The sequence below is a fragment of the Shewanella sp. SM71 genome (genome assembly GCF_025653905.1).
Taxonomy (GTDB): domain Bacteria; phylum Pseudomonadota; class Gammaproteobacteria; order Enterobacterales; family Shewanellaceae; genus Shewanella; species Shewanella oncorhynchi.
Map to the genome: position 1 here is coordinate 1 of NZ_JAKKRW010000032.1, position 57,671 is coordinate 57,671.

Genomic DNA, 57,671 nt, shown 5'->3' on the forward strand with positions numbered 1-57,671 from the left:
GGGAAATCTGTTATTCCAAGGCGCCGCTATAAGAATACACCTCAAGAAAGAGTCGATTGGTGCTTATATCGGTATCGACATTTAGTGGAGAATGCTTTTGGAAGAATTAAGCACTATCGAGCAATATCAACAAGATATGACAAGCTAGCAAGAAATTACGCCAGTATGGTGTCACTGGCGTTTATGTTAATGTGGCTGCCGATGTATTGCTGAACAACATTTGTACAGCAAAGATCAACAGACCCTAGTAACAGTGACATTATGAGCAGGCCTTCTGTTACCAACCTTCAACAGAAGGTCAAATTTTCACGCAAACAAACAGCGCATTACCTGATGCTAAATCCCACGGGACAATTTTTTCATAATCGTGTTCGAAAACATGCACTTCAAAATAGGGCGCTAACAATTCCTGCAGCTCAGTGAAGCTGGTAGCGACCATAGCATGTTGGTCTTGCCATTGCTCAATACTGTGGACTTCTTGCAAACCTGCGGCGTGTAACCCAGCTTCCAGCGAGCCTAAGCCTTTCATATCAGAGACAGGTAAAGGCGAGACCTCAGCAAACGGCTGACTGCTTTTGGCAATACTCAACTTTAATGACTGTTTCTCACCTTGCCCACTGTAATGCCAGCCGGATTCGAAGGCGAAATGACTACCATCAAACTCGGCAAAATGCTTAACCGAACTTGTGTTATCGATTCTGTGCTTATCGACAGTATTAAAACAAAACAGCCCACCGTCATTAAGTGCGCTATGCACACTGGCGATACAGCTTTTAAGGCGTTCGATGCAAGCACTGTAATGGATGGAATATAAAAAACAGGTAATCAAATCGACGCGCTCTTCTAAATAAAAAGCCGTCATATCTTGGAGGTTAAACTGAGCTTCAGGACAACGACGCATGGCCATGTCTAGCATAGGCTGATTAATATCAAGGCCACTGCACTGATAACCAAGGTCGATAAAATGCCGCACATGTGGACCAGTGCCACAGGCTAAATCAAGATGTTGCTTACCATTATTGCCGAGGAACTGATGCAGACGATGGATACTCGCGCTCTGTTGCTGGTAGTTGATATCGGAACACATTAAATCGTAATAACCGGATAAATCGGTATAGAGCGCGTTGGAAGACATAGTAGCGAATAGGTAACAAGGGCAATTTTAGGTGGCGCATGATATATCAGTTAGCCGATATCAGAAACAAAGAATTATCCATCGAGTCTCAGCACGTGTTATCACTCTAATCGTGCAACGATATCAATCCACCTAACCATTTACTTTTGGGAGTGAAAGCTTAGCTCTTCATAGGAACTCAAATATTCGAGTTGTGGTTTGGCAAAATAATACCCCTGAAAATACTCAATCCCTATTCCAGCGAGATAATTAAGTTCGGCTTCAGTCTCAATGCCTTCGGCCAAAACTCTTGTATTAAGCTCTAAACAAATACGCAGTATTTCATCCACAGCTAACTGCTTTTCTCTATCGAGATCGATATCACGGATCAAGGTCATATCAAGTTTTAATACTTGAGGGCGCAGGGCTTCGAGCCAGCTTAAATCAGCAAAACCACTGCCAAAATCATCGATTGCCGTGATAAAACCACGCTTAACATAGCTCTCGAAGATACGGACTAATTTTGCCCGATCAACAATTTGCTCGCCCTCAGTCACTTCGAACATGATTTTGTGAATATCAAACCCATACATGTCGGCGGCTTCAATCGTCGCGCGGATACAGGTCTCAGGGTTATATACGGCATTAGGTAAAAAGTTGATACTGAGCATCTTATCGAGTCCCAGCTTTGAAGCGGTTTCTATCGCTTTAACACGGCAAGCCTGATCAAAATAGTATTTATTATTTTCATTAATCCGCTCAAACACCCACGCAGCCCCTTCACCATCAGGGCCTCGAACAAGGGCTTCATAACCGCTAATCTCACGACTAGGCCAATGGATAATAGGTTGAAATGCCATTCGAATTTCAAATCCTAATGACTTACCACTTAAGCAATCCATGCAAGTTTGTTGCTTTATTCGAGCGTGAAAATCCATAAACGGCCTCCTGAACATTAACCTTACTAGTGTGAGGATAAATACTTAAATTTGCCAGTTTTTACTGTTCATCATCCTAATAAAATCCATCACATATAGAGTGAAGAATGCTATTTCCAAAAATATAAAACGATTGTAAACGGCATAAAAAAATGGATGAATCCCAATAGGAGCTTCATCCATCACCATATGCCTCTGACTGATTTACTTCAGTTTATAAATCACTTCAACTCTATCTTCTATGCTCACTTGACCATATTGATAGCTCTCGGCGGCGCCCATGGCATCGGCTTTGGCGCTCATGCGTAACATGACAGGTTGCACAGGGCGTTGATCGTAATAACGGATCTGCCAGATCTTACCTAGGTTTTCACCAAAGCCTTTAGCCAAAGATTCGGCTTTTTGTTTGGCATCCACAATCGCGGCTTGACGTGCTTTGGCGACGTATTCAGCTTCTTTGCTCGACTTAAGGGCGATGTTATTGACCCGATTCATGCCCTCTTCTAAGGCTGAATCTAAAATAGCATTCAAGCGGCTTAAGTCTGTTACAGTCACGGTAATTTGGCGACTGGCAGTATAACCCGTCAGCTCTGGCGCTTTATCCTGCACATAGACGTATTGCGGTTGAAGATTTAAATTCGCGCTCTGGATCTGATCTTTAGTCACACCCGCTGCGGTGAGACGGGCGATAAACTTAGCCACGGCGGCATCGGAATTATCTTTGGCGGCTTTAGCGGTTTTTTCGGTCACGGCCACTTCCACATTCACATCCGCCATATCAGGCTCGACTTGGATTTGACTCACACCCATGGTTTCAATATGCGGGAAATCGACCTCAGCGGCGAGTACCGCTGGCGCCATAAACGCGCTAGAAAAAAGACCACCCGCCACCAATACCGCTAAAAGAGAATTTTTCATAACTTACTCCAAAATAATGTGCTTATACCTAAACCACTTCAAATAGAACGCATATTCAAAACGAGACGGCTAAAACGACTGTGTCGCTTATTTAACGCTTAGGCTATCAGTAAAAAGTGCCAATACTTGTGCCAATATGTAACAGCATCAAGAAATTGTCTCTTGCCCCTATAAACGCGACCAATTTTAAAAAGGGTTAATTTTTCTGAAAAAATGTTTAGCGCTTTTTATCCAGATGAGTTCGACCATAGATCTTTGGCCTATCTTCCTATATCCACACCCCAAATAGGCCTTAGGGTTAACTGGCATATTCAGCGCCCCAGTTGTACACTTTTCAGCCAAAGCTACTGTACCTTTTAATCACTTCAGGTATAATCCGCCAACTTTTTTAAGGCGGCTTATACCTCAGCGAGAAACCATGACAGTTGAAACTTTTAAACCCAAGCAAACGACCACGCTTGATATCCCAGTCAAAACACTAGAAGCAGCAAGCACTAATGCTGTTACCACTGGGAATCGCATCGGTTTCGTGTCTTTGGGCTGCCCAAAAAACCTCGTGGATTCAGAGCGTATTCTGACTCAGTTACGCATCGACGGCTACGAAGTCACGAACAGCTACGACAATGCCGACTTAGTTATCGTCAATACCTGCGGCTTTATCGATGCTGCGGTGGAAGAATCTCTGGATGCTGTGCGTGAAGCCTTAGAAGAAAACGGCAAAGTGATCGTCACTGGCTGCCTTGGCGCCAAAGAAAACCAAATCCGCGAAGTGCACCCAGATGTGTTAGAAATCACTGGCCCACACAGCTACGAAGCCGTGTTGAAGCATGTTCACAAGTACGTGCCTAAGCCAGAGCACAACCCTTTCACCTCATTAATCCCACAAACTGGGGTTAAGTTAACGCCTAAGCATTACGCTTATTTAAAGATTTCAGAAGGTTGCGACAACCGTTGTACTTTCTGCATTATTCCTTCGCTACGTGGCGATCTCGACAGCCGTCCAGCGGGCAGCATCTTAGATGAAGCTAAGCGTTTAGTGGAATCAGGCGTACAAGAAATTTTAGTTGTGAGCCAAGACACCTCGGCCTACGGCAAAGACAAAGGCGGTCGTACCGATTTTTGGAACGGTATGCCAGTCAAACAAGACATTACTAGCCTAGCACGCCAACTAGGTAAAATGGGCGCTTGGGTGCGTCTACATTACATCTACCCATACCCATGGGTTGATGATTTGATCCCGCTGATGGCCGAAGGTTTAATTCTGCCGTATTTGGATATTCCAATGCAGCATGCAAGCCCGCGTATCCTGAAGATGATGAAGCGTCCAGGCCGTGTTGACCGTCAGTTAGAAGCGATTCAACGCTGGCGTGAAATCTGCCCAGATCTGGTGATCCGCTCAACCTTTATCGTCGGCTTCCCAGGTGAAACCGAAGAGGATTTCCAAATCCTGCTTGATTTCTTGAAAGAAGCTCGTCTTGATCGCGTAGGTTGCTTTAAATATTCTGAAGTCGATGGTGCTGTCGCCAACACCATAGCCGAGCTTATCAGCGAAGAGGTTAAAGAAGACAGATACCACAGATTTATGGAACTCCAAGCCGAAATCAGCGCCGAGCGTTTAGCCCGTTTCGTTGGCCGTACCTTAGACATTCTGATTGACGATGTAGACGAAGAAGGCGCCATTGGCCGCAGCTTCGCCGATGCACCTGAAATCGACGGCATGGTGTTTATCAATGGTGAAACTGAACTTGAGCCAGGTATGTTGGTTCGTGCCCGCATCACCCATTCAGATGAACACGATCTGTGGGCTGAAGTGGTAGATGCTGACACCCAAGACTAAGCTGTTCTGATATAGAACAGGCTATGACTCAAAAAGCGAACCTCTGGTTCGCTTTTTGTTTTTATCATTCGATGCACCGTAAACATTAACACTGCGAATGCTTCAGCATCCTTACTCCACTGTTTCTTCACACTGTCTTGGCCCACGATATTGATTCATTGCCAGCCTCAATTTCGCTGATTTATCAGCAGCTAGGATGAGACATTTTGAATTAAGCATTAAGCATCGGGTCCCAACATCTTATTGGCATCGACCCACAGCTCGAATTCTTCTGCCGTGACAAACTCAAGTTCTAATGCCGCTTGGCGCAGTGTCTTATGCTCGGTATGGGCTTTTTTAGCTATCTTAGCGGCCTTTTCATAACCGATATGTTGATTTAGCGCTGTCACTAACATGAGTGAGTTCTCCACATGCAGCGCGATTTGTGGCTCATTCGCCACTATGCCGACTACGCAATGGTCATTAAACGACTGGCAAGCATCCCCCAATAAGCGCCCCGATTGCAGCACATTGGCGATAATCATAGGCTTAAATACATTGAGCTCAAACTGACCATTGCTACCGCCTATCCCAACGGCGACATCATTACCCATGATTTGCGCACACACCATAGTCATAGCCTCAACCTGAGTCGGGTTCACTTTGCCCGGCATGATCGACGAACCCGGTTCATTTTCAGGCAGTAATAACTCACCAATGCCGCAGCGCGGGCCAGAACCTAACATCCTAATATCATTTGCGATCTTCATTAAACTGACCGCCGCCACTTTATAGGCCGCCGACAGGGCGACTAATTCATCGTGGGCAGCAAGGGCAGCAAACTTATTCGGCGCCGTCACAAAGGGCAAACCCGTGAGTTTTGCGATATTGTCCGCCACCTTAACGGCGTAATCCTTGTGTGTATTCAGCCCTGTGCCGACGGCGGTCGCACCTAAAGCTAACTCGGCCACCCGCTTGAGACTGTGCTCAATGCCTTCGATGGCATGATTTAACTGCGCGGCGTAACCCGAAAACTCTTGGCCTAACGTTAACGGTGTTGCATCCATAAAATGCGTGCGACCGATTTTAACGATTTGCGCAAATTCCTCGGCCTTATCCTGCAAGCTCTGCTGCAATAACGTCATACAGGGCAAAACGAGCTCAACCGCTTGGCGATAAGCTGCAATGTGCATGGCGGTGGGAAAGGTATCGTTGGAGGATTGCGAGCGGTTAACATCATCATTGGGGTGCAAGCATTTAACCGCATCGATAAGTTGCCCACCTGAGAGCACATGGCCGCGATAGGCAATCACCTCATTGACGTTCATATTGGTTTGCGTGCCCGAGCCCGTTTGCCAAATCACTAAAGGAAATTGTGCATCGAGTTCGCCTGCAATTAGCTCATCGCACACTTGGGCAATCAGTTGAGCTTTAGCTTGAGTCAAAGTGCCAAGTTGTTGATTGGTGATAACGGCGGCTTTCTTTAAATAGCCAAAAGCGTGGATCACTTCGACAGGCATAGATGCCTCAGCGCCAATACGAAAGTGCTGCCGCGAACGCTCGGTTTGTGCGCCCCAATAACAATCGGCGGGGACTTTCACCTTACCCATAGTGTCGTGTTCAACTCGATATTGCTGTGCCATGCGCATCTCCTTCGCTAAAACGCTCTAAGCGTTCACCATACTCGCTCAGGGCGAAAGTACAATTAACCTCCAACAAGGAGTATCAATAATAAGGCTGATTTAAGCGTAAAGATTGGCGTAAAGGCAGGTGGAAGAGCATGAATTGGTAGGATTAACGAGGCACTAACACAGCAGACTAACGCAGCGAACTGAAGCAGTAAAAAAGCAGATTAGCAAAAGCGCAGACCTAGAAAGTCAAAAGGGGCATCGCCCTTGTGCTGATGCCCCTTTCGGTTTTGTGCTTTACGGTCGTATGACCCTTTGCCCTTTTTCGCTTTCTCGGTGCGGGTCCTAAACAAGGGACTCGTCACTAACGCTTTTAGTGCGTTATCGGTAATGGTGCCTCGACCACTTTCGTGTTCTAAGGCCATATTTTGCGGTTTTTGCTTAGTCATTTTATGCCTCACTGCTTAATGAAAGTTAAGCCCATAGCCTAACAGCGCAAACTATAACGCAATCAAATCAGATGTACAGAGTTTGTGCACTCCAACATAAAAAATGACTTTGACTAGTAGGAAAGTATGATAGATTATTCAAACAAAAATAATATATTAGCTTAATAATCAATAAGATTTTATTAATAGGTTTAGTGAGTGGATTTTGCCATAACCTTTATTGGCACTCTGGTTACACTTTGTAATCGACAGATAAGGAGATCAATTTGACATCCGTGTTAGTCGCTCAACCTTGGCTCGGTGCACTGCTTTTACTGATAACGCTTCAAGCCCCGCTTGCCAACGCTTTTTCCAGTTCAGATTCCTGCGTGATGACTATGGGGTATCGCACCAGCGAACGCTTACCCTTTATTGGAGACGAGTCCAATAACACGGGATTTTATCACGAACTCTACCAAGCGGCGGCGGACAAGATTGGCTGCAAACTCAATGTGGTGCGCGCACCTAAATTACGTATTCTGCGGGATCTCAAACTCGGCAATATCGATTTTTATCCCGGCCTTAATTTCACCGAAGAGCGGGCTCAATACGCGCATTTTATCCCCAATGGACTTTCACAACGTGCGATTGGCATTAGCCGTGCTGGTGCCGCCGATATTCGCTCCATTGAACAGTTAGCCCATAATGAGATGACCCTCTTAATCGCTCCCGGCAGTTACGACTTTGGCGGTTTACCCGACAAAATCAAGGTACGCAAACCGCCTGAGTTAACTGTCCCTAAAGCCTTGGATTATTTGCTTTCAAACCAAGGTGACTTTTTTATTTATGATCAAACCACTTTGCATTATTACCTTAAAAATCGTGACCAAAGCCAGTTTAAACTCCACTATCACTACAGCGAATTACCGCAGGAAATGTACCTCGGTTTCTCGAAAAAAAGCCGCCACTACCGCGGTAGACACAACCCCAACTATCGCGCCGATATCCCCATCAGCCCAGATAACAGTCCCACAGTGTTAACACCAGATTCTAAAGTCTTTGAATTTGCCAAAGCACTCGCCGCCATGGATTCCCAAGGTGAAACTCAGCGCTTGTATAGCAAGTATTTTGGCTAGCTTAAATCACAAAAAGTACCACTAACGCAGAGTTCTATTGGACCTTTTATCAATTGAGGTACCAATAAAGAGCTAGGAGAATCATGCCTAACTGATTAAAAAGTGGAAAACTTGTCTTCTGCTCAAGCCATATTCTGATGTTTTAACTCGCTTTGTTACCCTCTGCGACAATATGCCGCACCTGCCACACTGAGATGCTCTTTATAATGCAGCGCAATTAATCCAAGTGAATGGAAGACAATAAGATGGCTGCAAATTCTGCGTATTTATCTCACCCGTTTAAAACTTCAGTAATTTCCTCATCCCTAGCAATCGCCATGGGCTTATCGCTAGCGCCACAGGCCATGGCTGACGACAGCGAATTAGCCAATATTGAACGCTTAGAGGTCCATGGCCAACAGACCGAAAACCGTAACGCCTTAGGTTCGGCTGAAAATCTACTGAAAGGGCAAGGAGTCGATTTCTCCGAAGCGGGCGGCGTATCGGCCCTACCTATCCTCAATGGCATGATGGGCGATCGCATCAAAGTGCTGGTTGATGGCGCAGACATTACCGCGTCCTGTGCCAACCAAATGAATCCACCGCTGTCCTATATCTCCGCCAATCAAATCACCACAGCCGAAGTCATTGCGGGCGTATCGCCAGTCAGTGCCGGTGGTGACAATATTGCGGGTGTGATCAAGGTTAGCAGCCTTAACCCTAAATTTGGTGAAAGCGAGGCTATCAAGTGGAATAGTGGCGATATTTCAACTGGATATCGCAGTGTGAGTGACACCTTATTACTCGGCACCAACGCCACAGTCGCAAGCAAAAATGTCAGTCTTAGCTATCAAGGCGCCTATGAAGATGCCAACAGCTATAAAGATGGTAATGGCGATAAAGTCATCGATACCCTGTACCGCGCACAAAACCATGCACTGACCGCCGCATGGCGCGATGAGACTCAAGAAGTTGCCATCAAATTGACCCACCAAAATATTCCATTCCAAGGTTTTGCTAACCAATATATGGATATGACGGATAACAAGAGTTACGGTGCCCTCGCCCGTTATCAACTCAAACTCGACGATGACGGTGAATTCAGTGCCCAAGTAAACTGGCACGGCGTGAAACACGAGATGGGCTTTTTCACCCCAGAAAAAACCGGCAAGATGCCAATGAACACTGAAGGTGATGACTACAGCTATCAACTGCACTGGCGTTTGCCAATGGGTGATGACAGCACCTTACTGGTCGGCCAAGAATATTATAGCTACCAGCTCGACGATGTTTGGCCTGCGGTGCCTGGCACTATGATGGCGCCCAATGACTACATCAACATCAACGATGGTGAACGCCGCCGCGCCGCCGTTTATGGCGAATGGCAGCAAGATTTAAGTCAAAGCTGGTGGTTATCGGCGGGCGTTCGCTTTGAGTATGTCACCACCAATACAGGTGAAGTCCAAGCCTATAGCAACATGCCTATGATGGGCATGCCCAATGTCGACGCCGAAGCGGCAAAAGCCTTTAATGCGATGGATAGAAAACGTGATGATAATCTGATCGACGCCACCTTACTGGCGCGCTATCAATTATCGACCAATCAACAACTTGAGTTTGGTTTAGCCCGCAAGAATCGTGCACCGAATCTGTACGAACGTTACAGCTGGGGCCGCGGCACTATGGCGACCACTATGATAGGTTGGTATGGTGATGGTAATGGTTATGCGGGTAATCCGGATCTTAAACCAGAAACCGCCCATACCCTTAGCGCAGCCTACAAATATAACGATGATAGCTGGCAAGTCTCGACCACAGCTTGGTACACAGCTGTGACTGACTATGTCGATGCCGAAGTCATTGGTAGCTTCAATCGCACTAGTTCGCCTGATGGCAAACGCAATATTCTCCAATTCACTAACTTAGATGCCAATCTCTATGGCGCACGTTTTAATGCGCTCTATCAGTTTGCCGAAACCAGCACAGGTAAATGGCAAGTGTTAGGCAAAGTGAATGTAACCCGTGGCGAGCGAGATGAAGGTGATGAACCTTTATATCAAATCAAGCCGTTGCAAACTGAGCTGGCACTGCAACATCAGTTAGGTCAATGGGAAAACAGTCTTTCATGGCAATGGGTTGCGACCAAAGATCGCGTAGATGACCGCCGCCTTGAAAATGAAACCGACAGTTACTCCTTGCTCAATTTGAACAGCAGTATGAAATGGCAGGATCTGACTGTTACCTTCGCCGTGAATAACCTGTTCGACAGCTACTATGAGCTGCCACTGGGCGGCGTGAGTGTGGCGGAATTTAAGGCCGATAATACCAATGGCTTTAACCAGATTGCCGGTGCAGGTCGCTCGTTTGAACTCAGCACAAGTTATGCATTTTAACGACTGATTTTAAAGGTACTGTTTTTAACAACATAGTTTTTAACCACATGGTTTTTAACAGCACGGCTTTTTAGGTCGAACAGATCTAATCCGAACGTTAAACAAAAAGGGCAAGCAGATTAAGTGATTAATCGCTTGCCCTTTTTTATGCTCAAACCACATTCATGCCACTAACACTAAAGCACAGGCACTAAAGCACTGAGACGACTTAAGCGCACTATGCAGCACGACTGAACGAGTGACACTATGGATTAGTTACCCGCAATCTTCATTTCAGATAACAAGATACCGCCGGTACGAATCGATGAGCGCAAATCAAAATCCTTACTCACGGCTTGCACGCCACGGAACATCTCTTTCAAGTTACCCGCGATAGTGATCTCTTCCACTGGATATTGGATCTCACCGTTTTCAACGTAGAAACCCGCCGCACCACGGGAATAATCGCCCGTTACCATGTTCACGCCTTGGCCCATGACTTCGGTCACAATCAAACCTGTGCCCATGTCTTTCACCAATTCGTCGAAGGTTTGGCCTGTGTGGCCGAGCGTCCAGTTATAAATACCGCCCGCATGGCCCGTGTTGGTTAAGCCTAACTTGCGCGCCGAGTAGCTGGTCAGCAAATAGGTTTCTAACATGCCGCGGTCAATAATGCGTCTGTCTTGGGTCGCCACGCCTTCACTGTCGTAGTTCGCGCTTGCCAATGCGCCCAGTAAATGCGGCTGCTCTTCGATATTAAACCAATCGGGGAAGATTTGGGTGTTGATCGAATCCAATAAGAAACTGGATTTACGGTATAAACTGCCACCGCTGATAGCACCGATAAAGTGGCCGATTAACCCTGTGGCGATATCTGGCGCTAATAAAATGGGTAAACGCGTCGTCGCGATCTTGCGCGCACCAAGGCGACTTACTGTCTTCTCTGCGGTCTTTAAACCTACCGTTTCAGGTGCAAGCATCTCGCTGAATTTACGGGCGATAGTGTAATCGTAATCCCGTTGCATATTGCCTTCACTATCTTCACCGATCACGCTGCAACTTAAGCTATAACGCGAGCTGCAATAACCGTTTAAGAAACCGTGGCTGTTACCATACACTTTAACCGCAGTGTGAGCATTGGCACTGGCGCCGTCGGAATTATTGATACGTGGATCGGCATCGAGCGCTGCAGTTTCGGCGCGGATCGCTAGTTGTGCTAACTCATCGGGGGAAATATCTTGTGGATAATACAGTTGAAGATCGCGGATCTGATTTGCCATCAAGGCTTTATCGGCAAGACCACTGAATGGATCCGGAGAAGTATAACGGGCGATATCGTCGGCCGCTTTCACCGCTAAGGCAATGGCCTCTGGACTTAAATCCGACGTCGATGAACTGCCCTTGCAACCATCGCGGTAAACCGTAATTCCTAAGGCACCATCTTTATTAAATTCAACGGTTTCAACTTCTTTTAAACGGGTAGAAACCGACAAACCTTGTTGTTTACTGATCGCCACTTCGGCAGCGTTCGTTCCTAATTTGTTGGCATATTCCAGCGCCACGGCCACCGCATCTTTCAGCGCGCCCAATTCACTATCGATTCTGTTCAAAGACACAAAGCTACTCTTTCGTTGTCGGCAATTGCCGTAGCATAACAAACACAAATCCCATTCACATTAATTATTCACCGCCGACTTAGGCTTGAGAGCGTATCCTATACCCAAACAACCTGAAGATGCAGGATTCAGCGGGAGTTTAACGCACTTTAGGCAAGGCGGTTATTTGCAGACCTAGCGGGCTAAGTTAAAAATAACCAACACAGCATAAAGTGCGTTAAAACCCGCCGGGACGGAGCGCCTAGGGCACTCCACTTCCGTGTTGCATCAATTCAAAAGGTGGCCGACATTCTGTCATTGCTGCGCCTTGAATTGAAGCACCCTAGGCGCTCTGAAACTCGTATATTCAGGTAGCTTGGGTATAAACACATTCACCTAGGCGATTTTTGGCTGGAGATGTTATTATTAGCCAGTAAATTACTTGAGGTTTTATCTATATGAAGATTGTTGGTGATTCAGAACATTTTAAACAGCCCTACGACATAGATGAAGATTATGTCAGCAGCAAAACAACGGACAAGCGTGATAGCGAAGCCGTGCAAAAAGTCGGTATGGAGCTTGTTTCACTGAGCAAGACTCAGCTAGATAAAATCGAGCTGGATGAGTTTTTGTACGACGCTATCCTGCAAACACGCAAAATCAAGGTCAATACTGAGGCGTATCGTCGCCACATGCAGTATATCGGCAAATTGATGCGTAATTTTGATATTGAGCCAATCAAGGCTTCACTCGCTATCGTGTTGAATAAAAACAACAACGAGACCGCTAAGTTACAAATGTTCGAAAAAATGCGTGAACGCTTACTCACCCAAGGTGATGATGAGATTCAAACTGTCGTCGAGCATTATCCGCAATTAGACAGACAAAAACTGCGTACTTTGGTGCGTCAAGCCACCAAAGAACTGGCCAAAGGCCCAGAATCAAAATCATCTAAAGAGCTGTTTAAATATCTACGCAGCGAAATCCAAGACTAATTAACTTCAGCCCCACAAGGATGTTGCTTATGCGACTTAGCAAAACGTTATCGGTATTTTCTTGGGCATTACTGGGCGCATTAGCGCTCAGTGGTTGTAATGGCGCAGCTGATGGCACCGACACTGACGGAACAACAGACAGCTACAGCTTAACGCTGGGCTATAAAACTGTAGTTAACGGCAAGTGCGCCGATGCAACCACCAATTTAAGCTTTGCCTCCGATACGAGTTTTTGTGCCGTCGCTACCTTAAAAAAGGGTTCGAGTAAACTTAGCGGCCAACTGATTAGCTTCGCTGCGACCTTAGATACTGTTGCGCCAGCAACAAAACTCACCAATGCAGATGGCGTTGCTGAAGTCATCATTTCTAACCCGACATTAACAGCAGAAGCTGGTACGGTAACGGCGAGCTATACGCCGTCTGATGCAGACGCATTAACTGCAAGCCGTAACTACGAGTTCGTTGGTTCAGACAATGGCAACACCATTGAAACCCCCAAACTCAGCGCCAGTATTTTAAACAGCTCAGCCTTAGTCACTCGCTTTAAAGTCGATGAGTCGGTGCAATTACAAGCCATATTGCTCGATAGCGAAAGCAAAGGTATCGAAGGCGCTAAAGTCACCTTTACTGCTGGTTCAGCGGCGCTCAATCCTGCCAGTGCGCTGACCAACTCTCAAGGTATTGCGCAGGTACCCTATACGCCAAGTGCAACTGAATTAGGGGCAAATGCCTTAACGGTCACTGTGGACTATCAAGGTCAATCGCTGCAAACCAGCAGTTTGTATGAAGTGCTGAGTAAAGATGCCGTCAATCAAGAAGGCACGCTGAAACTCGGCTCATTCAATGGCGCTGACTTTACCGAAGGTAAACTGGCTAGCACCTTAACCGCCGATGCCGATGGCGCATATAAAATCAGCGCAGGCGGTAGTTTTGGTGTAAGTGCAAGTTTAGTATTAGAGGCCAATGACGGCACGGTTACGCGAGTGCAAACACCCTCTTCCATCAGCTTTAGCTCAGATTGCACCACAAACAATAACGCCACACTCGATACCCCAGTTACGACTTTATCGGGTAATGCAAGCTCGACCTTCCAAGACACAAGTTGCAGTGGTAACAGTGGACGTAGCGACCAAATCATCGCCACGACAGTGGCGGGGAATCAAACGCTCACGGCGAATTTCCTATTCACACTGCAACGCCAAACGCTTGCCAGCTTAAGTTTTGAGTCAGCAGAGCCTGCACAAATTCGCATCAAAGGTGCGGGCGGCACAGGTTCAAGCGAATCCTCTTTAGTCAGCTTCAAAGTCACCAGCGCCAATGGCCAACCCGCAGCGCAACAGAATGTCAGCTTTACCTTAGATACGGTTGTCGGTGGTTTAAGTTTTGCCAATGGCACTGCGAATGCGCAAAGCCTGACTAACTCCCAAGGTATCGCCAGTGTGCGCGTATTATCCGGTACAGTACCCACGCCAGTACGCGTGGTTGCCACTGCTGTTGATACTGATACTAAAGAAGTCGTCACTAGCCAATCTGAACAGTTAACCGTGAATACTGGTCTACCTCAACAACTTGGATTTAGTTTAGCGACGAGTAATGCCAACCCTGAAGCGGGTAATATTGATGGTGAGAAAGTCACAGTGACAGCAAGACTGTCTGATAGTTTTGGCAACCCAGCGCCCAATGACACAACAGTTAACTTTACCAGTGAAGGCGGCCAAATAGAGCCAAGCTGCTTAACCCAAAATGGTGTCTGCAGTGTGACTTGGACATCAAGCGATCCAAGACCTCAAGACCATCGCATAACAGTATTAGCCTACGCTTTAGGTCACGAAACCTTTTTCGACACCAATGGTAACAACCAATTTGATTCGGCCGATGGTAGCGCCATTGCAAAAGCTTGCTTGATAAATGGCGTTCCTGTGGCTTGCAGTGGTAACGGCTTAGATGTAGAAACCTTCCACAACTCAGGCTTTAGCGATTTGCCGACAGCCTTTCGCGATGATAACGAAAACTTCGCCTATGATAGTGGTGAACGCTATTTCGATAACCTCGCTAGCGACACCTATAAAGGTGCCGATGGCAAGTTTAACGGCCCTCAATGTCAAGGCGCACTCTGCGGGACAGGACAAGCGAATAAGACTTATGTTCGTAAAGCAGTTGTGATGATAATGTCTGGCTCAAAAGCCTATTTCTCCCTATGGCAAGATGGTGTCAAAGTATATGAAGATCGCCTAGGTCAAAATATTCTCAACAATCTTGAGTCTTTAACGGCAATTCCTGCAGGGCAAACATCCGAATTTACCGTAAAGTTCTACGACAGTGCCGATCAAATTCTGCCCTCTAGCACAACGCTTAATATCGATGCGGATAAAGGGGAATTACTGTCAACGCCTTATACTGTGCCTAAAACGAATGATGCTAATGCAAGTATGGCGGACTTTTACCTCAAGAATACTGAAACCGCTAGCAGCCAAGTGGTACTAACAGTGAATACACCAAGTGGTGTTGAAACCTTGCTTAAGTTCAATGTGTTGCTGCAATAGCCAGTAATGTATCCGTAAAACAAGGACCCGCCAATGCGGGTCTTTTTTTAGCTCCAGATGCCAATGATTACCTATCATTGGGGCCGAGATAAAACACACAAAGAGACGTATCTCCCTGGCTTTCCCTCTTGCTTTCCAATGCCTCCTGTAAACACTCAGTTACCCTTGTTTGTCCTCTTGTTCTCCCACGTTCGCTTTAGCTGGACTCATCAGCCTCAAGGTAAAGAACGTCATGGCGCTGAGCACCAGCGCAATTTCGAGGCGGCCAGTGGCGACCGATATCCCGATAGCTCCCGTTAACCATAGACTTGCAGCTGTTGCAGTACCTGAAACAAAGCCTTTACCTTTCACTGCATTTTTAAGAATGGCACCGCCACCAATAAACCCTATCCCTGTGATGATACCTTCCATCACACGGGCTTCTGCATCCGTTGAACTCAGTACCTCAATACCAACCAGCATATATCCGCATGCGGCAACCGCGACCAGCGGAAAGGTTCGCAAGCCCGCCGTACGTTCACGCTTTTCGCGGTCCCAACCGATCGGCAGGGCCAGAATAAAGGCAAACAATAAGTCGCGTACATGCAGTGCGGCAACACTTAATTCAAGATCAGGTATTAGGTTCATATGCCTCTTTACAGGAATATTAAAGTATTTACAGGGAGTTAAAAGTGAATAAAAAAATCATAGTTACTCTTGCTTATCATCCTTTAGATGCGACAAAACAGGTGTTCCTCAGCCAGTTTGAAGGAGGCAAATTACAATGTCAGTGCGCTGCCGAACTGAACAAAAAATCAGCATGTCGCGATATTGTTCCGGATCGGGGAAGGTACGCTATCGAACAGACATAGCCTATCAACTGAATAAGAATCGATAAAGGTTGGCGGTTTGAGCGGTATCTCTATTGTCAACATTCCCCACCTCATCGGAGAACAATTATGACTATGACCAAAAAAACAGTTCCATCACGGGTGCAAAGCAAAGACGCTCCGTCCGTCGCTGCAACTGAGGGTATGGAATCTGTACTTAAAACGAATGACATAGTTGCAAAGCAAGCTAGCGATAGCGATATCTTGGTCGCAGCTATGCCCTACAACATTAATAAGGCATTCGACTATGGTCATGACAACGCCATGGCACCAGTACCCAGCGTGACAGTGGAATTACCCTCTATTTCATTGACGGCAAGCACGGCAACTGAAGATATCGAAACGGCTAAAACCGGTAGTGCAGTGCGGCCCGGAATTAACCCAATGGTCAATTCACTCAATCGGGTTCGTGTCGATGCAAGCGCTCAGCCTTTGACCACCAATCAAGGGGTTCGCATTAGCGATAATCAAAACAGCTTGAAAGCCGGATTACGTGGGCCATCCTTGCTTGAAGATTTCATCCTGCGGGAAAAAATCACCCATTTTGATCACGAACGTATCCCTGAACGAATCGTTCATGCACGTGGTTCAGGAGCTCACGGCTACTTCAAAGCCTATGATGCACTGGGCAAATATACTCGCGCGGCACCTTTTGCCGAGCAAGGCAAAATCACCCCTGTGTTCGTACGTTTTTCTACGGTAGCTGGCGAACGTGGCTCAAAAGACACGGCGCGTGATGTGCGCGGCTTTGCAGTAAAGTTTTATACCGACGAGGGCAACTGGGATCTAGTTGGAAATAACATGCCAGTATTCTTTATTCAAGATGCGATGAAGTTTCCCGATCTAGTGCACGCAGTTAAGCCTGAGCCACACCACGGCATGCCTCAGGCAGCATCGGCCCATGATACGTTTTGGGATTTTGTTTCACTGATGCCAGAGTCCACCCACATGCTGATGTGGGTGATGTCGGACCGCGCTATACCGCGAAGTTATCGCATGATGCAAGGCTTTGGCGTGCATACCTTTCGTTTAGTGAACGAAGAGGGGCAATCCGTATTTTGTAAATTCCACTGGAAGCCGCTGCAAGGCACGCATTCATTGCTGTGGGATGAGGCGGTGAAAATATCGGGCGCCGATCCTGATTTCCACCGACGTGATTTATGGGAGGCCATAGAGTCGGGCGAGTTTCCGGAATGGGAGCTCGGGTTACAAATTTTCAGCGAGGAGCAGGCCGATGGTTTCAGCTTCGATGTACTCGATTCAACTAAGCTGATCCCAGAGGAACTGGTGCCAGTACTGCCTGTTGGGCGTATGGTGCTTAATCGCAATCCTGATAACTTCTTTGCCGAAACCGAACAGGTTGCGTTCTGTACCGCACATGTTATTCCGGGCATAGACTTCTCTAATGACCCACTGCTTGCGGGTCGTATCCACTCCTATGTCGATACTCAAATTACCCGCTTAGGTGGCGCTAATTTCCACGAAATCCCGATCAATGCGCCACTAGCCCCAGTTCAAAATAACCAACGCGACGGCATTCATCGTCAGGCGATCCATCGTGGCCGTGTTGCCTACGAGCCAAATTCACTGGCGGGTGGCTGCCCATTTCAAGCCGGAAGCAGCGGATTTGTATCGTTTCCAGAAAGAATTAGCGAAGACAAAATCCGTGGCAAGCCGGAAAAATTTGCCGAGCACTATCTACAAGCCACTTTGTTTTTCAACAGTCAAACGGCTGTCGAAAAAGCCCATATTGTCGATGCATTTCGCTTCGAGCTCAGCAAAGTTGCAGTCCCTGCCATACGCAATCGGATGCTGTCCTCGTTGGTGAATGTCTCCCCTGAACTTGCAGTTGAAGTTGCAGCAGGCCTAGGCATGGTTGTTCCAGATGCAATGCCCAAGGCCATCGCTGAGCCGCAGTTACCTGAAGTAACAGTCTCTACCGCCTTGTCGCTGATGGCATTACCGGGCGAATGCGGTATCCGTACACGTCAGATTGCCGTGTTAATCGAGGATGGAGTTCACCATGCATCCTTGGTCAACCTTCATTCGGCCTTAGTGGAAGCGGGGGCTGTCGTTCATTTTGTAGGGCCACGAATAGGGAGTTTTGTGGGTGCCTCAGGCGAGAAAATAGAAGCGGATAAATCGATGGAGAATTCTCCGGCTGTGCTGTTTGATGCCTTGGTCCTACCCGATGGAAACGAGGCGGTTCAAGCTCTCGCAGGCTATAGCCACACAATCCCATTTATAAAAGAGTTGTACCTACACGGCAAAACAATCCTCGCTTTAGGTGACGGACGGGAACTGCTGGATTTGACCAACATTGGATTCCGCATGGAAGAAGACAGGGGGATCCTGCTAGTAGACAGCAGCAATATGGCTGAAATTGTGCCGGTTTTTATTGATGCGGTCGCAGCTCATCGCCACCCTTCTCGCGATTCAATAATCTAATAACGCTGTAAGCACATGAAGCTGGACGATTATCTATCGCACGCGACCAACCACTGCTTAAAAAATGCCACTAAAGGATGAAGCGATGAACAAGAAACCTTATATCAAAAAACAACTGCACGAGTTGCTGTATCAGGCTATCGAGACAGAGCGCGGTGGAATAAAAATCTACGAAACTGCCCTGTCATGTGCGCTAAACAAAGATTTAAAAACTGAATGGCAAACATACCTTGAGCAAACCCGTGCCCACGAACGAGTACTTATGGATGTTTTTAGTGAACTAAGACTGGATCCGGACACGAAGACTCCTGGTCGTGAAGTCGTGGCTCATATTGGAAATTCGCTGGTCAAAGCGATGCAAATAGCAAAGACACGAGGCAGCACTGCCGCAGCGCAACTGGTCGCTGGCGAGTGCGTAGTTCTGGCAGAAACGAAGGATCATCAGAACTGGGAGCTGATTGGACATCTGGCAGAACACGGTGAGGGCGAAGAAACCAATGCACTAAGGACTGCATTTGAATTGGTGGCGCAAGATGAGCACCATCATCTCTATCACACTAAGGGATTCCTACGTGAACTATGGATCGAATCACTGGGTTTACCCGCCGTCCTACCGCCGCCTGAGGAAATTAAAAAAGTGGAAACCGCCATTGGCGCCGCGCGGGCAATAAACCTACGCGATGACATGTTGAAGTCTAAAAGCTAATGGATATGTATGGCGGCATCAAATAGCGGAGTGACGCCAACAAGGAAGTCTGTGCAGTTATAACCACACTGTTTTTCAGTTCCAACAACAATGCCAACACTGTGGATAACCTTACTACCTTATTTATAAATACAAAAACATGTCAGAAGTTAACCTAGGTATGGAAACGATGAAAGATCGCCGCATACCAGCAAACAGCATTGACGCCCCACACGGACGCAGCGCCGTCTCATGGGCAGCCATCTTTGCAGGAGCGGCAGGTGCCGCAGCGCTGTCACTGTTATTAATGATCTTAGGCACTGGGCTGGGTTTCTCTGCTATATCACCGTGGAGTATGGAGGGCATCAGTGCAGCAACCTTTGGTGTTGCTGCAATCGCATGGCTGAGTTTCACTCAACTCGCCGCGTCAGGCATGGGCGGTTATCTAGCCGGACGACTACGCACCAAATGGACAGATGTACATACGGATGAAGTGTACTTTCGCGATACCGCTCACGGCTTTCTGACTTGGGCTGTCGCATCACTGCTAACCTTTGTGGTACTGACGTCGGTCGTGGGTAGCATTGGCAGTGGCGTCCGTGATAGTGCTAACGTTGTCAGCAAAGCGGCAAGTGCAGCAGGTACTATAACAGGAGCCGCAGTGGGCTCGGCAGCAACGCTAGCCGCAGGTGAAGCTGGCAATGGCAACCATTCCATTGGCTATTTTGTTGATTCACTGTTCCGTGATGACTCTAACGGCTCCCGTAAAAGAACAACACCGCAGGTAAACAAACCGGCCCAAGAAATCCCAGCAGAAAGAATGACACCTCAGGTCAATGAGCAAATGCCTGAAGTCAAAACTGAAGCTACAGCCCCCCAAGTAAACGCATTGGCAAACGAGCAAGCCCCTGGAATCTTGCCAATTCCAGTCCGTGAAGTCTCACGGATACTCGCACAGGCACTGCAAACAGGTACATTGCCGCAAGAGGATAAACGCTATATAGGTCAACTCATTACACAACGCACCGATCTGACTCAGCAGGAAGCAGAGCAGCGCGTGTCACAGGGATTTGAGAAAGTGCAAACCACGCTGAAAAATGCGGAAACTACGGCTCGCCAAGCTGCAGATGAAGCACGTAAAGCATCAGCCTATGCTGCACTTTGGATGGCGGTAGCACTATTGTTGGGCGCATTCGTCGCAAGTGTGATGGCTATTTTCGGTGGCCGTCAACGCGATGCTTAATTCGCACACTGTTTATTCAATTTAAAGGAGGTTGTTATGCGTTCAGTATTACTTTGGTTTATCGGGATCCCAATTCCGATCATTATCTTAATCGCGCTGTTCTTTTAGAACATGTGACTCCCTTTACCAGTATGCGGAGTGCTATCTGGTAAAGGGTTTTTATCGTCTAACTTAGGTGAATTGCCATGCATTGAACTCAACAGTCTTTAGGGGACCCTAAGAGGATTAACGCATTATTCACACTTATACCAAGGCAGCGACAGCAATAACCCAACTCAACTAATTTTATAGCTCTACTGCACGGCGTAACCGGAAACTACGTAAAGCCAAATACAATGCTCCCACTGCCGCCCAAATGAGCCCTAACTCTAGTGATTGTGGCTCTAAGTTCACCCAAAGCACGCCAATAGTGCCGGCGCCACACAATGGCAAGACTAAGTATTGTAAGTGGTCTCTAAAAGATTTATTACGTCGATCCCTTAGGTAAAACTGCACAATGACAGATAAATTCACGAAGGTAAAAGCGACTAAAGCACCAAAATTCACTAAGGCTAGCGCCATTTCTAAATCAAATGAGACGGCAGATAGCGCAAGCGCCCCCACCAACAAGACATTAAATGCAGGGGTTCGCCATCTAGGATGGATATAAGCAAACCCTTTACGTGGCAACATATTATCCCGCCCCATCACATATAAAATCCGTGCAACCCCAGCATGGGCAGCCATACCGGATGCCAATACAGCAACAGTGGTCGCGACTAATACGATGGACTGGAATAGATTACCACCCACATAGAGTGCAATTTCAGGCAATACCGCATCAAGCTGTTGAAAGCGGGAAATATCGGGGAAATAGAGCTGCAAAAAATAAGACACGCCAACAAAAATCACGCCACCGAGTAAAGCCGTCAACACAATCGCGCGAGGAATAACACGTTGAGCATCTTTAGTTTCTTCAGTCAGTGAACTTAACCCGTCAAAGCCGAGGAAGGAGAAACACAGAATCGTCGCCCCTGTGAATAATGGCGCCATCGCCATATTATCGGCATAAAATGGTCGCACACTCGCAACGACACCTTCGCCTTCACCGAGGGAAATGCTATAGGCCATTAGACCAATGAACACCACAATAATAGCGATCTGTGCAAACACTATCACCCCATTAAAGTTCGCGACGAGATCAATCCCCTTGAGATTAAGCAAGGTCATTATGGTCACAAGAGCGAAAATAAAGATCCAAGGTTCGACGCTGGGAAACATGGCGGTTAAATAGATTTTTGCGAGCAACATATTGATCATTGGCATAAACATATAGTCCAGCAGCGATGACCAACCCACCATAAAACCAACATTCGGGCTAAAGGTTTTTTGAGCATAAGTGTAGGCTGAACCCGCATAGGGATATTTACGTACCAAATGACCGTAACTAAACGCGGTAAATAAAATCCCCGCCAATGCGAATAGATAAGACGTAGCCACATGGCCAGAGGTGATCTCGGAAACAATACCAAAGGTATCAAAAACGGCCATCGGCGTGAGATAAGCAAGCCCCATCACCACCACTTGCCATAAGTTGAGGGTCTGCTTCAAACCCGGATTTTGTTGGCTCATCAGCACACCCCCATTGTACAGGGTTGAACACCTAAGCACGCATCTGCAATTAGTTTTTGCTTGCGGCTAACCGTCTGCACTCTCGGTTTAATGGCTAACGCAACGACTTGATTTACAACAACTACCGACAATCCGGTACACAACAGCCCCATTGGTCTTTCCTCAGTAAAATAGGTTCAACTGAACCTCATATCATTTCCGGATGTTTACCGGCCTCAATTGTTTTAAAACACATACGCCATAAATAAAAAATAACCGAGATACTGAGTATCTCGGTTATTTTTTCGGCGCGCATTCTCCCCCAAAACCAACAAGAAGACAACCCAATAAGGGCCGTTTGATGGCTATCTGCACGATGAGCGTTAAATTAACGGAATAGAATAGACAAGGATAAAGATGGCTTAAAGCAGTTTGAACACTAAGACACGCTACTAGAATATGACAGTAAGGCTGATGACATGCCGAAGGACAAGCTCAATACTGAATAATTTTTTCACTTGTTTTAAATTTGTTATTGGAAATAAGGCAGATATAGATATAATCTTCCGGCAAAAATTAAACAGGGGCAGTTTAATTTGCGAAGCAACCGCTTCATTTGTTTTATCGCATCAAAAGGAAGATGAAATGCGTAAAATTACTTTAGTCTCTCTGACCATTGGCAGCTGTTTTCTCGCCGCCTGCGCCGCAAAACCACCTATTATCGCTCAAGAAAAAACCGTTGAAATCGAGGGTGTTAACTTAGTTTTTGGTGGCAGTTTTGATACAGAACGCAAAAACATTTCACTCTCAGTGAATGGCGATTCTGTTATGAAAGGCACTTTCCCGCCTTATACTCCGACTCAAAATTTGAGCGGTAAATACAAGGATTTCAAAATTTCTAGCCAATGCTATTTCGGTTCAGTGCTCAGCAGCCAAGGTGGCGCATTTGGCGCGATTGCCGGCGTCATTCAAGCGACTAAGTCGAGCTCAGGCGATAAGTGCGATATGCTCGTCGATGGTAAAATTGTAGAAAGTCTTTACTTCTAAAGATTAATTACAGAAGTACCTAAACAGCCCCTGTAAAGTTCAAGCCCAGTAAACACTCGCGAGATACTCTGTCCCGCGAGTCCATCAAAGCTAATTAGCTTCAGCCAACAATCTCACTCTGCGCTTAATCCCCAACATCGCTAGGCCGAAAAAGACCGCAAATAAGCCCCATAGTTGCAGCCATTTTGGTATCACACTCGCCCAACTTGCGCCCATTTGATTGAGTTCTAGCATGCCCATAATCGCGGGTACCGCGGGAATAAACTGTGAGCCGAGTACTAAAGGTTCTGGGATCAACGCTATCGGCCACACAAAACCTGACACAAATAAAATAGGCATAGAGATCAGCAGTAGCACTTGGGTGGGTAAATCGCGGCGGGTGAACAAGGTGCTCATGGCAACACCTACGGCGGCGGTAGCCAGTAAAAACGGCAATAACCACAGCGCAACTAAACCAAGGCTCGCTTGAATACTCACGTTATACCAGTGATAACAATAGCCCACATAAAAGCTGGTAAAGAAGATATAAATCAACATGAAAGCAAGAATACGACCACAGACTAATTGCACCGGTGACACCTGCTGCCAATACCCTTTATGCCGCCATTGCCCAGCCCCTAAAATGCCAGTACCTATGAGTAAGGTTTGGTGCAAAATCAGCAAGAACAGTCCAGGTACTACATAGGGCGTATAACCTAGGCTCTGGTTAAAGGCTGGCACACTGTTAAGATAAAGCGAGTTTAAACTCTCTTGGGCCTGCTTAGGATTTTGTCCTTGAGCAAGCATGCCAATCAATTGCACTTGTTTACCCGCATCCATTCCAGCGCTAACTAAGCCTTCAACAACCGCGGAATAAATCAAAAAGTAACTAGCATCACCGCCATAGCTTAGCGTCACACCTTTACCGAGCAATAAATCGCGGCGGAATCCTTCAGGGATCACAAGTAAGCCGTGGGCCTTACGCGTCTCAATAAAACGCTTCGCCTCGGTAATCGAACCAACTTGGCCTATGACTTGAATTTTTGCGCTGGCATCGGCATGACGGATCAATTGACGGCTTAGGGAAGAATGATCTAAGTCCACCACGATCAGTTGTTGCTCGGTCGGCACTTGATTCAGATAGGGCAAAGGATACAAAACCGAATAAAACAGTACACCGCCAAATAAGGTCACAGCGATCGCTTTATCGCTAATAATGGCCTTAAACTCAGTGAGGATCAGTCGCCACAGACTGAGCTGACGTGGTGTGTTTGCGTGTTCGCTATTGGATAAATTCATCCTATTGCCCCTTCGCAGATATAGCTGCGTCCGAGTCATAAACCGTCACTGCAGCATTGGTGTTAACTGTGGTAGGCAGTAATTTACGCGACAGGAAATATATCAAAGGTATCAGACAGATAAAGCCCCAATAACTGGTGATTTGGCTAGCTACACTTGGCCAAGTAGCGCCATAACTCACGATACTAACATGGGACTCAATATAATGGCTCGATGGCATGATAAGTCGCCACCACTGGGCTAATTGCGGCATTTCGTGAGTCGGAAAAGTAATGCCCATAAAAGCAAACGCTGGCGCAAATAAAGCGGTACAAAAGCTGATGACCCGCGCACTGTCACGCATCACTACAAATATTAATAACACTAAGCTCCAGACTGCCAATAACATGACTAATTGCGCGAGCAATAATAGGGCTAAACTCCCCGCCATCGGCAGAGCAAGATACAAATACAGCCAAGCTAAAATAAAGCCGCCCTGCAGCATCAATATCGGCGTAAACAGCACCATTTTCGCCCACACCTTAGGCCAAAAATGTTCAGTTAAGAGATTCGACATGCCATCGGCATGAGTGGTAGGCGCTAAATGCAGCTCTCGATTTAAACTGTTTGCCATCACTAACATAGATAACAACTGCCACAGCGCAATCAGCACTGGCGGTACTAAGAAACCTATGTAATTGTTATTTCGGTTAAACAGGGCTGTTGTTTGGCTTTTGACTGGGCTTAAATTCACTGCGACTTGGGATTTCGGTGTACCATTTGCGAGCTGCTTTAAACCCGCCACTTGCTGTAATCCGTCGCCTAAACTCAGCTGAATTTGGCTTGAGAGTAACTTACCCACCAGCAAAAATTGACTGTTGTAGCGCACATCAATTGTAGGCTTATGGCCTGTAAGTAAATCCTTTTTCATATCATAGGGAAAAACCACAATAGCGTAGACTTTCGCCTGTTGCATCGCGCTTATCGCCGAGGATAAGTCGGTAAAACTTTGCGGATCGGTAACCGGGTTTGCCTTAAGCTGACGGGTCAACATGCGGCTCAATTGACTATGATCTTGGTCGACAATCGCCACGGGCAGTTGCCTTGGCAGACCTGCACTGAATAACCACCATAAGCATAAAATCCCCAGTAGTGGAATATAACTTATCAGCGCTAACTGCCAAGGGTCATGCCATAGGGCGCGCAGCTCACGGCGAACTAACGCTGTGAGCAACGCCATAAGGCTTATGCTCGATGGCAGTGATTCGCCCTTAATCTTGTCCGCCGCGTTGGCGTGAGGCGCACGTTCAGTCACGACTTTTACTCACTTCGCAGCAGCACAGACATGCCAACACGCAGATCGGTAATCGGCTGGTTTGGACGCAATTCCACTTCAAAGGTTCGCATATCAAAATCATGGCCACTTTCAGTCGAACGCCAAGTGGCAAACTCACCCATCACACTGATATGGGACACAGTAAAATCCACATCCTGCCCGAGTGCCGGAATCGTTAATTGAATTTTTTGACCTTTTTTGAAACGTTTAAGTTGGTCTTCTCGCACTTGGAACACGGCCCAAGCATCCTGCATATCAATCAAACTGACAATCGGAAAACCACTGGGTGCCAATTCACCCGCCTGTAACAGCACGTCGCTGATCTCACCCGATTTAGGTGCGCGCATTTGGCTATCTTCCATAATGGCGCTAACTTCTTTCACTGCACCTTCAGCCTTACGGGCATTACCTGCAGCAGCCACTTTGGTTTCCGTCCGCGCGCCTTCTTCTGCCATTTGATACATGGCTAAGGCAGCTTGTTCTGTGTATTTTGCCGCTTGCCATTGGGTAAAGGCTTCATCGCGTTTTTGTCTTGCCGCCACACCTTCGTTAAATAAGTTTTCGACTCGGGTATAGGTGGTTTTAGCGAGCGTTGCCGCCGCCTGCGCCTTGAGCCATTGCTCCTTGGCTGCCATCACTTCTTGGCTGCGAGCACCGTTGTTGGCTTCAAGCTGCATCGCCTTAGCGGCATCACGACCACCTTCGGCCTGCATTAACTTTGCATCTAGCTCAGGACTGCGAATCGCGAATAATAAATCCCCTTGGGCCACACTATCACCGCGGCGCACGAGCACTTGCTCGACTCTGCCTGGCACCTTGGACGAAACATTGTACTCACGGGCTTCAATCTGGCCCTGCAACAAACTCGGCTGCGGGCTATAAGCGAGCTTGAGTCCATAGGCTAAGATAAGGCCTAATGCGACCAACGCCACAAGGGCAAGTATTCTGTTAGCGCGCATTGTTTGTCTCCTGCACTTGGGTAGGGGCTGTGGTACGACCGATAAATTCATCTAGTTGACCACTAATGGCCATTAATCTGGCATAGGCTTGCACATAACGATAACGGGCAGCCAATTGCTGAGTTTTCACCGCGCTTAGTTTCAGCTCCGCATCGACTCTGTCGATAGAAGTTGAAAGCCCTTGATTAAAGGCGATGTCACGCAGGCGCAGGTTTTCAATAGCAAGTTCGAGCGAAGTATCGAGCGCCGTCACTTCTTCCTCGGCCTGTAATAATTGGCGATAGCTTTGATCCACCAGCAGGCTCAAGTCTTGTTTAGTTTGTGCCTTGGTATAACGAGCTTGTAAGAGTGCACTTTTCGCCGCTTCGACCTTACCGCTACGGCCATCGCGGCTGATCAGTGGCACATTGACCCCAACCCCAACCATCCAGTCAGGTGTGATGCTCGTCAAGAGTGTGTCTTCTTCATACAAGGTGTAGTTACCGAAGAGGAAAACCGTTGGATGGTATTTACCTTTTTCCAACGCTATTAAACCGTTCGCTTGCGTTTCTTTCGCTTCGAGCAATTTGAGCGCCGGATGTTGGCTCAGGGTAATTTGGCTGAGTTGAGCGAATGAAGGAGCCTGTGGCAGTACAAATAAGGGAGAATTTGTGCTCACCTGACTTTGCTGTAGCATACGTGCCAGCGCGATCACTGCCATTTCGTGTTGCCGACGAGCACTGCCTAAATTGACTTTAGCATTGTCTAGGGCAACCTGCGCATTGAGGCGCTCGACCTTAGCAATTTGCCCTTCTCGCTCTAGTGCTAAAGCATGATCAACATGCTTAGCTAACGAACCCACCAGATCAGTCTGAGTATTCACCAATGCCAACGTCACATCGACAGCGTAATATCTATCCACCAGCAAGGTAAATAAATCACGCGTTGCCAATTGTAATTCTTGTTGCTTCTCGGCCACCATAGCCGCGTGTATACCTTGAGCCGCAGTGATCTGTCCGCCCGTATAAATCGGCCACATTGCCTGTAAGCTGGCGCTAAAAATATCTTGTTCACTTAAGGGCAGCGGCGGAATACCCGCAATAATGCCCCCAAGCGATGGCGGGATAGAAATCACAGAATTTAATTCTTTCAGATCAAACTCAATCGGTTTATCCAAATGAATATAATTACCGCGAATGTCTAATGAGGGGAAATTTAAGCTCTCGCCCGCCTCTTCTTCACCCTTAGCGCGGTTAACTTCCTGGGATTGCGCTTGCAACTTGTCGCTCACCTTCAGCACTTGCTGCCAAGCATCAGTAAAGCTAATCGGCTGAGCATAGCCAGCCGAAGGCAATGATAATAGGCACAGCCAGACCACACGTGATAGTTTCATTAACACCTCTAGAGTAGTTACTCTAATTTCCTTTGCGAATGATAACATTCATGGTGGGTAGCGACTAGAACCCATAGACGTAAGGTTCTAGGTTTTATGCTGTTCCGCCCACGGTGAGCTTATCGAGTTTTAGGGTCGGTTGACCCACACCCACAGGCACACTTTGACCATCTTTACCACAAACGCCCACACCTTGATCTAAAGCCATATCGTTACCGACCATAGAAATCTGGCTCATAGCCTCAGGGCCATTACCGATTAAAGTAGCACCCTTAATGGCTTGAGTAACTTCACCATTTTCAATCAAATAGGCTTCGGATGCTGAGAACACAAACTTACCCGAAGTGATATCAACTTGACCACCGCCAAAGTTAGGGGCGTAAATACCCTTCTTCACTGACTTAATAATCTCACTGGGATCTGACTCACCGGCCGTCATATAAGTATTGGTCATACGTGGCATAGGCAAATGCGCGTAGGATTCGCGGCGACCGTTACCCGTTGGCGCAACACCCATTAAGCGAGCATTGAGTTTGTCTTGGATGTAACCCTTTAAAATACCGTCTTCAATCAATACGGTTCTTTGGGTTTGTACACCTTCATCGTCGATGCTGAGTGAACCACGACGATTAGGCAAGGTGCCATCGTCGACCACAGTCACTAACTTAGACGCAACTTGCTGACCAACCTTGCCGCTAAAGGCACTGCTGCCCTTACGGTTAAAGTCGCCTTCTAAACCATGTCCAACCGCTTCGTGGAGCAATACACCGGGCCAGCCATTACCTAACACCACTGGCATTTCACCCGCTGGTGCATCGATGGCGTTAAGGTTAACTTGCGCTTGACGCACGGCTTCGCGGGCAAAGGCGAAACACATAGGTAAACCTGTGTCATCGCTTGCCATTAACACGCCGTAGTCATGACGACCACCACCACCAGCGCCACCACGTTCACGTTTACCGTTTTCTTCCAAAATCACGCTACAGTTAAAACGCACCAGAGGACGGATATCGGCCGCCAGAGTGCCATCACTCGCAGCAACGAGGATTTCTTCGTGCACACCAGCAAGGCTAACCACCACTTGAATAATCCGGCTATCTAGACTGCGAATAAAAGCATCGGCTTCTTTCAGCAGGTTGATTTTTTTGACTTCTTCCATCGCCGCAATCGGATCTAAGCTGTCGTATAACGCCAATGCTTTTTGACGTTTAAAGGCTTGTACCTGAGTCTGCTCACCCGCACTAGCAATGCCACGGGCAGCCTGTACTGCAGCGCTTAAGGCGGCAGGAGTGATATCATCTGCATAGGCAAAACCCGTTTTCTCACCGCTGATGGCCCGCACACCCACACCGCGTTCAATATGGAAACTACCGTCTTTGATGATGCCGTCTTCCAGCACCCAAGATTCGTGGCGACTACCTTGAAAATAGAGATCGGAATAATCGATTTTGTGCTGATGTATGGTGTTTAGATAGGTTTGCAGGCCATCTAGCGCTAACCCATTCTTCAATAAACTTTGCTCTACTTGTGCTAAAAATGGCATCTATGCTCTCTTTGACCCCAAGGGATCTTGATATTCTGAGTGTAAATTCGGTGTACTAATTCTATGTGTTAATGCTGCGTATCGACTCAAGCGCAAATTCAGCATTTCAACTCGTCTGCTGGCTACTGGCACATTATTTCAAGCTTGGTTCAAGGAAACGATTATGCTGCATGACGGGCATTTTACTGCGAATACTGTGCAGTTCGGTTAAGTCGACCTCAGCCTGTACCCAACCAGTACCGGTTTTAAGTTCAGCCAAAATATTCCCCCAAGGACCGACTATCATGCTCTGCCCCCAGGTTTCGCGGCTACCTTCGTTATGCTGTCCCCACTGAGCTGCAGCAAGAATAACGCATTGGGTTTCAATCGCTCTTGCCTGTAACAATACCTGCCAATGGGCTTCCCCCGTCACCTTAGTGAAGGCAGAAGGGACAGTAATAATCTCAGCCCCCGCAAGGCGCATCGCCCTAAACAAGTCGGGAAAGCGTAAATCATAACAGATGGTTAAGCCAATTTTGCCAAAAGGTGTATCGATAACGCTAATGTGATCACCGGGGCAGAAGGTTTCGCTCTCGCGATATTGTTTTGTACCATCGGCAACATCCACATCAAAAAGGTGCAGTTTATCGTAATGCCCTAAAGTATCACCTTTATCATCAAACAGATAACTGCGGCTATAGACACGACCATCCTCAGCCAACGCCGGAATAGTCCCCGCGACCATAAACACCCGATACTTGGCGGCCAGTGCACTTAACGCCGATTTGAGCGGACTCTGATGAACATCGCCCGCATAGGCAAGTTGCTGACTTTCATGGCCACCAAACAGTAAGCTGCATTCGGGTAACACGACTAAATGGGGCGCATCGGCATCCCGTTTGAGTTCGTTAAGCTGCGATTCGATAAACTGCAGATTGGCGCTGACGTCGCGACTGCTCTGACATTGCAACAGGCTGATGTGCATTCTGCTCTCCCTGAATTTGCTTAATCGGTTCTACTGCTTCGCGATGCTCTGGTATGGCTGGCACTTCTGGCGTAGGTACTACTTGAGGTTGCTCCCGCTTTAAATCGGGCGCTTTAATTTGATCTGTTGCTGGCTTTAGCTCTTCTGACTTTGATTCTTCAGATCTGGCCTCTTCAGGCTTAACGTCTTGTGGCTCGAGCGCTTCTGGTTGTGTTGCTTGAAGCTGTGGCTCAGATTTAGCGTTGCTTGGTTTAACTTCAGTTGACTGAGCTTCAGTTAACTTAGTTTCAGTTGGCTTAGCTTCTGTTAATTGAGCCTCGGTCGATTTAGTTTCTACCGGCTGAGTGATATCGGCGTTATGACTCGCGGCTTCAGTCGGCACCGCTGGGCGCTCAACGCCAACCACAGGTAAAATAGATTCTGGAATTTCAATCTCTTTACTCTTACGCTCTAACTCTTCGACCACAGGCTCTGCCATAGTCCCTGTCACCCGAAAACGAATTTCTGAAATCACTTCAATCACAGGCTCAAGCACTTTTGTTAGGGCAAAGGCCCCCAGACCCAGTGTCCAAGCGCTGGTACTGAGCAATACGACAGTCGGCACACTTGAGGCCAACTGCGGCACAAAGCGGATATCGTAATTCAAACTTTCAGTGGTGAGATCCGTATAGCCACGCACCTTCATATTACCCGCGATGGCATCCATTTCAGTGTCAGTGGTTTTCACCACGCCATTATCAATCTGCAAATTGCCATTGAAAGAGTTGAAATACATGCCCTGACCGAAGACATCGGTGAAATCCAGCGACAGTTTACGCACCAGAGAATCTAAACTGAACAGGGAGAAAATCCGCGCGCCCTTGTCACTCACCTGAGATAAGTGGCCTTTGCCTAAGTTGAATTTCACCTTGCCATTTAAGGTTTCGAGGGAGAAGGCATAGGGAGCACCTTGCCAAGATAAGTCCGCATTAACCTTCAAGGGGGCTTCATTAACGCCAGGCTCTATACCCAATTGAGCAGATAGATAACTAAACTGAGTGGCATTTAACTCAACACTGAGATCAGTTTTATTCTGTCCAGCCTGTTGCTGCCAAATGCCACTGCCCTGCAAATTGACATTGGGCGTAGTTAAAGACAATGTTTGAATCTTATATCCTGCCGCTTGTGGGCTCGCCTGCAAAACGAGCTTTCCAAAGGATTTATCGAAGAAACGAAAATCTTCCACATTCACTGCAACTGGCGGCAAGTTAGTGAGCACTTGATCACTGGCAAAATCGGCATCCGTGTTCGACTTTACCTTAGGTGAAAAATAAAATTTATTCGCCACAACTTTGAGACCTTGAGTTTTCCAATTTGGATAGAAATCGATCCAACCGTCAAATTCGTTGGCAACGGTATTAAAACGCCATCCCGTCTCGTTAGGCTTAGCATTAAGCCTAAGCTCCGTCAGTTGTTGCCCTAAAAGATCGAGCCGACCGATATGAGAATCGATACTCGCCACCGCGGGAAATAAACTTTTATGGGGAATATCATCTACTAAAATGCCCGTTTTCGGTATTTTCTCTTGACCAACAAAGGCATTAATCACAGGTAACCATTCGGCTAATTTGGCCTTACCGAGATCGACTTGAATATGACCTTGTTCTGTATTTCTGGCTTCATCCTCATCGAATAAACGCCCCAATAACAAGTCAAAATAACTAAAATTTGCACCTTTATCGGCATCGAAACCACCGATAAACTCGGCATGACTGGCAAGCTTGACATCAAGCGTCGCATCATCTTGATCGCCAACAAACTCAGCGACTAAAGGTCGTGGTTCATTTTCGGGTTTAGCAAAGTATCCTGGGAGTAACAGTTGCGTCCCCAGCATATCCGAAGTCACTTTGGCTTGGATTTGATAACCTTGCTCAGTAAATAGCATAGTCATAGCACCGTCCCAACTGATTTTTCCCTGATAAAAATCGCTCAAGGGATTGTGTAATTCATCGGGGAGACGGCTGAGATCCCAACGACTTTTCAGCGAAAGATTAAGGCCAAAATCTTTACCTTTAGGCTGAGTGTCGAAAGTTAAACTGAGCGGTTGTTCGAACAAGCGCGCTTTGATGCCTTTTCCTGTCACAACTTCATTCGCAAAGTCGACTACACCAGTCACGCCATGAAGTTGAAGCCCTGGCTGAGCAATATATACAGGCGTATTATCAAAACGGATTTGACCACGAATATCTTCGGCTTCACCTTCATACAGTGGAATGCTGATGTCTAAAGTGCCAGTGACAGCACCTTGCACTTGCACGACATCTAAGGTTTTACCTACTGAGTTCGCCAAAGGTGAGGCTTGTAACACCTTAGTCGCCGCACTGCCTTGAGTAGCAAGTTCGGCTTCAATCCTTAGCAGCGTCTGTTCACCAATGGCGGGAATAAATACATGGGCACCTGTGGCATCCACATTCATCAGCTTGCCTTGGTTTAACCAAAGATCCATGCGGGTATTTTCAAACAAAGCGTTAAGGGACAGATCTGTGACCGCTGGCCAGTCGGGTTGAAACTGAAATTTGGCATCTGTTAAGGTAAATGCTGCCTGAAACACGCCGCTATTATCATCGAAGGGAAAACCACTTAACGAACCACGCCAAACAACTTGCGCATCTTGGGTCTGACCCGCTTTAAGCCCAGTATCCAAATACTCTGCCAGTGATTCACCCATCGCCTTATTGGGGAAATACTTGTCGGCATTAGCCACATTGTTGATACGAACATTGGCCGCCAGCGCCATGTGTGCAGCACCGCTAAAGTCCAAATTCAATGCCGCATCAACGCCGATATCTTCGTTTTCAAACTGCAACTGAGGCACATTTAAACTCAGATGTTCAGTATCGAATTGACCATCAATTGACGCACCATTGAATACTAATGGCGCCGAAAATTCATCACCAAAATCGAGGGTGTACACTTGTTCAGGTAGAGAGAAATACAACGTCTTATCTTGCCAGCGAAGGTTCACATCGACAGGATGAGTATTGGGAATACCGTCAACCTTCTGCCAATGCAACTGCTTCACTTCGGTACTGGCGAGCAAAGGCTGGTCGGCTTTTTGATACAGGCGGATTGGTCCAATACTAGCCTCTGGAGCTAACGCATGCCATTGACGTAATACGGCTCTATCGACTCCAGGAAATAGCGGCAGCAGCGGCAATAGACTCTGAGTATTAACTTGATTCACATAGGCAAATAATTCATCGTTTTGACGCTTCGCGGCCAGCGTTAATGCCGGCCAATGCTCACCATTGGTGACAAAATCCAGTCCTGAACTTTGTACTTCCCAACCCGTCGCCTTTGGCTGCCAAACAATATCGCCCGCTTGAATTTCAAATTTCTGCGGCTCTTGCTTTAATGTCCATTGCAGCCAGCTCGGCTCAAAATGAACCATAGCAGAACTGATGCTGCGGTCGGCAAACGTAAGCCAAGCCTTAAGATTGACAACCCCTTCTAAGGGTAACTTTTGAGTGGAATCATAGGGATTAGGTTGACGTGAAGCCCATTCACCTAAGTCTAAAGAGTTAGCCGCCAAATAAATCTGCCCAGTCAAACTGTCGGGATTTGCACCATCGCCATTGATATCTAACTGTAATCCGAGAGACTCATGCTTAGAGGCATGACTATCAAGATACAATTCTCCCGCACCGCGGTGACGTTCACCCTGATTGCGCCAGTTCAAATGACGAATATGGATCGGGCGAAACTCTTGGTGCATGCTCAGCAATTGCACTGTGGCATTGGTTAAGGAGAATCTATCGAGTTGTTTGAGTAATAGGGCATAGAGCCAATCGAGTTGCGGGGCTTTATTAATTGTGGCGGGATCGTTCTCGGTAAGTTTATCCATGTCTAAAGCGACATGGACACCCTCAAAAATAACATCTTCGATTCGCGGGGTGAGCGTGAGCAGCGATTGCCAAAAATCTAACTTCACTTGTACGTTCTTGATCATCAAGGTCACAGGCAGTTGTTCCTGTGGCGGGATCACTAAGTCATCGATGTTAATTGCAGGGCCAAATGCCTGCCAATGGGCGGATAACTCCCCCACTTGCACATCGACTTTATATTCGCTTTTTACGTAATTCACCAGTTGCTGGCGAACTTCATCAACCTGCGGTAATAAGCCACGGATCAAACTGACGGCAAGCGCAAACAAGACCAAAATAAGCGCCAGAAATTGCCAACAAAAACGGCTAAATTTTTTTGCAGTAAAAAGCGTAGCCACTACATCATCACCACATCATATTTGTGCTGTGAGTACATAGGCTCATTTTGCAAACGGATGCGCTTACCTATGTAAACCTCAAGTTCAGCAATAAGATGATTATCATCGGTATGCAGACTTTGATACACGGCAGGCGAACAGTACAACAGGAACTCATCAGCATCGTAGGCACGGTTTAAACGGATTATTTCGCGAAAGACCTCATAGGAAACCGTCTCGACTGTCTTCATGCTCCCCGTGCCATGGCAGGCCGGACATTCGCCGCAGACGACATGCTCTAAACTTTCGCGGGTACGCTTACGGGTCATTTCGACTAGACCTAACCCCGAAAAACCACTCACATTGGTTTTCACCCTATCCTTAGATAAAGCGCTGGTTAAGCTGCTAAGAACACGAGCCTTATGATCCGCCGTCATCATGTCGATAAAATCGATAATAATGATGCCGCCGAGATTACGCAGACGTAACTGCCTCGCTATCGCTTGGGTCGCTTCGAGGTTGGTATTAAAGATGGTTTCTTCAAGATTCCTGTGCCCCACAAAGGCGCCGGTATTGATATCCACAGTCGTCATGGCTTCGGTTTGATCTATGATCAAATAGCCACCAGACTTAAGCTCGACTTTACGGCCGAGTGCACGTTGAATTTCGTTCTCCACATCGTAGAGATCAAAAATAGGCGCAGGTCCTGAATAGTGCTCAATCTTATCGGCAATCTCTGGCATAAACTCCTGCGCAAAAGACTGCAACTCGGCAAAAGTGCGGCGAGAATCCACTTGAATACGGTCCAGCTCAGTACCGACAAAATCACGCACAATACGCACAGGTAAGGCTAAATCTTGATACAGGAGCGACACACCACTGCGTTTACGTCGCTCACTCACCTTTGACCAAACTCGGCGTAAAAATGCCGCATCTTGGGATAACTCATCTTCCCCTACGCCTTCGGCGGCGGTGCGGATAATAAAACCACCGTCATCATCAACATAGGGCAAAGTAATTTGTTTGAGGCGACTGCGTTCTTCTTCTAGTTCAATACGCTGGGAAACACCAACATGGCTAGAACCTGGCATAAAGACTAAATAACGGGAAGGCAGCGTGATATCGGTCGTTAGGCGTGCGCCCTTAGTGCCCAGCGGATCTTTAACCACTTGCACCATAATGTCTTGCCCTTGACGGACTAACTCGGCGATATCACGAACAACGAAATGACCTTTCTCAACATCGGCGACACACTCAGTGTGCGGTACTATGTCGGACGCATGTAAAAAAGCGGCTTTATCTAAGCCAATATCGACAAAGGCGGCTTGCATACCGGGTAACACACGGCTGATTTTACCTTTGTAAATATTACCCACTAAACCCCGTTTCATCCGGCGTTCAATATGGACTTCTTGCAGCACACCATGCTCAACTAAAGCAACGCGCGCCTCAGATGGAGTTACGTTGATCAGTAATTCTGAACCCATCTTGCGCTGTATTTTATTTGGATTTAAGCGACTGGTATTCACGACTCACCCCATTCGGGAAACTAGATTAATTAATCGAAGTTACAAACTCTCTAAGCATGAAAACCGAATAAAGGAACAAGGTCAACGTCATTGGAGTACTCGATTCAGAGCCCTAAACGCCAATAAGGTTCATTCTAACCTCAAGCCAAAATCGCAATATAAGCAACCAGCAGCAGTTAAATAAAGCCAACTTCGGCTAACAACTCACGCGTTTCAACCAGAGGTAAACCTACAACGCCAGAATAACTGCCTTCAATTGCAGCCACAAAGCAACCGCCGAGCCCTTGTATGCCATAACTGCCCGCCTTATCCATGGGCTCTTTTGAAGCCACATAAGCCTCAATGTCAGCTGTCGATAAAGCGCAAAAACGCACTTGTGTTTCGACTAAGCGCACTGAGGTTTTTAAGGTTGAGTCAGACTCGCCTGCTTTGTAGGTCAGTGCCACAGCCGTCATCACAGTATGCGTTCTGCCAGACAGTTCACTGAGCGTTTGCTTAGCATCGGCCACATCCAGCGGTTTACCTAATATTTGATTTTCAAGCACTACGATAGTATCAGAACCTAATACAGCAGGCTGTGACATATCTGCGCATAATGCCAGTCCAGCTTGGGCTTTTTCAGCAGCTAAACGTCGTACATAATCCCTTGGCGCTTCGCCCTGTTGCACAGTTTCATCAATATCAGGTGCCACTTGCGTGAAACTAAACTCAGGACGACCGAATCCAATCTGTGCCAATAATTCTTTGCGACGTGGCGAAGTTGAAGCTAAAACTAAATCCACAGTTAACGAACCTTATAATGACGTCGAACCCGACGTAAAATCCAAAATATCCAAGGCCAGATCACTAATCCTGAAATCGCAGGTAAAAATAGATCCGTTTTGAAAACAGCCTCTTGCATCACAAATTCCACCCAGTAAATCACTAAGTGATAAATACAAATCAGTAGCATGATCACTAACGACTGCTGCCATTGAGGGAAGTTTCGCAAACGCTGGCAATGCAAGATAGCGATATAAATAACCAAAGACATAGCTAAAGAGCGCACACCTAAGGTGGCTCCCAATAAAATATCTAATACTAGGCCTAAAACCCATGCGGTTAAGATGTTGTATCTGTGGGGTAATGCGATAGACCAATAGAGAACAATCATTAATAGCCAGTCTGGACGCCAAGCATCAACAGCACTTGGCAAAGGCATGATCTGGCTGATCACGCCGATAAATAATGTCACCCAAACAATAAAGCGCCCATTGGCGGCCTGAAAACTCATTAATGCACCTCAGCCACAGGAGGAGTGGTTTCCGTTGACGGTTTGGTCGCAGGCGCGGTCACAGGTTTAGAAGCCTCTGCTGGCGTGACACTTCCGCCAGCAGGAACAGCGCTATCTGCTTTTGGTACATTATCGCTCGATGAATGATCCGCAGCAGGCACGGTAGGCTGACTCGGTAAAGTCACACCTGAATCGGGGGATGGCCAAATCAACAATAAATAACGAATACGATCTAAAGCCGCTAAAGGCTGGGCGGTGACTCGAGCGTAACTTTGGCCATCTTCAGTCAACACTTCCATAACCCGCGCAACCGGATAACCTTCCGGGAAACGATTCCCTAAACCTGAGGTGACCAGCAAATCGCCGACACGAATGTCGGTACTCTTGGCCACATGGCGCAGCTCTATTTCATCTAACTCACCCGTACCATTGGCAACAAGGCGCACATCATTACGGGTGATACGCACAGGTAATCCGTGTGATACATCGGAGAGCAATAACACCCTACTGGTCATTTCACTGACTTGTACCACTTGGCCAACAACCCCTTGGGCGTCGACCACAGGCTGCCCAACAAATACACCACTGCGTGAACCATGGTTTAACACCGCATAGTGATGGAAAGGATCGCTAGCAACCTCCAATACTTCAGCCACCATTTTGCGCGAATCAAGGTAGGCTGGTGAGCCCAACAGTGCGCGCAAACGTTCATTTTCTTGGCGTAAGTGTTCGAAACGCTGTAAGCGTTCACTCATCAGCAATTGCTGCCTGAGCAGCTCTTTATTCTGCAACGCTAACATATTGCGGGTGGCAAAACTTTCAGACGACCAGTCAAGCGCAACACCGGGTACGCTCGCTAAATACTGCAATGGACTAAAAAAAGAGGATAAGGATTGCCGTACAGGATCGAGGCGATGATTAGCCACGAGCAAAGCCACCGACAAAATAATTGCCAGTGTCAGACGGAATTGGTTTGAAATACCACGAACAAAAATTGGCTTCATAGGAAAGCTAAGGCGGTGATTAACCGCCCCATACCGAAGTTAAATTAGGTTTCTTCGGAGAACAGATCGCCGCCGTGCATATCAATCATTTCGAGGGCTTTACCACCGCCACGTGCTACGCAGGTCAATGGATCGTCCGCCACCATTACAGGAATTCCGGTTTCTTGCATTAATAAACGGTCTAAATCACGCAATAAAGCGCCGCCGCCAGTTAACACCATACCGCGCTCAGAAATATCTGAAGCTAATTCTGGTGGAGATTGTTCTAACGCCACCATCACAGCACTTACGATGCCAGATAATGGCTCTTGTAAGGCTTCTAAAATTTCATTGCTGTTCAGTGTAAAGCTACGAGGTACGCCTTCTGCCAAATTACGGCCGCGGACTTCGATCTCGAGCACTTCATCGCCAGGATAAGCAGTGCCGATAGTGTGCTTGATACGCTCAGCCGTAGCTTCACCAATCAAACTCCCGTAATTACGGCGGACGTAGTTGATGATCGCATCATCAAACTTATCACCCGAAGACGAATACACTACACCATTAAGTGAAATAATCGCGACTTCAGTGGTACCACCACCGATATCCACCACCATAGAGCCGGTCGCTTCAGATACGGGTAAACCCGCACCAATCGCAGCTGCCATTGGCTCTTCAATTAAATACACTTCGCGAGCACCAGCGCCCATGGCTGATTCACGAATAGCACGGCGTTCTACTTGAGTGGCACCAACGGGCACACACACAAGCACGCGTGGACTTGGACGAAAAAAGCTATTGTTGTGCACTTGTTTAATAAAGTGCTGCAACATTTTCTCCGTCACATAAAAATCTGCAATAACACCGTCCTTCATTGGGCGGATAGCTTGGATATTGCCAGGCGTTCTGCCTAGCATTTGTTTAGCTTCTGTGCCGACCGCGGCAACAGATTTCTGACCGGAGCCACTACGCTCACCACGTATAGCAACAACAGAAGGCTCATTGAGGACGATGCCTTCGCCACGAACATAAATTAATGTGTTAGCTGTACCCAAATCGATCGATAGATCATTAGAAAAAATGCCGCGTAGCTTCTTAAACATGTAACTAGCCTGTATTCTGTGGAGTCAGAAGAAAAGAAAAATCAGCTAACTTTATCAATGCCACCCTGATTCCACAAGACCGAGGAGGTTAACAATCGCTAATGAAGTGATTTTTTTTCAAATCGCCACGTAAAAAACAGTATTTAAGCGGAAAATACTGTTTATTGACGAAAATATCAGCAACAAAAAACGAGTAAACATACAATTCAGCAACAAATATCAAACTAAGGCATTTCATTTAGAATCTGTTACAAGCGTTTTCGTCGACTTTCAATAAGTGAAATGGCAGCCCATTTCAAGGGAAAGCCTGAGTTCAATTTAATAAGAGAAATAACTCAGATTAGTTTACCTCACGCCAATAGATTATTTTGTCATGCCCTCGATAACGACCAAAATACGCACTTGCCCGCGGTTCAGTGACCGCTGTTGGCGATACGCCATTCCAATTCCAGTACCATTCTAGCCATGTCGGCACATCCAAGGGCGCCGTCACTTGGCCGCGGTATGGCAACCCACTTGTTGTAACGGCTTGCCAGAGTAACTCAAATTGGCCAGCTTGGAATGTTGCAGTCCCGCCAGAACGCACAACACTTTGTCCCGCCACTAAGTCGGGATCAAAATTGTAACCAAGAGCGGAATGATCAACCTGCGAACCCAAAGCATACACTGCCGTTGTGCAGTTATCGGCAGTATTTAAGGCCCAGCTGCTGCCATTCCAATATTCGGCTCGAGTCGGCATACGCAGTATTTCTGTCTCAGGACCATAGGTGTTATCCATCACCACACGACCATGACGAAGGGTTTGAGTGCTGATTTTCTTAGCATTACAGTTAGTGCAAGTGCCTGTAGATGCCGCATCCATGTCTGGTGAGGCCACATAGCTGTAAAGCCCATTCGGCCGAGGATCGTTATCCATCAATTGCACGCCAATATCGAGCAGCTCGAAGGGGCCATCCTGATACAGATTCGTCGCCACATTTGGGGTCACCCGACTAAAGTTAGCTTGGTAAGAAGCATCGACCGTCGCCACACCTTGATTCCAACTATCAGCCTTTATAGGTAAGGCACTTAAGCGACTCTGTAAATCGACACCATTATTGTTGTTTTCTCCCACTAATTTGGCAGTGGCGAGGGAAAATGGCGGGAAATAGTTTTTCGTTATATCCCCCGCGATATTTAAAGCACTGAGCTCCATCAACATAGGGAACAGCTGATCCATATAGCTAAAGCCGCCACAGGCAGGTATGACCGATACGTTACTGATTAAAAATCTATCGGGCACAAAACGGCCAATATTAGCTGAATATCCAATTGGAATATTTAAGCTGCTTGCCGTCCCTAAATAATTTGGGCTCGCCTGCGCTGCAATTTGGAATACTCCAACTTCGCTGATGGTCTGATTACTGATGGTATTGAAATTATTGGCCTGCGCCGAGTGGCTATAGGATGCCACGCCTAACGTCCCATCAAGTCCGCCGTTGGCAATGCTTGGCGCAACGACTTTGCTGGCAAGCTTCATCTGCGCATCACTAAAGTTAGGCGTGGATAAGTTGCCCGAACAAAAGTCCGGATCGCCATCTTTTTCCCATGCCATCGCTTGTACTGTCATGCCGAAACTTTGTCCGGCTTTACGGTAAGCATTGCAGCTCATATTCGCACTTGGGCAACTGGCACTGGCGTCCACAGGCTTAACACACAATCCCGCGGGTACGCTGACAAATTGGTCTGAACCTGCCATGACTAAGCCCTGTTCATCACCAGTACCTGTATATTTTGCATCTAATTGTAATTTACCTGCATCAGGGTAATTTACTAAAATACTTGCTTGCCCGTTGGTATCAAACAGCAGGTTCACCGCCGTAGGCAAGGCACTCGAGGTGCCAATTGCCGTATTGTTGATGGTGACGGCTTTAGGCGAGATAGGCGCGCTTGGCGTTTGGTAACTGCTCCAGAAATTCAGCGTTTTGGTCTGGCTTTGGAAGCTTGGGACACACTGCTTCGTCACATCGGATTTTTTCACCGCTTTGACTAACACTTGCTCGGGGCGATTCGCACGCTTATCGGGTACATCGAATACAAAACCACTGTCGGCAAAGGTGAGTGAACAATTGTTTTCACTCAAGCCACCATTACCAATACGGCAAAGGGTTTTGCTTAAGGGTTTGGTGGTGGGATTAGAGCCCTTCACCCCTAAAGTCACTACACCGGGAGTATTTCGCCTCAGTTGCAGTTGCGCTGTGCCACCGCTAAAACTCACTTGATTACCGCCAACCCATACGCCATCTGCCGCAGAATCAGGTAATAAGGTTGCGCTAAGAGGTGCAGTAAAGAGTTGACTACAACTCGCATTTGCACAGGCTCTAATCGTTACCGTCTCAGCATTACAGGTCAGACCTTGACCCGTATGATCAAACTCAAAATGATCGATCTGAGCACCAATAGGATTCGATTTTAACGCACAAATTTGCACGTTATCGATTTCGTGGTTGTTATTTGAGCCCCCCGTTGAGCCCGTTAAAGACAATAAAAAATCACTTGGAATGGCCGCCTGACCATTTTGTGCTGCGGCGTTAAATGCGGGAACTAAAGTCACAAAACCAGAACCTGTATTACGCTCAATTTTCACAATAGATTGATTCGCGGCTTGCGAATCAATTGTGATTTTATACCTGTGCGCAGGCGACACATTATTGCCGTCTACCGCAGGCGATAAGCAACTACCGTTCGTATTAGTAGTGCCATTACTACAAGCGCCGCGTAAATAATTATACCCTGACGTGCCGACACCCGAACCGCGAACCGCAACGGACTGGCGTCGCTGGCCGACATTAGAACTACCGCCTTCACCAGAGAAGTTACCGAACTCATCAATACCAAACCCAAGCCAACCACCCGCGAACCCATTAATACCAGGTTTATAACCGTAACCCAATGGACCGCCAAAGGCGCCAGGCTGCGGCGTTATAGAAGCATCCGATAACACTACCGCAATGCCGTCGGCACCATTGCCACCATAGGCATAGTGATCAAACTGGATCTCCACTAAGTTAGCTTTTCCAGGAAAGAGTCTTTGATAGGTAGATGCCGTAGATTGGTCAGATTTAGCTTCGGTTAAGCGTAATCGACCGCCTTGGATAGAAGGGGTAAATCCTCCACTACTTTTAGAAACAACCCAGTCATTACTCAAAGTGCTTTGGGAGAAATTATCGTTAAAGCATTGTAAAACAGGTGCAGGATTACAATTTGGAACAACATCAATCTTTGCTGCATTATCGTCAAATTTAATACTACTATTGCCACCTAAACTAATATTTCTAGCAGTAATAGCTCCTTCCAAAGAGGAACTCCCCTCTAGCACCGCATTCCCTTCAGCAACAACATAGGATTTAAGATATGCCCCTCCATTGAGAGTGAAATTTGAGTAGCTATAAATGAGAAATTTTTCTGGTTGCCCAACTGTGTTTAAGTTGTAATGCCTATAGTTATTTTTAATAAAAAATGACACGGTACCAGTTGATGGGAATACCAGAGTTACACCGTCATTAATAGATAAATTCTCAATCCAATATTGTCCAGCAGCCAGCTCAATACGGCCCGAAGTAGCTGTAAGGGACTTCATTTTATATATGCCACCATCACTCACAAAACGAATTGTCTTATCAGAACCGCCCTCCAGTAAAATACGATTATATTCACCTTCAACGATATCAATTTTTGTATTATTCCATGTTGGAGGGCCGACATCTACAGCACTTGAAGATGAACATTGAGAGAAATCAATACGATTAGAAGGTAAAGTTGCAATATAATCTCCAGCACGGCACCAACGATAGGAGTTATTAGATGTTACACACAAATCGTCAAAGCTGTTTCCTCCTTGAAAATAGTTATAAGTTGGCAAGTCACTATACCAACGACCAGCATTATTAGGGGCATTGTATAAATAAGAACTGTTGAAGGTAATTGAACCGTTTCTATCGTAATTGTTTACACCTTCTATAAATGTTTTAGTCCAATCGGCTTTCACTAAATGGGATGTGAATGCCATGATTAGGGGCAAAAGGATTAATGGGAATTTGGCTATTATTTTGTTAAATATCATTTTTGATAGCTTAGTTGCCACGGGCTTCTACCTCAACTTGTCGACTTACACGGGTATCACCACTCTCGCATACCGCTTGGCTCTTAATGTGGTACTGGGAGAAAGACCCCACAAAATACCGCGTACATTGCAAAGTCACGCTACAGGCATGAAAACCTACCACATCGGGTGGCGCCCAAGCGCTATTTGCCGAACAAACGCCCACGGCACCATTTAGCGGAAATAATTGCGCCAGCGCCGCATCGGCGCCGCTGTTTGCCGCAGCTAAGGCACGCGTCCCCCACACCTCTTGGGTGAGCCCGGTATCACCGTCTTCCACAATATTGATCAGTGCCGATGCCAACAGAAACATCACGGTAATCACGAACACGCCAATAATCAATGCACTGCCGCGTTGACGCGCAGGTAAAGCAGTTCGTTGCAACCTTGCTAGTGATGTTCTGGGTAAGATTCGCATTACCGAGTGATGACCTGTCGATTGACGATATAAATTAAGGGACATTGATCACCTGCACTTGATGTCGATATTGGAACGTCTCACCATTTACATTAAACCGCGGTTGTAAATGCACCATGGCATTATTCACTAGACTAGATGGCGTTAAGATCAACGGTAAATCTGCGCTATTACTGAGTACATTAGCGACACTCTGCGCCATTAAAACGCCAGAGCTCATATGCGCCGGTGTTGGCTGGCTGACATTAAACCCATAGACAGTATAACGTTTTAGAGTTAACTCATTGCCTGATGGCGCTTTTTCAAAACAATAACTCACGGGGGCCGAAGCAAAATAAATCCGCTGCCGCGGCGACGCCTCGGCAAAGCGAGTTGACCCCATAAAGGTAAGAGTGACTTGATTAGCCTGATTAGGTGGCTCACCTAGGGGGGTAAAAGTCTTAATCTGTGCCCGTTTTTGTCTGGCGCTGTTATAGACATCGCTATCGGTCAAAGGATAAATCCAAATATATTGGTTTTCCTTAATTTTATCGGTCGCATTGAGAATTACAGTTCCCATTAAGGCAGTTGCATTCGGTGCTATCGGCATAGATAAATAAGTGGTACTCGCCTCGATCGGCACAAACTCAACACATTGATAGGTTAACGAATCGGTATTAAGACGTACACTATTAGGCAAAGCACTACGCAGCTCACGGGTCATTCGCTCAACGGCAAAACGGCTCTGACTCAGCACTTGATCGACTGAACTCGACTCAACAAAAATCCGCGCACCAAAAATAATAAAACTACTCACCCCGACCACAAGAATCCCCAGAATCAAGATCACTGTGACCATCTCGACTAAGGTAAACCCCCGTGTGGATGCTTGCATACGCTGTGCAGTTAAAGAGCCCATTAGTAATTGCTCCTCACCAGATTGTAAGTGATCACTTCGTTGTCCGGCGAAGTCACATTAATGGTCACTAGCTTAGTATTAGGCACTGGCCCATAGGCGACAGTGACGCTTAAGCGATAGTTAGGATAAGCATTTGCATAGGTTTGGGTCGAATTGAGCATAGTGGCGTTTTGACTTAAACCGTGATAATCGTCCACATCGTTAAAATCGTTACGGCCTTCGCCTTCATTAGGCCATTTCCACTCTGATGGCCCTAAACTGGTCACATTTGAGCAAGGTAATCCTAACGGACTACCACAGGCAGGCACACCGCCATTGGCATTGGTGTTTTGATCGTAACGCTTTCCCCAGATCTCATTCATCACCGAATGAGCAAGCTCGGCACTCTTCACTCTATGCAAAGTCTTAGCCGCACGATCCGCCTGTGGAAATAACATACTGGTTAGCATCACTATCGCAATGGCAATCACCAGCATGCCAATCACTAATTCGATAAGGGTAAAACCCTTCTGTGGTTTGGCTTTTTTGGATGTTTTTACTGATGCTTTGCCCAATAGCAACCGAGGATTAATTCGCATAAATATAACCCTCGCTGGAGACATTAATCACCACAGTGTCATTAGCAATCACATTTATGCATGGTCCATTACAGGCCAACGAAGGCCTACCATTGATATCGAAATCGAGGCTGAAGTTACTGCTGTTAGTACTCACTAGCACTAATTGAGCACCTCCTTGAAAAGCCTGGCTATAAAGCGGGTTTGGCGATAACGCGGTACCAGAACAAACCGCCTCATTTCGGGTAGAGAATTGACTCACTTGATAGCCAGTCTCGGAGACAGTCACACGGAAACATCTGTCGGTATTATTGAGCGTTTTCTGCTGCACTTGGCGCAGTTCAGCGATAAATTCATTGCGTAGGCTATAGGCACTGTAGGACGACGGGGTAAACAGGCGTGGCAGTACAACCACAGCAAGAATTGAAATCAAGATGATGGTGATCACTAATTCTACTAAGGTAAATCCGGCCTGTTTTGACATAGAAAAGTTAAGCATCGCTCGGGTTAATTACTGATTTGAAGTACTAGGTTCAGTTTCTGCCAACGGTATGATTAAGGCAAATAAATGTCGGCAAATTTTGGCGGACTCATTTATTTAAAATCATGTCAGAACCGCATTTTACCTAAAAAAAAGGCCTGCTAGGCAGGCCTTTTTATGAAAACTTAAAATTTAGCAAGCACTAGCAGCTGGTAACGAAGTAAAAGATGGTAATGTTGTTAAGTCTTTAGCTTCAAAATAAGTCAACTTACACGCCGCAGGTGCTCCCTTCTGCCAGATTTCAACTGACTTAGCTTGTGTTCCTGACGCTGCCGTTGCCTTAATAACCCATTCTGCGGTGCCAGTTGTTGAAGTTGCCTTACCATCAGCACCTACGTCAAATTTAACATCAACACCTTTTTCAAGTTCATCTTTAGTTGCTTGCAAATAGCCAAAACTTGTAATTACGGTGGAGGTACCAATATTGATTGATGGTGGAGTGCTTGCGTCAAATGCCAACTTCTCAACACCTGAAAGTGCAGCTTTTGAATATACTAAGCTGTTAGCGCCTTGAATTGCCCCTTTCAATCCTTGTAAAGCTGACACTCTTGCATCGGATTGCAAATTAATAAACTTAGGTGCCGCTGTGACAGCAAGAATACCTAAGATGATGATCACTACTACTAATTCAATTAAGGTAAAACCTTGTTGTCTTTTCATTTAATACTACCTTTCTATGACTTGATGGTTAATTAAGTGAGGCAATTTATGACATAAATTACCTCACTATAAAATATGACCTACTCGCAAATGATCTCGCGGTTAAGGGGTAAATGGAGTCTGAGTAAAACTTAATACTTTGCCTGTTCCAGGGTTATACACTATCCCCTTGGCACCTGCGATTGATAAATCGGGAGCGGGAGCGGGCACTCCTGTGGTTGGGTTTAATACCAAGGACACCACTTGGTGATAAACACATAAATCTAAACCCGCGACGACTGCGCCGGTAATGGCATTCGCGCTGCCACCGGCGGCATTAATCACCCGCGCTGTATATCTTTGATTGCGTGCATCTTGGTTAAACAACACATTGCGCGGCGCACTCTGCAACACAGTGTTAAACACTTCTTGGCAACTGGCATTTGTCATAGCTGTCGCACTGGTTACTGAAGTTCCCGTTGGATAGCCAAAACGTGTATCGACATTTACTGTGTTACCATCGAGGATAGCACTGCTATTTTGACGACCATCGACTTCCCACTGTGAGCGCACAAAACTCACCGCCGTCGATAAGCCCCCTGCCACAGCATCAACACTGGCATCTTCGGCATCTTCGGTAATATTTAAGAATCGAGGGATCGCCGTTGCGGCGAGTAAACCCAAAATCACAATCACAATCACAAGTTCGATTAATGAGAACCCTGTTTGCTTAGTTTTCATATATATGTCCCCAGACCTCAGAAATTTTATTCTAACAGTTAAATCAATTTTAAAAAGCCATTGAGTTAACAATATTTTACGGAGCAGTCAAAAAAATGACCCTGCCAGAGTTCAGTTGATAGCCTAAACTATCGCCATTTTTAGACCGATAGTGGCAGCTATTATCCTTAGCCAAATAATCCGCCTCTAGACCTAAATTATCAGTTTCGGCGCCCATTAACTGTTGCCACAAATCTTGGCAGCCTTGATCATTTAAGTGCTTAGGTTGTGGCCATCCTAAATCATTGATATCGACAACACTCGACTCAGTTTCTGGGGAGAGATTATCAAATACCTCCCAGTTCAACTGCAATTGCGCCGGCTTACCCAAAGACAACCACTGGGAACGCACCATCACCAGCACATTTAAAAAACGGGCGTGTTCCACTTCCAATCCACGAGCCGCTATTTGCGGTAGCGTAAAAAAATACTTAGCTCCGATCACCGCCATGATAGCCAATACAATTCCAATGGCGATCATACGTCCATAGATACGTAATAGATCGCTTTCAGCCTTTTGCTGAGTCTGCATTTAACCTCAGTCCCACGTATAAGATAGGAAATAAATATTATCCATATCGCTTACTTACCGCCTTTGACCACATTGAGCATATCCCACATTGGCAGGTATATCCCCAAGGCTAACACTAAGACAATCACGGCCACAAAACCGATCAAAATTGGCTCCAATTTCGCGGTGAGGTTCTTTAAATCATAGTCTACTTCGCCCTCATAGAAATCTGCCGCATCATTGAGTAATTGATCGATTTGCCCCGTTTCTTCGCCCACAGCCACCATTTGCAGCACTAGTGGCGTAAATAACTTGCTCTGATTCGATACCCTCAGCATAGAGTCGCCAGACTCTATGCCACGGCGCATACCGACTATCTTGTCGTGCATGTAGGCATTGTCCACCGCATCGGCGACCAGACTCAGGGCTTGTGTCATAGGCAAGCCTGCGCTCAACATCATGGAAAAACTACGGCAATAACGCGCTAGGGTCGAACGCTCGATAATCGACCCTACGGCGGGAATGTGTAACTTCCACTTATCCCACTGCTTCTCACCTTTTTCGGTATGATGCCAGTAACGTATGCCGATAATAGTGCCAATCAGCAGCAGCAGCATCAGCCCCCAGTAATTCACAAACAGGTTAGAAGTGCCAATCAGCACTTTGGTCGCCCAAGGTAAGTCGGCACCAAAGCGAGAAAACATCTCGGCAAACTTAGGGATCACCATGATATTGAGGATCACCATAGCCAAGGCAATGGCGATCAACACAAACATGGGATAACGCATGGCCGATTTAATTCGTCGCCGCGTCTCTTGCTCACGCTCTATGTAACCCGAAAGTTGAATAAAAGCATCCTCCAACTTACCCGTGTTCTCCCCCACGTGCACCATAGAAACAAATAATGAATCAAATACATCGGGATGCTGGTTCATGGCCGATGACAGAGGTCGGCCCGAGGTCAGCTGCTCGGAAATATCATTGAGAGCGGCTTTCATTCGCTGGGAATGGGCGGTTTCAGACAAGCCCGCTATCGCCCGTAGAATAGGGATGCCAGAACGGGTCAGGGAATACATTTGCCGGGTAAAAATCTGCAATTCCTCTAGGGCGACTTTACTGCCAAATAGCTGGCCGATGGAAAACGACTTCACCACCTTAGCGACTTTAACGTCGAGGGGAATGATACCCCGTGCCAAGAGCATATCTGCCGCGGCACTTTCCGACGCCGCATCCAATTGCCCGCTCACGGATTGACCTTGGCCACTGCGCCCACGGTATTGATATATTGGCATAATTACGCCCCAACACCTTGCTGATTAATGATATCCATAGAGAGGGGGATCTGTGATTCACTCACATCTTCCACCAGCTTTGCCACCTCTTCGAGCGTGGTCATGCCTTCACTTAAATATTGCAGGGCCGACTCGGCTAATGGCGTAAAGTTAGGACTCTGTAACGCGGCTCTGGCAAAATCCTGCGGATTACCCGTTCGCATGGCATCGATCATCTTCTCATCCAGTTCGAGGATTTCGAAAATCCCGATCCGGCCGCGATAGCCACTGCCGTTACAGCTCTGACAGCCAGTACCCATTCTAAAATTTGCCGTCGAAAAGTCTTTACGGCTCACACTGCTCAGCCACGCTTTCTCCTGCGCCGTCGGCTGATACTCCACCCCACAATTATGGCAGACTCGGCGCACTAAACGTTGGGCGATAATCACCCGCAGCGCACTGGCGACTAAGTAACTGGCGGCGCCCATATCGAGCAAACGCAGCGCACTGGTGACCGCATCGTTAGTATGCAAGGTCGATAACACAAAGTGACCCGTTAATGCGCCCCTAAGACCAATCTCCACGGTTTCTTGGTCACGCATTTCCCCCACCATGATGATATCGGGGTCTTGACGTAAGGTGGTGCGTAATACATTTGAAAAGTTTAAGCCAATCTTATGGTTAACTTGTACTTGGTTGATCCGCGGCAATTGATATTCGACCGGATCTTCGACCGTGATGATCTTACGGTCGGCGGTATTGAGCTCGCTCAAAATACCGTACAAGGTGGTCGTTTTGCCGCTACCCGTTGGACCTGTGACCAGTAGCATGCCGTGGGGACGTTTAATCTGTTTACGAATACGCGCCAAAATAGCAGGCGGCATACCGGTTTCGTTTAAGGTCAATAAACCCGCCGATTGATCGAGCAAACGCATCACCACAGATTCGCCGTGGTAAATCGGCATAGTCGACATACGCACATCGATATGATGACCTTTGATTTCCATATGAAAACGACCATCCTGCGGCAAACGTTTTTCGGAAATATCGAGACCCGCCATCAACTTAAGCCGCAATACTAAAGCGGCAGCAATATTAACTTCATTCAGAATCGTTTCATGTAGCTGACCATCGATACGCTGGCGAATACGTAAGGCTTTATCACCGGGTTCGATATGAATATCCGAGGCGCGCATTTGCACCGCATCTTCAAAAATCGACTGCAACAACTTAACCACTGTGGTTTCATTGTCACTGTCACCCGAAGTCAGACTGGCTAAATCGAACATCTCATCGGCGGCGTATTCCTCTTCGAGCTTACCGGCGATCTGGGCAATTTGGTCTGTACGGCGATATAAGTTATCAAACGCTTGCAGCAGTTGCTGCTCGGGCGCTACCGCTAACTTCAAACGCTTAGGTGCGATAAGCATTTCGAGGTGGTCGAGCGCCTGCAAATCCGCGGGGTCGCTCATCGCAACTAATACGCTATCGCCCCTGTCTTCAACCGCTAAAGCGCGGAAACGTCGTGCTTGCACCTCAGGAATAAGATGCACTACTTCCGCAGGGATAGGCATTTTACTGATATCCAGCAAAGGCACATTCAATTGTTGCGACAAGAACTGCAGTAACTGATGTTCAGTAATCGATTGCAAATCAATCAGAGTACGACCCAGTTTTTTGCCCGTATTGCGCTGCTCGGCCAACGCCTGTTGCAACTGCGCTTCAGTAATAATGGCTTCTTGAACTAACAGATCGCCCAAACGCATTTTTAATCTGGGTTTCATTGGCTATCTCCTAGCTGAGTCAAACGTTGTTCAATAAAGGCACTCGCCTGCACCGATAAGCCTCTGTGGCCTAATGCCGTCCGATAGGCTTGGCGTGCTTGGGGAAATTGCTGCTGCGAATCGAGCGCATAGGCCAGCCCCATCCACCATTTAGCCTGTTGAGGTTCTTGTTGTAATAATTGTCTATAGGCTTGCTCTGACAACGAAAACTGTCCTAACTTTTGCGCTAAATCTGATTGTGCCATCCACTTTTGTCTCGCCAGCGGATGCGTGTCAGGTATGTTGGCTAACGTCGCTAATGCGAGATCAGCCTGACCAGAGGCTTGCTGAACCCGAGCAAGCAATAAGGCAAAGTCTAACTGCTGTGGGAATAACAGCATGCCTTGCTGTAACACTTCACTGGCTTTGGCTAATTGACCTTGCCCATAATGCAGCGCAGCTAACTGCTTGCGCGCTTCATGCATACTGGGATCAAAGCCTAATGTTTGCTCATAATAACTAATGGCATCTTTGAGTTTGCCATCCCTTTCAGCCTCACTCGCTAAGGTGAACCGCTTCTGCGCCAGCTGCTTTGGGGTCAACTTCACCTCAGTAATCGCCATTTGCCCTTGCTCTTGGGGCATGAGTCGATTAGCGCCAGCATCTGCTTTAACTTCTTGTACTTTAAGCTCATTGATCGCGTTACGGTCATTATCGGCGGCAACACTGGCACGTTCTGACATCATTAATGCAGAGGGTGCGGCAGCAGTGACCTCGGCGCTTCGCACGCTCGATGTGACACGATTTGACTGTGAATGGCTTGGCTCGCTTGCCGTATCGACTAGGTCATCTGCGAGTGCTGAGCTGTCATCTTGTTGCCGTTGTGACTCTTGTTCAACCTCGTTTTCTGATTCAAATTCTTGCGGCTGATTAAGTACAACGTCGTCGACACTGGGTTCAAGCTCTTCACTCTTAGTCGTAAACTCCTGCGTAGTCGCAACTTTAAGCGGTTCTTCGACGACAACGACGCTTGCTGGAGACTGTCTCGAGGTAATCTTGTCTACCTGCACAGGCTCGATTTGAGTCTGAGTAGATTCATTTTGCCCATTTGTTTGAGCCGAAATAATCGCTTCAGCAGGCTTTGCCATGAAAAGTTGCCAGCCATAAACCGCGCCGCCACCGAATAGCAATGACACACCACAGAGCAGCACCCCATTAAACGGAGCCCGCCTGCGAGCTAAATATTGCACCTGTGGCTGAGCCACGTTGCTGAGCTCATGCCCCTGCTGACGCTTGTCGAGATCCTGCAGCATCTTGTTGATCACGCTCATACAACACCCCTGAAAAAGTGTTGTAATCCCAAACCGAAAGCCACTGTCATCAAAGTGAAAAAAGGCAACCATTTCCACGATAATAATCGGCGAATACTTGCATCTTCGGTGTCTTGAATTGCGGCTTTAACGTGGGAGGTTTGCACACGAGTAGCGCCTTCGCCGAAACTCAATAACAAGGCTTTATGGGCAAGAATATTGATCAATCTGGGGATCCCTCGGGACGCATAGGCTATCTGACGTGTTTCCCGTGATGTAAAGAGTGGTTCGCCCGCACGCCCTGCTATGGCTAATCGGTGGCGAAGATAAGCGTCGGTTTCATCCCATGTCAGTGGGCGAAGGTTGTAGCTAAAAGTAATACGCTGTCTTAATTGCCTAAATTCTTGGCGTTTAAGCCTGTCATCGAGTTCGGGTTGCCCAAATAACACTACCTGTAATAATTTGCGTGTCTCGGTTTCCAGATTAGTGAATAACCGCAGCGCCTCAAGACTGTCGTCCGGCAATGCCTGCGCTTCATCGAGTACCAATACGATGGCGTGCCCGTGGGCGCTCAAAGCTAAAAGCTGCTGTTGAATAAGTCCAGTGAGTTGCTGCTGGTCGATATTGCTGGTGTATTTAAGGCCCAGCTCACTCGCTACCGCCCAACGTAATTCAGCTGGCGTGAGATAAGGATTAGGCAAATATGCGCAATGAAACTGACTCGGCAATTCGTTGATGAGCTTGCGGCAAATCAACGTTTTACCAGTCCCCACTTCCCCTGTCACCTTGATAAAGCCTTCGCCCGTTTGCAGCGCGGTTTGCAAGACTTGCAAGGCTTCCACATGTGGCGACAGGCCGAAAAAAAATCCGGTATTGGGTGTCAGTGAAAATGGAGGTTGGCTTAGGCCAAAATGCTTCTGATACATAGAAGCTTACTTTGTCTCCGGATACCAACGATCTAATAAGGTCTTAGAACGTTGCAGCTCCGTTTTCCAAGTATCGACACCGACTATCGTAGGTTTTAAGAGAATAATAAGCTCGGTTTTCTTCTTCTGCTTACTACGGTTTTTAAACAATTCACCTAGGAAGGGAATATCACCCAACAAAGGCACTTGTGATACCACTTCGATGTTTTCACTCTTCATCAAACCACCAATCACCACCACATCACCGGAAGCCGCGCGGATGACAGTATCAGACTCACGAATTTCACTCTGAGCTAAGGGTAATTCCAGTAATTCGTTACTCACTTTGATATTTTTTCTCTGCTCTTTTACATCGATAACAGATGGATGCACATGCAGTAACACATTGCCGTCACTATCAATTTGCGGCGTAACGTCTAAGGCTATGCCCGAGAAAAACGGCGTAAGCTCGACTTGCGGAGTCGTCACAGGTGTTGTACCCGCAACTGTGGTCGAAGAAACGTCGGTGACAAAGTACTCATCGGAACCCACTTTAATTACGGCTTTTTGGTTATTCGATGCAGTGACCCTTGGGCTAGACAGTACATCCACATCACCTTGGGTATCTAATAGGTTGATCATAGTCGTAAAGTCAGAACCTTTAATACTCAGCGAGGTCACGCCACCAATAGCCGAGGTGATTTTATCACTTAAACCTGGGCCCGCTGATGTACCAAAATTCACATTCGTATTGCCAACATGTCCCAGCACATTATCCCATTGGATACCTTGCTGATAACCATCGGATAATGTGACTTCGAGGATCTTCGCTTCTAAAATCACTTGGCGCTGCAAATGACTTTCTGCGGAATTTAAGAAAGTACGCACTTGGCGTAATTCACTAGGAAAAGCACGAATGGTCACTAAACCCGCCTGCGGCGTAACAACAACCTGACGACCGCCACCCGTTTCGCCGATTATCGAGGATAATGTCTCTTTCAACTCTCCCCAAAAATCTGTCTTAGTACGCGAACGGATAAAAGTACCGTTACTACTATCGCTACCGCCATTACTGCTCGAGTTATTGCCATTACTGCTGTTCGAGTTATTATTATTCGAGCCGCTATTGTTTGAATTGTTATTGTTCGAATTACTATTGGAATTATTGCTATCCGAAATCCGTCCTGAACTCACTGACGTCACAGATAAGCCATCGCGTTCCATGTAGAGATAATTCAGCGGAAACGTCTCGGTACGCATCCCAGCAGGAAACACTCTTAGGATGCGCCCTTCGCGACTCACTTCGTAGCCGTAGATATCTTCAACCACTTGAATTGCTTCAGTTAACGTCACACCTTTAAGGGATAATGAGATCGTACCTTGCACGTCAGGATGTACGGCAACACTCAGCGGTGTACCTTGGACTAAGCTTGGAAAAAATACTTTAGCATCAACATCGTGGGCGGATACATCGAAACGACGCTCAGTTTCCAACGTGGGGGTCAAACCTGATAGCAATGCGCCTGAATTCAATTCCCGCTGAACCGCGTCCGGCATAGTCGCAGGCGGTGGCGTCGTTGATGCCGTTGCCGTCGCCATTGAGGCCGCTAATTCCGCCTTACTCGCCTCCGGCTGTGGCCTATTTGTGGTCTGACACGCCACAAGGCAAAGTGAGAGCAGAGGTGTAAAGTATTTAATCGCTTTCATCTGAGGTGTATTCCCTATCTCTCTGTTATTGCTTGAAACAATGTCAATTTCCGTCCATCGGACAGCGATACATAAGTGGGGGTAATTTTAACGATACTCAGCCCCTGAACGCTGTCGCCAACAGACAATATCTTGTTATTTATCACAGCATAAGCCGTGTTTCCTGAGCTTACTATGCTGTTAAGTACAAGCGCCTGATCCTGCGTTTGACTCGCATGACCCTGCACAGCAAAGCCTTTACCGGGCAAAGTCGGGTCGCGCAGCGATTCAGCAGATACCATAGGGCTACTAACCAATAACAACACACTGATAATATAAGACTTATTTAGAAACACTGATAAAGTCCTTATTAATACTCAAGGTATAAAGTTCAATCTCTACAGTCGCTTTTGGATATTCCGCGACTTTATAGTCGAGACGCTTCCAATAAAGTTTATCTGGCATGGCCTCAACGGCTTCCACAAAGCGCAACACAGAAAAATAATCACCCTCTAGACTCAAACGAATACCATGACTATATAGATTGAGTTTTTTCTCTTCACTCACGGGTAACAAAGGGATGGGCGCTATCGACATAAACTTAATTAATTTAATCCCTTGCACTTGTCCTAGTAAATTACCCAGCAACTGCGGCATATAGTCTGCCGGCACCATATCCACCATCTGCTCATCGAGCTGGGCATCTAGGGCTTGATTCTGTTGCTGCAACAGCACTAGACGCTGTTGGTAATCTTGATTGGGATCTAACGCTAAACGTTGCTGATACAAGTCAATCTGCTGAGCCGAAATCGCGTTTTCCTGATCTAAGGCTTTTAGTTGTTGTGAAACAGCCAGATGGGTTTTCCACAGGGACTCTAAGGGTAAATAACTCAGCATGCCGACCACGGCCAGAATGGCGACTGAGATCAACACTCGCTCACGGCGACTTAGCGCATCAAACTGTTGTCCTAATTGGGCTAACTTTTGCTTCATTGCGCGGCTTCCTCCTTGTTATCGCTTTTCAAGGTAAAGGCCAAAGGTTTATCTTCACCGCGATCCATGCTCATCGACGAGAAAGCTTGCCCCTTTAAAGTCTGCGTAGTTTTAAGTTTGCCAATCCACTGCGGAATGCTTTGAGGATGGTCGGCAAAACCTTCGAACATAAAATCTTGCTCATTAATGACGATATGACTAAGCCAAACACTCGCATCCGACACGACGGCTAAATCTTTAAGAACTGGCGCAAAACCACGGCTAGTTAAAGAAGTCCTAAGACTCAATTCTCCCATGAGTAATTGCTTCAGCTCTAACTGTTGTGCCGCTAAATCGACTCGCGCAACAAGATCGGCATCGGGTTTACGCGCAGCAATTTGTGCTTCTAATGCCTGTTTTTGGGTATCGAATTGCTGCTTTTGTTGGGCAGCCAACTGCTGGGCCTGTTGTAACTCACTGACTTGCCAGTAGCTATAACCACCTAAAACCGCAAATAAGATCGCAAAAACCAAGGCGTAGGCACTTAAACGCGCAAAGGTTAATCTTTGCTTCGGGGGCAATAATGAAGGAGTGTAAAGATTGACTCGGTATTTAATCACTCAGTACCTCGATAAAATTCAGCAAAGGCTAATCCCGCCATTCGCGCGCCAACACAGCTTTTATCAATGACATTCACAGCTTGATTGAAGTTTGCCGAGACTAACTTAGCTAAAGCATCCACGGCACCATCGGCGAGGAGTTCGATAGAAGATACCGGAGCCTGTCTCAATTGACTTTCAAAATAATCCATAGAACGCTGAATTTCTAAGCTTAAATTGTCTGCCATGCCATAACTTAACTCATCCGCTTGAGTCTTATCCAATTGAGTAAATCCGCGCACGCGACGCTGCATATACAGCTGACCCTGCTTAACCACAGTCAGTAGCAATTCTTGACCGGGATTATGGCTTACCACCAGACGCGCTTGGTTGTCATCATTAAATAGGTTAGTTACGGCTAACTCTTCGATACTAATACCGAAAAGTTGTAAATCTTGTTCATGAATGGCCTGCACCATACTCACTAACTTAGCTTTATCCACCACCACAACATTGATTTTATTACTCGGAATGGGTGACTCAAAGTAATCCAAATGGATTTGCGGTACAGGTAGCGTGACCATGTCTTTAATTGACCACAACAAGGCTTGGGATAACTCGACAGTATCGACATTCGGTTTATCGGTCAGCAGTAATTGATAAAGGCCTGAAGCCAAAATCAGCTGTAACTGTGCATTGGGAAAGGATTTAGCCACAGCAGCAAACGCCAATGACCAGTGCTCATCTTTCAGCTCAAAGGGTAACCACTGCTCAGCA

48 protein-coding genes (1 of these 48 running past the window's edge) are annotated in these 57,671 nt (G+C 46.9%); 11 read left to right on the forward strand and 37 right to left on the reverse strand.

The window, feature by feature from the left end; all coding sequences use genetic code 11:
* Positions 1-213: transposase (locus L5L97_RS21925; RefSeq protein ID WP_248943622.1), on the forward strand; the 213-nt coding region annotated here is incomplete at its 5' end.
* An 85-nt stretch (positions 214-298) separates the two neighbouring features.
* Here L5L97_RS21925 and L5L97_RS21930 read toward each other — a convergent pair.
* The 3 genes from L5L97_RS21930 to L5L97_RS21940 form a co-directional block, all read right to left on the reverse strand.
* The gene (locus L5L97_RS21930; RefSeq protein ID WP_263183560.1) at positions 299-1,135 is read right to left on the reverse strand and encodes a class I SAM-dependent DNA methyltransferase; all 837 of its coding nucleotides are present in this window, start codon (positions 1,133-1,135) and stop codon (positions 299-301) included.
* 140 nt (positions 1,136-1,275) lie between these two features.
* Entirely contained in the window at positions 1,276-2,052 is a 777-nt protein-coding gene (locus L5L97_RS21935; RefSeq protein WP_263183562.1) for an EAL domain-containing protein, read from the reverse strand.
* A gap of 204 nt (positions 2,053-2,256) precedes the next feature.
* Positions 2,257-2,970 (reverse strand): oxidative stress defense protein, encoded by a 714-nt coding sequence (locus tag L5L97_RS21940; RefSeq protein ID WP_006083233.1) that lies wholly within the window; start codon positions 2,968-2,970, stop codon positions 2,257-2,259.
* A 418-nt stretch (positions 2,971-3,388) separates the two neighbouring features.
* Between L5L97_RS21940 and rimO the strand changes: the two genes are divergently transcribed.
* On the forward strand, positions 3,389-4,807 hold the full coding sequence (gene rimO, locus L5L97_RS21945) for a 30S ribosomal protein S12 methylthiotransferase RimO (RefSeq protein ID WP_198573078.1): 1,419 nt from the start codon (positions 3,389-3,391) through the stop codon (positions 4,805-4,807).
* A gap of 218 nt (positions 4,808-5,025) precedes the next feature.
* Here rimO and fumC read toward each other — a convergent pair whose 3' ends face one another.
* Both fumC and L5L97_RS21955 read right to left on the reverse strand, forming a co-directional pair.
* Positions 5,026-6,429 carry a class II fumarate hydratase gene (fumC, locus tag L5L97_RS21950; RefSeq protein ID WP_263183564.1) on the reverse strand — a complete coding sequence of 468 codons (1,404 nt, stop codon included), beginning with the start codon at positions 6,427-6,429 and terminating at the stop codon, positions 5,026-5,028.
* 209 nt (positions 6,430-6,638) lie between these two features.
* Positions 6,639-6,863, reverse strand: a complete 225-nt coding sequence (locus L5L97_RS21955; protein ID WP_263183565.1) for a ribosome alternative rescue factor ArfA — start codon at positions 6,861-6,863, stop codon at positions 6,639-6,641.
* Between the two features lie 266 nt (positions 6,864-7,129).
* Here L5L97_RS21955 and L5L97_RS21960 point away from each other — a divergent pair, with 266 nt between their 5' ends.
* Both L5L97_RS21960 and L5L97_RS21965 read left to right on the forward strand, forming a co-directional pair.
* Positions 7,130-7,978: a substrate-binding periplasmic protein gene (locus L5L97_RS21960; protein WP_317629548.1), complete on the forward strand. Its 849-nt coding sequence runs from the start codon at positions 7,130-7,132 to the stop codon at positions 7,976-7,978.
* 245 nt (positions 7,979-8,223) lie between these two features.
* Complete coding sequence (locus tag L5L97_RS21965; protein WP_263183568.1) at positions 8,224-10,350, forward strand: TonB-dependent receptor; 2,127 nt, start codon at positions 8,224-8,226, stop codon at positions 10,348-10,350.
* A 251-nt stretch (positions 10,351-10,601) separates the two neighbouring features.
* On the opposite strand, the gene pmbA is transcribed toward L5L97_RS21965, so the two are convergent.
* A complete protein-coding gene (gene pmbA, locus L5L97_RS21970; RefSeq protein WP_105251299.1) occupies positions 10,602-11,945 on the reverse strand; it encodes a metalloprotease PmbA in 1,344 nt (447 codons plus the stop codon).
* A 437-nt stretch (positions 11,946-12,382) separates the two neighbouring features.
* Between pmbA and yjgA the strand changes: the two genes are divergently transcribed.
* Complete coding sequence (gene yjgA, locus L5L97_RS21975) at positions 12,383-12,919, forward strand: ribosome biogenesis factor YjgA (protein WP_105251298.1); 537 nt, start codon at positions 12,383-12,385, stop codon at positions 12,917-12,919.
* A gap of 29 nt (positions 12,920-12,948) precedes the next feature.
* Positions 12,949-15,462, forward strand: coding sequence for an Ig-like domain-containing protein (locus tag L5L97_RS21980; RefSeq protein ID WP_263183570.1), 2,514 nt, complete (start codon positions 12,949-12,951; stop codon positions 15,460-15,462).
* Positions 15,463-15,621: 159 nt separating this feature from the next.
* On the opposite strand, the gene L5L97_RS21985 is transcribed toward L5L97_RS21980, so the two are convergent.
* Entirely contained in the window at positions 15,622-16,089 is a 468-nt protein-coding gene (locus tag L5L97_RS21985) for an MgtC/SapB family protein (protein ID WP_263183571.1), read from the reverse strand.
* A 44-nt stretch (positions 16,090-16,133) separates the two neighbouring features.
* Between L5L97_RS21985 and L5L97_RS21990 the strand changes: the two genes are divergently transcribed.
* The 4 genes from L5L97_RS21990 to L5L97_RS22005 all read left to right on the forward strand — a co-directional run bounded on the left by L5L97_RS21990 (position 16,134) and on the right by L5L97_RS22005 (position 20,707).
* Positions 16,134-16,313, forward strand: coding sequence for a hypothetical protein (locus L5L97_RS21990; RefSeq protein ID WP_263183572.1), 180 nt, complete (start codon positions 16,134-16,136; stop codon positions 16,311-16,313).
* An 87-nt stretch (positions 16,314-16,400) separates the two neighbouring features.
* Positions 16,401-18,779: a catalase gene (locus tag L5L97_RS21995; RefSeq protein WP_263183573.1), complete on the forward strand. Its 2,379-nt coding sequence runs from the start codon at positions 16,401-16,403 to the stop codon at positions 18,777-18,779.
* Positions 18,780-18,864: 85 nt separating this feature from the next.
* Positions 18,865-19,485 carry a hypothetical protein gene (locus L5L97_RS22000; RefSeq protein ID WP_263183574.1) on the forward strand — a complete coding sequence of 207 codons (621 nt, stop codon included), beginning with the start codon at positions 18,865-18,867 and terminating at the stop codon, positions 19,483-19,485.
* A gap of 169 nt (positions 19,486-19,654) precedes the next feature.
* A complete protein-coding gene (locus L5L97_RS22005) occupies positions 19,655-20,707 on the forward strand; it encodes a hypothetical protein (protein ID WP_263183575.1) in 1,053 nt (350 codons plus the stop codon).
* 285 nt (positions 20,708-20,992) lie between these two features.
* Here L5L97_RS22005 and L5L97_RS22010 read toward each other — a convergent pair whose 3' ends face one another.
* Positions 20,993-22,318 (reverse strand): APC family permease, encoded by a 1,326-nt coding sequence (locus L5L97_RS22010; protein ID WP_263183576.1) that lies wholly within the window; start codon positions 22,316-22,318, stop codon positions 20,993-20,995.
* A 624-nt stretch (positions 22,319-22,942) separates the two neighbouring features.
* On the opposite strand from L5L97_RS22010, the gene L5L97_RS22015 reads away from it, so the two are divergent.
* Complete coding sequence (locus L5L97_RS22015) at positions 22,943-23,344, forward strand: hypothetical protein (RefSeq protein WP_107402714.1); 402 nt, start codon at positions 22,943-22,945, stop codon at positions 23,342-23,344.
* Positions 23,345-23,434: 90 nt separating this feature from the next.
* Here the strand turns inward: L5L97_RS22015 and L5L97_RS22020 are convergent, their stop codons facing one another.
* The 29 genes from L5L97_RS22020 to L5L97_RS22160 form a co-directional block, all read right to left on the reverse strand.
* A complete protein-coding gene (locus L5L97_RS22020; protein WP_263183577.1) occupies positions 23,435-24,622 on the reverse strand; it encodes an ABC transporter permease in 1,188 nt (395 codons plus the stop codon).
* Position 24,623: 1 nt separating this feature from the next.
* A complete protein-coding gene (locus L5L97_RS22025; protein ID WP_263183623.1) occupies positions 24,624-25,841 on the reverse strand; it encodes an ABC transporter permease in 1,218 nt (405 codons plus the stop codon).
* Between the two features lie 80 nt (positions 25,842-25,921).
* Positions 25,922-26,896 (reverse strand): HlyD family secretion protein, encoded by a 975-nt coding sequence (locus tag L5L97_RS22030; protein WP_168825663.1) that lies wholly within the window; start codon positions 26,894-26,896, stop codon positions 25,922-25,924.
* A complete protein-coding gene (locus L5L97_RS22035; RefSeq protein ID WP_263183579.1) occupies positions 26,886-28,268 on the reverse strand; it encodes a TolC family protein in 1,383 nt (460 codons plus the stop codon). Before L5L97_RS22035 ends, L5L97_RS22030 begins: the two co-directional genes overlap by 11 nt.
* 94 nt (positions 28,269-28,362) lie before the next feature.
* Positions 28,363-29,811, reverse strand: a complete 1,449-nt coding sequence (gene tldD, locus L5L97_RS22040; RefSeq protein ID WP_113940074.1) for a metalloprotease TldD — start codon at positions 29,809-29,811, stop codon at positions 28,363-28,365.
* Between the two features lie 133 nt (positions 29,812-29,944).
* Positions 29,945-30,775 (reverse strand): carbon-nitrogen hydrolase family protein, encoded by an 831-nt coding sequence (locus L5L97_RS22045; RefSeq protein WP_168825669.1) that lies wholly within the window; start codon positions 30,773-30,775, stop codon positions 29,945-29,947.
* Positions 30,699-35,036 (reverse strand): YhdP family protein, encoded by a 4,338-nt coding sequence (locus L5L97_RS22050; protein ID WP_263183581.1) that lies wholly within the window; start codon positions 35,034-35,036, stop codon positions 30,699-30,701. The genes L5L97_RS22045 and L5L97_RS22050 overlap by 77 nt, the downstream gene beginning before the upstream one ends.
* Positions 35,036-36,502, reverse strand: a complete 1,467-nt coding sequence (gene rng, locus L5L97_RS22055; RefSeq protein WP_168825804.1) for a ribonuclease G — start codon at positions 36,500-36,502, stop codon at positions 35,036-35,038. The genes L5L97_RS22050 and rng overlap by 1 nt, the downstream gene beginning before the upstream one ends.
* A gap of 218 nt (positions 36,503-36,720) precedes the next feature.
* The gene (locus tag L5L97_RS22060; protein WP_198573065.1) at positions 36,721-37,326 is read right to left on the reverse strand and encodes a Maf family protein; all 606 of its coding nucleotides are present in this window, start codon (positions 37,324-37,326) and stop codon (positions 36,721-36,723) included.
* Between the two features lie 2 nt (positions 37,327-37,328).
* Positions 37,329-37,817, reverse strand: coding sequence for a rod shape-determining protein MreD (gene mreD / locus L5L97_RS22065; protein ID WP_105251286.1), 489 nt, complete (start codon positions 37,815-37,817; stop codon positions 37,329-37,331).
* Positions 37,817-38,821: a rod shape-determining protein MreC gene (mreC, locus tag L5L97_RS22070; protein ID WP_173247163.1), complete on the reverse strand. Its 1,005-nt coding sequence runs from the start codon at positions 38,819-38,821 to the stop codon at positions 37,817-37,819. Before mreC ends, mreD begins: the two co-directional genes overlap by 1 nt.
* 44 nt (positions 38,822-38,865) lie before the next feature.
* Positions 38,866-39,903 carry a rod shape-determining protein gene (locus L5L97_RS22075; RefSeq protein WP_263187181.1) on the reverse strand — a complete coding sequence of 346 codons (1,038 nt, stop codon included), beginning with the start codon at positions 39,901-39,903 and terminating at the stop codon, positions 38,866-38,868.
* A 340-nt stretch (positions 39,904-40,243) separates the two neighbouring features.
* Entirely contained in the window at positions 40,244-43,951 is a 3,708-nt protein-coding gene (locus L5L97_RS22080) for a DUF6701 domain-containing protein (RefSeq protein WP_263183583.1), read from the reverse strand.
* Between the two features lie 64 nt (positions 43,952-44,015).
* Complete coding sequence (locus tag L5L97_RS22085) at positions 44,016-44,507, reverse strand: MSHA biogenesis protein MshP (RefSeq protein ID WP_263183585.1); 492 nt, start codon at positions 44,505-44,507, stop codon at positions 44,016-44,018.
* The gene (locus tag L5L97_RS22090; protein ID WP_263183587.1) at positions 44,497-45,360 is read right to left on the reverse strand and encodes a PilW family protein; all 864 of its coding nucleotides are present in this window, start codon (positions 45,358-45,360) and stop codon (positions 44,497-44,499) included. Before L5L97_RS22090 ends, L5L97_RS22085 begins: the two co-directional genes overlap by 11 nt.
* Entirely contained in the window at positions 45,360-45,938 is a 579-nt protein-coding gene (locus tag L5L97_RS22095; protein WP_263183589.1) for a prepilin-type N-terminal cleavage/methylation domain-containing protein, read from the reverse strand. Before L5L97_RS22095 ends, L5L97_RS22090 begins: the two co-directional genes overlap by 1 nt.
* A complete protein-coding gene (locus L5L97_RS22100) occupies positions 45,928-46,416 on the reverse strand; it encodes a type II secretion system protein (RefSeq protein ID WP_263183593.1) in 489 nt (162 codons plus the stop codon). The genes L5L97_RS22095 and L5L97_RS22100 overlap by 11 nt, the downstream gene beginning before the upstream one ends.
* 174 nt (positions 46,417-46,590) lie before the next feature.
* Complete coding sequence (locus tag L5L97_RS22105) at positions 46,591-47,118, reverse strand: type II secretion system protein (protein ID WP_263183596.1); 528 nt, start codon at positions 47,116-47,118, stop codon at positions 46,591-46,593.
* A 102-nt stretch (positions 47,119-47,220) separates the two neighbouring features.
* Positions 47,221-47,838 (reverse strand): prepilin-type N-terminal cleavage/methylation domain-containing protein, encoded by a 618-nt coding sequence (locus L5L97_RS22110; RefSeq protein WP_263183598.1) that lies wholly within the window; start codon positions 47,836-47,838, stop codon positions 47,221-47,223.
* A 76-nt stretch (positions 47,839-47,914) separates the two neighbouring features.
* The gene (locus L5L97_RS22115; protein ID WP_263183600.1) at positions 47,915-48,409 is read right to left on the reverse strand and encodes an MSHA biogenesis protein MshF; all 495 of its coding nucleotides are present in this window, start codon (positions 48,407-48,409) and stop codon (positions 47,915-47,917) included.
* Between the two features lie 50 nt (positions 48,410-48,459).
* Positions 48,460-49,680, reverse strand: a complete 1,221-nt coding sequence (locus L5L97_RS22120) for a type II secretion system F family protein (protein ID WP_263183603.1) — start codon at positions 49,678-49,680, stop codon at positions 48,460-48,462.
* 2 nt (positions 49,681-49,682) lie between these two features.
* A complete protein-coding gene (locus tag L5L97_RS22125; protein WP_263183606.1) occupies positions 49,683-51,443 on the reverse strand; it encodes a GspE/PulE family protein in 1,761 nt (586 codons plus the stop codon).
* Positions 51,440-52,753, reverse strand: a complete 1,314-nt coding sequence (locus tag L5L97_RS22130) for a tetratricopeptide repeat protein (RefSeq protein WP_263183607.1) — start codon at positions 52,751-52,753, stop codon at positions 51,440-51,442. Before L5L97_RS22130 ends, L5L97_RS22125 begins: the two co-directional genes overlap by 4 nt.
* On the reverse strand, positions 52,750-53,658 hold the full coding sequence (locus L5L97_RS22135; protein ID WP_263183609.1) for an ExeA family protein: 909 nt from the start codon (positions 53,656-53,658) through the stop codon (positions 52,750-52,752). The genes L5L97_RS22130 and L5L97_RS22135 overlap by 4 nt, the downstream gene beginning before the upstream one ends.
* Before the next feature lie 6 nt (positions 53,659-53,664).
* Positions 53,665-55,344: a pilus (MSHA type) biogenesis protein MshL gene (gene mshL / locus L5L97_RS22140; protein WP_263183611.1), complete on the reverse strand. Its 1,680-nt coding sequence runs from the start codon at positions 55,342-55,344 to the stop codon at positions 53,665-53,667.
* Between the two features lie 14 nt (positions 55,345-55,358).
* Complete coding sequence (locus L5L97_RS22145; RefSeq protein ID WP_105251271.1) at positions 55,359-55,679, reverse strand: MSHA biogenesis protein MshK; 321 nt, start codon at positions 55,677-55,679, stop codon at positions 55,359-55,361.
* The gene (locus tag L5L97_RS22150; protein WP_263183613.1) at positions 55,666-56,316 is read right to left on the reverse strand and encodes an MSHA biogenesis protein MshJ; all 651 of its coding nucleotides are present in this window, start codon (positions 56,314-56,316) and stop codon (positions 55,666-55,668) included. Before L5L97_RS22150 ends, L5L97_RS22145 begins: the two co-directional genes overlap by 14 nt.
* Positions 56,313-56,915: a fimbrial assembly protein gene (locus L5L97_RS22155; RefSeq protein ID WP_105251269.1), complete on the reverse strand. Its 603-nt coding sequence runs from the start codon at positions 56,913-56,915 to the stop codon at positions 56,313-56,315. The genes L5L97_RS22150 and L5L97_RS22155 overlap by 4 nt, the downstream gene beginning before the upstream one ends.
* On the reverse strand, positions 56,912-57,671 hold the 3' portion of the coding sequence (locus L5L97_RS22160) for an MSHA biogenesis protein MshI (RefSeq protein ID WP_263142551.1). The gene runs 119 nt beyond the window's last position; only the last 760 of its 879 coding nucleotides appear in the window; its start codon lies off the right edge, out of view — the gene reads right to left on this strand; its stop codon occupies positions 56,912-56,914. Before L5L97_RS22160 ends, L5L97_RS22155 begins: the two co-directional genes overlap by 4 nt.

Coding starts and splice junctions, on each gene's coding strand:
- fumC (WP_263183564.1), bottom strand. CDS start 6,429: ATGGCACAGCAATATCGAGTTGAACACGACACTATGGGTAAGGTGAAA.
- L5L97_RS22105 (WP_263183596.1), bottom strand. CDS start 47,118: ATGAAAAGACAACAAGGTTTTACCTTAATTGAATTAGTAGTAGTGATC.
- L5L97_RS22090 (WP_263183587.1), bottom strand. CDS start 45,360: ATGGGCTCTTTAACTGCACAGCGTATGCAAGCATCCACACGGGGGTTT.
- mreD (WP_105251286.1), bottom strand. CDS start 37,817: ATGAGTTTTCAGGCCGCCAATGGGCGCTTTATTGTTTGGGTGACATTA.
- yjgA (WP_105251298.1), top strand. CDS start 12,383: ATGAAGATTGTTGGTGATTCAGAACATTTTAAACAGCCCTACGACATA.
- L5L97_RS21965 (WP_263183568.1), top strand. CDS start 8,224: ATGGCTGCAAATTCTGCGTATTTATCTCACCCGTTTAAAACTTCAGTA.
- L5L97_RS21935 (WP_263183562.1), bottom strand. CDS start 2,052: ATGGATTTTCACGCTCGAATAAAGCAACAAACTTGCATGGATTGCTTA.
- L5L97_RS21985 (WP_263183571.1), bottom strand. CDS start 16,089: ATGAACCTAATACCTGATCTTGAATTAAGTGTTGCCGCACTGCATGTA.
- L5L97_RS22035 (WP_263183579.1), bottom strand. CDS start 28,268: ATGAAACTATCACGTGTGGTCTGGCTGTGCCTATTATCATTGCCTTCG.
- tldD (WP_113940074.1), bottom strand. CDS start 29,811: ATGCCATTTTTAGCACAAGTAGAGCAAAGTTTATTGAAGAATGGGTTA.
- L5L97_RS21940 (WP_006083233.1), bottom strand. CDS start 2,970: ATGAAAAATTCTCTTTTAGCGGTATTGGTGGCGGGTGGTCTTTTTTCT.
- L5L97_RS21955 (WP_263183565.1), bottom strand. CDS start 6,863: ATGACTAAGCAAAAACCGCAAAATATGGCCTTAGAACACGAAAGTGGT.
- L5L97_RS22030 (WP_168825663.1), bottom strand. CDS start 26,896: ATGCGCGCTAACAGAATACTTGCCCTTGTGGCGTTGGTCGCATTAGGC.
- L5L97_RS22020 (WP_263183577.1), bottom strand. CDS start 24,622: ATGAATTTATCCAATAGCGAACACGCAAACACACCACGTCAGCTCAGT.
- L5L97_RS22085 (WP_263183585.1), bottom strand. CDS start 44,507: ATGTCCCTTAATTTATATCGTCAATCGACAGGTCATCACTCGGTAATG.
- L5L97_RS22115 (WP_263183600.1), bottom strand. CDS start 48,409: ATGCAGACTCAGCAAAAGGCTGAAAGCGATCTATTACGTATCTATGGA.
- L5L97_RS22005 (WP_263183575.1), top strand. CDS start 19,655: ATGAAAGATCGCCGCATACCAGCAAACAGCATTGACGCCCCACACGGA.
- L5L97_RS22120 (WP_263183603.1), bottom strand. CDS start 49,680: ATGCCAATATATCAATACCGTGGGCGCAGTGGCCAAGGTCAATCCGTG.
- L5L97_RS21995 (WP_263183573.1), top strand. CDS start 16,401: ATGACTATGACCAAAAAAACAGTTCCATCACGGGTGCAAAGCAAAGAC.
- L5L97_RS22075 (WP_263187181.1), bottom strand. CDS start 39,903: ATGTTTAAGAAGCTACGCGGCATTTTTTCTAATGATCTATCGATCGAT.
- L5L97_RS22095 (WP_263183589.1), bottom strand. CDS start 45,938: ATGCGAATTAATCCTCGGTTGCTATTGGGCAAAGCATCAGTAAAAACA.
- L5L97_RS22010 (WP_263183576.1), bottom strand. CDS start 22,318: ATGAGCCAACAAAATCCGGGTTTGAAGCAGACCCTCAACTTATGGCAA.
- L5L97_RS22110 (WP_263183598.1), bottom strand. CDS start 47,838: ATGAAAACTAAGCAAACAGGGTTCTCATTAATCGAACTTGTGATTGTG.
- L5L97_RS21930 (WP_263183560.1), bottom strand. CDS start 1,135: ATGTCTTCCAACGCGCTCTATACCGATTTATCCGGTTATTACGATTTA.
- L5L97_RS22135 (WP_263183609.1), bottom strand. CDS start 53,658: ATGTATCAGAAGCATTTTGGCCTAAGCCAACCTCCATTTTCACTGACA.
- mreC (WP_173247163.1), bottom strand. CDS start 38,821: ATGAAGCCAATTTTTGTTCGTGGTATTTCAAACCAATTCCGTCTGACA.
- L5L97_RS22130 (WP_263183607.1), bottom strand. CDS start 52,753: ATGAGCGTGATCAACAAGATGCTGCAGGATCTCGACAAGCGTCAGCAG.
- L5L97_RS22125 (WP_263183606.1), bottom strand. CDS start 51,443: ATGAAACCCAGATTAAAAATGCGTTTGGGCGATCTGTTAGTTCAAGAA.
- rng (WP_168825804.1), bottom strand. CDS start 36,502: ATGGGTTCAGAATTACTGATCAACGTAACTCCATCTGAGGCGCGCGTT.
- L5L97_RS22015 (WP_107402714.1), top strand. CDS start 22,943: ATGCGTAAAATTACTTTAGTCTCTCTGACCATTGGCAGCTGTTTTCTC.
- L5L97_RS22025 (WP_263183623.1), bottom strand. CDS start 25,841: ATGGCGTTGCTCACAGCGTTAGTTCGCCGTGAGCTGCGCGCCCTATGG.
- rimO (WP_198573078.1), top strand. CDS start 3,389: ATGACAGTTGAAACTTTTAAACCCAAGCAAACGACCACGCTTGATATC.
- L5L97_RS21980 (WP_263183570.1), top strand. CDS start 12,949: ATGCGACTTAGCAAAACGTTATCGGTATTTTCTTGGGCATTACTGGGC.
- L5L97_RS22080 (WP_263183583.1), bottom strand. CDS start 43,951: ATGGCATTCACATCCCATTTAGTGAAAGCCGATTGGACTAAAACATTT.
- L5L97_RS22045 (WP_168825669.1), bottom strand. CDS start 30,775: ATGCACATCAGCCTGTTGCAATGTCAGAGCAGTCGCGACGTCAGCGCC.
- L5L97_RS22000 (WP_263183574.1), top strand. CDS start 18,865: ATGAACAAGAAACCTTATATCAAAAAACAACTGCACGAGTTGCTGTAT.
- L5L97_RS22150 (WP_263183613.1), bottom strand. CDS start 56,316: ATGAAGCAAAAGTTAGCCCAATTAGGACAACAGTTTGATGCGCTAAGT.
- mshL (WP_263183611.1), bottom strand. CDS start 55,344: ATGAAAGCGATTAAATACTTTACACCTCTGCTCTCACTTTGCCTTGTG.
- L5L97_RS22100 (WP_263183593.1), bottom strand. CDS start 46,416: ATGCTTAACTTTTCTATGTCAAAACAGGCCGGATTTACCTTAGTAGAA.